The sequence below is a fragment of the Terriglobales bacterium genome (genome assembly GCA_035651655.1).
Taxonomy (GTDB): domain Bacteria; phylum Acidobacteriota; class Terriglobia; order Terriglobales; family Acidobacteriaceae; genus DASRFG01.
Genome location: DASRFG010000030.1, coordinates 1 through 57,671 on the forward strand (window position 1 = coordinate 1; position 57,671 = coordinate 57,671).

General features: G+C 57.5%; 53 protein-coding genes (1 of these 53 running past the window's edge). 26 read left to right on the forward strand and 27 right to left on the reverse strand.

The window, feature by feature from the left end; genetic code table 11:
- The 5 genes from aspS to VFA76_14870 form a co-directional block, all read left to right on the forward strand.
- Positions 1-1,320 (forward strand): aspartate--tRNA ligase (gene aspS, locus VFA76_14850; GenBank protein ID HZR33121.1); only part of this gene is annotated, 1,320 nt, incomplete at its 5' end.
- 289 nt (positions 1,321-1,609) lie between these two features.
- Positions 1,610-3,643 carry a DNA mismatch repair endonuclease MutL gene (gene mutL, locus VFA76_14855; protein ID HZR33122.1) on the forward strand — a complete coding sequence of 678 codons (2,034 nt, stop codon included), beginning with the start codon at positions 1,610-1,612 and terminating at the stop codon, positions 3,641-3,643.
- Between the two features lie 7 nt (positions 3,644-3,650).
- Complete coding sequence (locus VFA76_14860; protein HZR33123.1) at positions 3,651-4,535, forward strand: hypothetical protein; 885 nt, start codon at positions 3,651-3,653, stop codon at positions 4,533-4,535.
- Positions 4,532-5,248 carry a (d)CMP kinase gene (gene cmk, locus VFA76_14865; protein HZR33124.1) on the forward strand — a complete coding sequence of 239 codons (717 nt, stop codon included), beginning with the start codon at positions 4,532-4,534 and terminating at the stop codon, positions 5,246-5,248. The genes VFA76_14860 and cmk overlap by 4 nt, the downstream gene beginning before the upstream one ends.
- A 45-nt stretch (positions 5,249-5,293) precedes the next feature.
- Complete coding sequence (locus VFA76_14870) at positions 5,294-5,584, forward strand: hypothetical protein (protein HZR33125.1); 291 nt, start codon at positions 5,294-5,296, stop codon at positions 5,582-5,584.
- 159 nt (positions 5,585-5,743) lie between these two features.
- On the opposite strand, the gene VFA76_14875 is transcribed toward VFA76_14870, so the two are convergent.
- From VFA76_14875 to VFA76_14890, 4 genes are read right to left on the reverse strand one after another with little or no spacing between them, the layout of a single operon-like run.
- Entirely contained in the window at positions 5,744-7,129 is a 1,386-nt protein-coding gene (locus VFA76_14875; GenBank protein HZR33126.1) for a DUF4097 family beta strand repeat-containing protein, read from the reverse strand.
- Positions 7,122-8,051, reverse strand: coding sequence for a DUF5668 domain-containing protein (locus VFA76_14880; protein HZR33127.1), 930 nt, complete (start codon positions 8,049-8,051; stop codon positions 7,122-7,124). Before VFA76_14880 ends, VFA76_14875 begins: the two co-directional genes overlap by 8 nt.
- Positions 8,048-8,803 carry a zf-HC2 domain-containing protein gene (locus tag VFA76_14885; protein HZR33128.1) on the reverse strand — a complete coding sequence of 252 codons (756 nt, stop codon included), beginning with the start codon at positions 8,801-8,803 and terminating at the stop codon, positions 8,048-8,050. The genes VFA76_14880 and VFA76_14885 overlap by 4 nt, the downstream gene beginning before the upstream one ends.
- Positions 8,803-9,402 (reverse strand): sigma-70 family RNA polymerase sigma factor, encoded by a 600-nt coding sequence (locus tag VFA76_14890; GenBank protein ID HZR33129.1) that lies wholly within the window; start codon positions 9,400-9,402, stop codon positions 8,803-8,805. Before VFA76_14890 ends, VFA76_14885 begins: the two co-directional genes overlap by 1 nt.
- 449 nt (positions 9,403-9,851) lie before the next feature.
- Between VFA76_14890 and VFA76_14895 the strand changes: the two genes are divergently transcribed.
- Positions 9,852-11,996 (forward strand): hypothetical protein, encoded by a 2,145-nt coding sequence (locus VFA76_14895; GenBank protein ID HZR33130.1) that lies wholly within the window; start codon positions 9,852-9,854, stop codon positions 11,994-11,996.
- Positions 11,997-12,032: 36 nt separating this feature from the next.
- On the opposite strand, the gene VFA76_14900 is transcribed toward VFA76_14895, so the two are convergent.
- The 3 genes from VFA76_14900 to VFA76_14910 form a co-directional block, all read right to left on the reverse strand.
- Positions 12,033-13,337, reverse strand: a complete 1,305-nt coding sequence (locus VFA76_14900; protein ID HZR33131.1) for a plastocyanin/azurin family copper-binding protein — start codon at positions 13,335-13,337, stop codon at positions 12,033-12,035.
- Between the two features lie 71 nt (positions 13,338-13,408).
- Positions 13,409-14,659, reverse strand: coding sequence for a glucose-1-phosphate adenylyltransferase (glgC, locus tag VFA76_14905; GenBank protein ID HZR33132.1), 1,251 nt, complete (start codon positions 14,657-14,659; stop codon positions 13,409-13,411).
- A gap of 174 nt (positions 14,660-14,833) precedes the next feature.
- Positions 14,834-15,118, reverse strand: a complete 285-nt coding sequence (locus VFA76_14910; GenBank protein HZR33133.1) for a hypothetical protein — start codon at positions 15,116-15,118, stop codon at positions 14,834-14,836.
- Positions 15,119-15,271: 153 nt separating this feature from the next.
- On the opposite strand from VFA76_14910, the gene VFA76_14915 reads away from it, so the two are divergent.
- Both VFA76_14915 and VFA76_14920 read left to right on the forward strand, forming a co-directional pair.
- Positions 15,272-15,586 (forward strand): hypothetical protein, encoded by a 315-nt coding sequence (locus VFA76_14915; GenBank protein HZR33134.1) that lies wholly within the window; start codon positions 15,272-15,274, stop codon positions 15,584-15,586.
- A gap of 8 nt (positions 15,587-15,594) precedes the next feature.
- A complete protein-coding gene (locus VFA76_14920; GenBank protein HZR33135.1) occupies positions 15,595-17,274 on the forward strand; it encodes a methylmalonyl-CoA mutase family protein in 1,680 nt (559 codons plus the stop codon).
- Between the two features lie 298 nt (positions 17,275-17,572).
- Here the strand turns inward: VFA76_14920 and VFA76_14925 are convergent, their stop codons facing one another.
- Positions 17,573-17,776 carry a hypothetical protein gene (locus VFA76_14925; GenBank protein ID HZR33136.1) on the reverse strand — a complete coding sequence of 68 codons (204 nt, stop codon included), beginning with the start codon at positions 17,774-17,776 and terminating at the stop codon, positions 17,573-17,575.
- Between the two features lie 243 nt (positions 17,777-18,019).
- Between VFA76_14925 and gcvT the strand changes: the two genes are divergently transcribed.
- From gcvT to gcvPB, 4 genes are all read left to right on the forward strand, one after another.
- Positions 18,020-19,165, forward strand: a complete 1,146-nt coding sequence (gcvT, locus tag VFA76_14930; GenBank protein ID HZR33137.1) for a glycine cleavage system aminomethyltransferase GcvT — start codon at positions 18,020-18,022, stop codon at positions 19,163-19,165.
- A gap of 34 nt (positions 19,166-19,199) precedes the next feature.
- Positions 19,200-19,586: a glycine cleavage system protein GcvH gene (gene gcvH, locus VFA76_14935; GenBank protein ID HZR33138.1), complete on the forward strand. Its 387-nt coding sequence runs from the start codon at positions 19,200-19,202 to the stop codon at positions 19,584-19,586.
- A 143-nt stretch (positions 19,587-19,729) separates the two neighbouring features.
- Complete coding sequence (gcvPA, locus tag VFA76_14940; protein HZR33139.1) at positions 19,730-21,106, forward strand: aminomethyl-transferring glycine dehydrogenase subunit GcvPA; 1,377 nt, start codon at positions 19,730-19,732, stop codon at positions 21,104-21,106.
- Positions 21,103-22,587, forward strand: coding sequence for an aminomethyl-transferring glycine dehydrogenase subunit GcvPB (gene gcvPB, locus VFA76_14945; protein HZR33140.1), 1,485 nt, complete (start codon positions 21,103-21,105; stop codon positions 22,585-22,587). The genes gcvPA and gcvPB overlap by 4 nt, the downstream gene beginning before the upstream one ends.
- 130 nt (positions 22,588-22,717) lie before the next feature.
- Here gcvPB and VFA76_14950 read toward each other — a convergent pair whose 3' ends face one another.
- From VFA76_14950 to VFA76_14980, 7 genes are all read right to left on the reverse strand, one after another.
- Complete coding sequence (locus tag VFA76_14950; GenBank protein ID HZR33141.1) at positions 22,718-23,266, reverse strand: DUF2911 domain-containing protein; 549 nt, start codon at positions 23,264-23,266, stop codon at positions 22,718-22,720.
- 199 nt (positions 23,267-23,465) lie between these two features.
- On the reverse strand, positions 23,466-25,265 hold the full coding sequence (locus VFA76_14955; protein ID HZR33142.1) for an acyl-CoA dehydrogenase family protein: 1,800 nt from the start codon (positions 25,263-25,265) through the stop codon (positions 23,466-23,468).
- A 57-nt stretch (positions 25,266-25,322) separates the two neighbouring features.
- Positions 25,323-25,745: a GxxExxY protein gene (locus VFA76_14960; GenBank protein ID HZR33143.1), complete on the reverse strand. Its 423-nt coding sequence runs from the start codon at positions 25,743-25,745 to the stop codon at positions 25,323-25,325.
- 57 nt (positions 25,746-25,802) lie between these two features.
- Complete coding sequence (locus tag VFA76_14965; GenBank protein ID HZR33144.1) at positions 25,803-26,981, reverse strand: acetyl-CoA C-acyltransferase; 1,179 nt, start codon at positions 26,979-26,981, stop codon at positions 25,803-25,805.
- Between the two features lie 142 nt (positions 26,982-27,123).
- Positions 27,124-29,586: a 3-hydroxyacyl-CoA dehydrogenase NAD-binding domain-containing protein gene (locus VFA76_14970; GenBank protein HZR33145.1), complete on the reverse strand. Its 2,463-nt coding sequence runs from the start codon at positions 29,584-29,586 to the stop codon at positions 27,124-27,126.
- Positions 29,587-29,652: 66 nt separating this feature from the next.
- Complete coding sequence (locus VFA76_14975) at positions 29,653-30,348, reverse strand: VIT1/CCC1 transporter family protein (protein ID HZR33146.1); 696 nt, start codon at positions 30,346-30,348, stop codon at positions 29,653-29,655.
- Entirely contained in the window at positions 30,326-30,835 is a 510-nt protein-coding gene (locus VFA76_14980; protein HZR33147.1) for an NUDIX domain-containing protein, read from the reverse strand. The genes VFA76_14975 and VFA76_14980 overlap by 23 nt, the downstream gene beginning before the upstream one ends.
- Before the next feature lie 176 nt (positions 30,836-31,011).
- On the opposite strand from VFA76_14980, the gene VFA76_14985 reads away from it, so the two are divergent.
- On the forward strand, positions 31,012-31,953 hold the full coding sequence (locus VFA76_14985) for a patatin-like phospholipase family protein (protein ID HZR33148.1): 942 nt from the start codon (positions 31,012-31,014) through the stop codon (positions 31,951-31,953).
- 83 nt (positions 31,954-32,036) lie between these two features.
- A complete protein-coding gene (locus VFA76_14990; protein ID HZR33149.1) occupies positions 32,037-32,642 on the forward strand; it encodes a GAF domain-containing protein in 606 nt (201 codons plus the stop codon).
- Positions 32,643-32,680: 38 nt separating this feature from the next.
- On the opposite strand, the gene VFA76_14995 is transcribed toward VFA76_14990, so the two are convergent.
- The 4 genes from VFA76_14995 to dps all read right to left on the reverse strand — a co-directional run bounded on the left by VFA76_14995 (position 32,681) and on the right by dps (position 38,025).
- Positions 32,681-35,293 carry a M1 family metallopeptidase gene (locus tag VFA76_14995; protein ID HZR33150.1) on the reverse strand — a complete coding sequence of 871 codons (2,613 nt, stop codon included), beginning with the start codon at positions 35,291-35,293 and terminating at the stop codon, positions 32,681-32,683.
- A 77-nt stretch (positions 35,294-35,370) separates the two neighbouring features.
- Entirely contained in the window at positions 35,371-36,939 is a 1,569-nt protein-coding gene (locus VFA76_15000) for a glycosyltransferase family 39 protein (GenBank protein HZR33151.1), read from the reverse strand.
- A 44-nt stretch (positions 36,940-36,983) separates the two neighbouring features.
- Positions 36,984-37,340 (reverse strand): 2Fe-2S iron-sulfur cluster-binding protein, encoded by a 357-nt coding sequence (locus VFA76_15005; GenBank protein ID HZR33152.1) that lies wholly within the window; start codon positions 37,338-37,340, stop codon positions 36,984-36,986.
- 64 nt (positions 37,341-37,404) lie between these two features.
- Entirely contained in the window at positions 37,405-38,025 is a 621-nt protein-coding gene (dps, locus tag VFA76_15010; protein ID HZR33153.1) for a DNA protection during starvation protein, read from the reverse strand.
- A gap of 99 nt (positions 38,026-38,124) precedes the next feature.
- On the opposite strand from dps, the gene VFA76_15015 reads away from it, so the two are divergent.
- The 4 genes from VFA76_15015 (at position 38,125) to VFA76_15030 (ending at position 43,390) form a co-directional block, all read left to right on the forward strand.
- Entirely contained in the window at positions 38,125-39,027 is a 903-nt protein-coding gene (locus VFA76_15015) for a LysR family transcriptional regulator (GenBank protein HZR33154.1), read from the forward strand.
- 48 nt (positions 39,028-39,075) lie between these two features.
- A complete protein-coding gene (locus VFA76_15020; GenBank protein HZR33155.1) occupies positions 39,076-39,561 on the forward strand; it encodes a redoxin domain-containing protein in 486 nt (161 codons plus the stop codon).
- 65 nt (positions 39,562-39,626) lie between these two features.
- A complete protein-coding gene (locus VFA76_15025) occupies positions 39,627-41,849 on the forward strand; it encodes a M28 family metallopeptidase (GenBank protein HZR33156.1) in 2,223 nt (740 codons plus the stop codon).
- A 107-nt stretch (positions 41,850-41,956) separates the two neighbouring features.
- Positions 41,957-43,390, forward strand: coding sequence for a hypothetical protein (locus VFA76_15030; protein ID HZR33157.1), 1,434 nt, complete (start codon positions 41,957-41,959; stop codon positions 43,388-43,390).
- Positions 43,391-43,459: 69 nt separating this feature from the next.
- Here VFA76_15030 and thiC read toward each other — a convergent pair whose 3' ends face one another.
- The gene (thiC, locus tag VFA76_15035) at positions 43,460-44,932 is read right to left on the reverse strand and encodes a phosphomethylpyrimidine synthase ThiC (GenBank protein ID HZR33158.1); all 1,473 of its coding nucleotides are present in this window, start codon (positions 44,930-44,932) and stop codon (positions 43,460-43,462) included.
- A gap of 137 nt (positions 44,933-45,069) precedes the next feature.
- Here thiC and VFA76_15040 point away from each other — a divergent pair, with 137 nt between their 5' ends.
- The 5 genes from VFA76_15040 to VFA76_15060 are packed head-to-tail and all read left to right on the forward strand — an operon-like array spanning position 45,070 to position 47,837.
- A complete protein-coding gene (locus VFA76_15040) occupies positions 45,070-45,624 on the forward strand; it encodes a cytochrome c maturation protein CcmE (protein HZR33159.1) in 555 nt (184 codons plus the stop codon).
- Positions 45,621-46,352 carry an ABC transporter ATP-binding protein gene (locus VFA76_15045; protein ID HZR33160.1) on the forward strand — a complete coding sequence of 244 codons (732 nt, stop codon included), beginning with the start codon at positions 45,621-45,623 and terminating at the stop codon, positions 46,350-46,352. Before VFA76_15040 ends, VFA76_15045 begins: the two co-directional genes overlap by 4 nt.
- Complete coding sequence (locus VFA76_15050; GenBank protein ID HZR33161.1) at positions 46,349-47,023, forward strand: heme exporter protein CcmB; 675 nt, start codon at positions 46,349-46,351, stop codon at positions 47,021-47,023. The genes VFA76_15045 and VFA76_15050 overlap by 4 nt, the downstream gene beginning before the upstream one ends.
- A complete protein-coding gene (gene ccsA, locus VFA76_15055) occupies positions 47,020-47,721 on the forward strand; it encodes a cytochrome c biogenesis protein CcsA (GenBank protein HZR33162.1) in 702 nt (233 codons plus the stop codon). Before VFA76_15050 ends, ccsA begins: the two co-directional genes overlap by 4 nt.
- Complete coding sequence (locus VFA76_15060) at positions 47,718-47,837, forward strand: CcmD family protein (protein HZR33163.1); 120 nt, start codon at positions 47,718-47,720, stop codon at positions 47,835-47,837. The genes ccsA and VFA76_15060 overlap by 4 nt, the downstream gene beginning before the upstream one ends.
- A 24-nt stretch (positions 47,838-47,861) precedes the next feature.
- On the opposite strand, the gene VFA76_15065 is transcribed toward VFA76_15060, so the two are convergent.
- From VFA76_15065 to VFA76_15080, 4 genes are all read right to left on the reverse strand, one after another.
- Complete coding sequence (locus VFA76_15065) at positions 47,862-48,077, reverse strand: hypothetical protein (protein HZR33164.1); 216 nt, start codon at positions 48,075-48,077, stop codon at positions 47,862-47,864.
- Positions 48,077-48,514, reverse strand: a complete 438-nt coding sequence (locus VFA76_15070; GenBank protein HZR33165.1) for a PilZ domain-containing protein — start codon at positions 48,512-48,514, stop codon at positions 48,077-48,079. The genes VFA76_15065 and VFA76_15070 overlap by 1 nt, the downstream gene beginning before the upstream one ends.
- A 598-nt stretch (positions 48,515-49,112) precedes the next feature.
- Entirely contained in the window at positions 49,113-50,531 is a 1,419-nt protein-coding gene (locus VFA76_15075) for a sigma-54 dependent transcriptional regulator (protein HZR33166.1), read from the reverse strand.
- Entirely contained in the window at positions 50,528-51,424 is an 897-nt protein-coding gene (locus VFA76_15080) for a HAMP domain-containing sensor histidine kinase (protein ID HZR33167.1), read from the reverse strand. The genes VFA76_15075 and VFA76_15080 overlap by 4 nt, the downstream gene beginning before the upstream one ends.
- Before the next feature lie 953 nt (positions 51,425-52,377).
- On the opposite strand from VFA76_15080, the gene VFA76_15085 reads away from it, so the two are divergent.
- Positions 52,378-53,442: a sigma 54-interacting transcriptional regulator gene (locus VFA76_15085; protein HZR33168.1), complete on the forward strand. Its 1,065-nt coding sequence runs from the start codon at positions 52,378-52,380 to the stop codon at positions 53,440-53,442.
- A 194-nt stretch (positions 53,443-53,636) separates the two neighbouring features.
- Here the strand turns inward: VFA76_15085 and VFA76_15090 are convergent, their stop codons facing one another.
- From VFA76_15090 to VFA76_15100, 3 genes are read right to left on the reverse strand one after another with little or no spacing between them, the layout of a single operon-like run.
- Entirely contained in the window at positions 53,637-54,554 is a 918-nt protein-coding gene (locus VFA76_15090) for a thiamine pyrophosphate-dependent enzyme (GenBank protein ID HZR33169.1), read from the reverse strand.
- 25 nt (positions 54,555-54,579) lie between these two features.
- Entirely contained in the window at positions 54,580-54,804 is a 225-nt protein-coding gene (locus VFA76_15095; GenBank protein HZR33170.1) for a hypothetical protein, read from the reverse strand.
- Complete coding sequence (locus VFA76_15100; protein ID HZR33171.1) at positions 54,789-56,765, reverse strand: 2-oxoacid:acceptor oxidoreductase subunit alpha; 1,977 nt, start codon at positions 56,763-56,765, stop codon at positions 54,789-54,791. Before VFA76_15100 ends, VFA76_15095 begins: the two co-directional genes overlap by 16 nt.
- A 372-nt stretch (positions 56,766-57,137) precedes the next feature.
- Between VFA76_15100 and VFA76_15105 the strand changes: the two genes are divergently transcribed.
- Positions 57,138-57,317, forward strand: a complete 180-nt coding sequence (locus tag VFA76_15105; GenBank protein HZR33172.1) for a hypothetical protein — start codon at positions 57,138-57,140, stop codon at positions 57,315-57,317.
- Between the two features lie 99 nt (positions 57,318-57,416).
- Positions 57,417-57,671 carry the start of an MFS transporter gene (locus tag VFA76_15110; protein ID HZR33173.1) on the forward strand. It continues 1,047 nt past the right edge of the window, so the window shows 255 of its 1,302 coding nt (coding positions 1-255); it begins with the start codon at positions 57,417-57,419; the stop codon falls past the right edge of the window.

A 57,671-nucleotide genomic window follows, 5' to 3' on the forward strand; every position in this document is an offset into this window, starting at 1 on the left:
GAAATCGAGACGCCGTTCATGACGCGGTCCACCCCGGAAGGCGCCCGCGATTACCTGGTACCGAGCCGCGTTCAGCCGGGAAATTTCTATGCTCTGCCTCAATCGCCGCAGATTTTCAAGCAGCTTCTGATGGTGAGCGGATATGAGCGTTATTTCCAGATTGTGCGCTGCTTCCGCGATGAAGATTTGCGCGCTGATCGCCAGCCGGAGTTCACGCAGATTGACCTGGAGATGACCTTCCCACAGCCCGACCGTGTGTTTGAAGTAGTTGAGGGATTTCTTACGGCAGCGTTCCGCGCGGCAGGATCGCAGATCAAGACGCCATTTCCACGCATGACCTACGATGAAGCCATCCGGCAGTATGGCAGCGACAAGCCGGACATGCGCTTACCGGCCATGACAGATGTACGCGATTGTTTCGCGCCCGAGAACCTGCAGACGCTCAACGTCGCCGCTGATCTGCCGATGATGGCGATCCGCATCCCCAGCGTCGGTGAACTGTCGCGTAAAGAACGGGACGAGATCAAGCCCCTGTTCGGTGACCGCAAAGACGCCAAGCTTTTCGAAGACATCAAGCGTCTGGAGAAGTCGTTTCCTGAAGCCGTGGACAAAATCCGTGAGAAGACCGGCGCCGAGCCGGGCGATCTATTGGTGATTGTGGCCGGAAACGGGCCTCCGCCACAGCACCCATCCGAAGGCGGCGTGAAGCCGGAGGTCAAACAGCACGATCATGCGGTTTACACCGCCGCCGGCGCGCTACGCGTCGCCCTGGGACAGAAATATGCTGAGAAGCACGGCGTGTTCAAGCGTGACGATTTCCGCTTTCTCTGGGTCACCGATTTTCCCATGTTCGAGTGGGACGCGGAAGGCAAGCGCTGGGCGGCGGCACACCATCCGTTTACCTCGCCGCATGAGCGCGACATGGACAAACTGGAATCCGATCCCGGGGCAGTGCGCGCACTCGCCTATGACGTCGTGCTGAACGGGACGGAGCTGGGCTCAGGCTCGATCCGTATTCACCGGCAGGACATCCAGAAGAAGATCTTTCGCGCGCTAGGCATGACTGAAGAAGAGGCGCGCTCCCGCTTCGGATTTTTTCTGGAAGCGCTGGAGTATGGCACCCCGCCGCACGGCGGGATCGCGCTTGGGCTTGATCGCATTGTCATGATCCTCGCCGGTGCAGACAGCCTGCGCGAAGTGATTCCTTTCCCCAAGACCGCGAAGGCAGTTGACCTGATGGTCGACGCGCCCACTCCGGTGAGCGAGTCGCAATTGCGGGAACTGGGAATTGCGGTGCGAAAGAAAGCGGCGCCGGAGTAAGTATTTTTGTTTGGCTTTCAATGGATTTGCCAGATGTGACAGCAGCACAAGGATTTGTGCTCAAACAAACGGTCGGCGCCATATTAACTCACGTGGGCACAGGCGCCCTCGCCTGTGCGGCTGAGCGCCAGCTCGGCACGGTCTTCAAACACAATGCTGAGCTTCGCTCAGCCGCCCAGCCGAGGGCGGCTGGGCCTACGCATTTCAGGCGGGATGCACTTCCCTTTGGATTTGCTCGCTTTTGATTTAATCTTCCAGCAACAGCTTTTCATCTGCAGCGAACGAACTCATGGGCAAAATTCACGTTCTCCCGGAGCACGTGGCCAACAAGATCGCGGCCGGCGAGGTGGTGGAGCGGCCTGCGTCAGTGGTCAAGGAACTCCTCGAGAATGCATTGGATGCGGGCGCGCGGCGCATCCGGGTGAACATCGAGGCGGGTGGCAAGCGGCTGATTCAAGTGATTGATGATGGCTGCGGCATGGTGCGTGATGACGCCATGCTGGCCTTTGAGCGTCATGCGACCTCGAAGATCAAAGATGCCGAGGATCTGCTTTATATAGCAACCCTGGGATTTCGCGGTGAGGCATTGCCCTCGATTGCATCGGTATCGCGGCTACGGTTAGAGACGCGCGCGCCCGATGATGTCGCCGGCACGCTGATCGAAATCAGTGGTGGGAAGCTTTTGCGCGTGGAAGAAATGGGGCTGCCGCCCGGCACTTCGATCGCAATCCGCGATCTTTTCTTCAACACGCCGGCGCGCAAGAAGTTTCTGAAGGCAGAGTCCACGGAGCTCTCGCACATCGCGTCTCTGGTGACGCATTACGCGCTGGCGCACCCGGACAAGCATTTCGAGCTGCACTCGGCGACCAACGCCATGCTGGTGGCGGCGCCGGTGGCAAGCCACGCGGAACGTATTTATCAGGTGTTCGGCAAGGAGACTCTCGACCAGCTCATCCCGGTTGCCGCAGCCGCGCCGCTGGCGCGCATCGGATTGCCCCAACCGCCACCCTGGGCGAAAGAGAAGATGGTTGCAGATGAGGACGATGAGCGAAGCGCTGGTCCGGGCGAGATTCGTGTGCACGGGTTCGTTTCCAAGCCCGAGATCCAAAAGCTCAACCGCAATTCGATTTTTGTGTTCGTGAACCAGCGGCTGATTCGCGATCGTCTGGTGCAACACGCGCTCACCGAAGCCTATCGCAACATCCTGCCGCCCACAGTTTTTCCTGTGGTGCTGCTTTTCCTGGAACTGCCACACGCCGAAGTGGACGTTAATGTGCATCCCTCAAAGACTGAAGTCCGTTTTCGCCAGTCCGCAGTGATGCACGACTTCGTTCGCGACTCGGTGCGCGCGGCGTTGATGAAGGCGCGTCCGGCGCCCCAGTTTGCAACCGAGATCAGCGCGCGCCCGACGGCCACGCCGTCGCTTTCCGGCAGCAGAACCTGGGGAAGCTCCGCTGCGCCCGCGGAGGCGCCTGTCTCCGGAGCCTGGCGGGAACTCTACACGCCTCCAGCCGGCGAGTTTGCATTGCGGCCAAATGAACTGCCTCCAGAAACACAGCGGCTTGGTTTTGAGAATGGCTTCGCCGTGGAAGGCAACGCCGCATTGGCGGTAGCGCGCTTTCCGCGACAGACATTCGGTGGGCCAGTTCCCGCGATGGCTCCCGCGCCGCTGCCTGACATGGGCAAAGACACCTGTGCCGGACCGTTACCCGAGGAAAACGTAGGGGACGAGACACTGGCCTCGCTCAGTACCCTGAAACCTCTCGGCCAAATTCGCAATTCATTTATTTTGGCGATCAATGAGGATGGCTTGTGGATTGTTGACCAGCACGTAGCGCACGAACGCGTGCTATTCGAAAAGGTTCTGCGCCAGCGCTCCCTAGCAAAGGTTGAGAGTCAGCGGTTGCTCATGCCGTTGGTCCTCGAACTCACGGCGGGGCAGCAGGCAGTGTTCTCTGAAATCTCCGACGAGCTTACTCGTAATGGCTTTGAGGTCGAGCCATTCGGCTCGCGAAGTGTCGCAGTGAAGATTGCGCCGGCGGGGATCGATGCCGCCCAAATCGAAAGCATGCTTCACGAGTTGCTGGAGCAAATTGCGGCCGAAGAGCAGGCCTTGAACCTGGAGAAGGTCTCTCACCGCATTGCGGCATCTATTGCCTGTCATGCCGCCATCAAGGTCAACATGCCCTTAGAGCAGAATAAAATGGAGTGGCTGCTGGCTGAACTGGCGAAGACCGATTGTCCCATGACTTGTCCCCACGGCCGCCCGGTCGTCTTGCGTTATTCTGTAAAAGATATCCAGCGGGCCTTCAAGCGGATCTGACCCAGAGATGACTGACGAAGAATTACAGCAGCTTCGGCGACAAAAATGGCGGATTGCGGGCAATCCCGCTCGCACCCTTGAGGATGCTGCTCAATTTGTGGAATCGGCGGGGTTTTGCCTCATGTACCCACAGAAACCCATGCCGCTGGCGCCCACCTTCATGGGAGCATTTGTCGGGTCTGACGATCAGCTGCCCATCGCAAAGAACGCATTTTCCGATCCCCGGGCGCAAGAGGCAACAGAATTGATGGTGCGGCTGTTGCGGCAGCGCGCGGCTTATGAGGCCAATCTCTTCGGCGAAAATAATTTTCTGATCGCGGCTTCGGTGTTCCCGTATTTCTATGCATTGGTGGGGGAGCGCAATCCAAAGCTGCGGACCAAGCCGGGTACGCACTCCGAATACTCGCCGCTGGCGCGAGACGCTTTTGAGGTGATCCGGCGTGATGGCCCGATCTCAAAGCGCAAGTTGTCCCAAAAGCTCGGGGGAGAAGTCTCTCTTGCGGCCTTGGATCACGCATTGGGTGAACTATGGTCGAAGCTTCGGATCGCGCGGGTGGACTACGACACTCGGGAGGGAGCCTCCTGGGATGCGCTCTACCGCTGGTCGCCGGAAGCAGTGCGGGAAGGCATTAATCTCTCAGTGGCAGAAGCGCTGTCCGCGCTCATCTCAAAATATTTGGATTCGGTGATTGCCGCGGAGCCGCAGGAAGTGGAAGAATTTTTTGGTAACTTTGTTCCACGCTCCAAGGTCAAAGAATCGCTGAACGCATTGCTGGCGGCACGTGAACTGGAGTTTGTTCGCGTGGGGGACCGGTCCATGGTGCAGGTGGCGCCGCCCAGGGTGAGTGGGCAGCGAGTTACGGCTGGGGAACGAGCCCGGCACCGGGCATGAACCGTTTCCCGAGCGGATCCGGTGCAGGCGAGAGCCGCCGCAAGCCTATTATTGCGATTGATGGTCCAGCGGGAGCAGGGAAGAGTACGATCGCCGCCCGCTTAGCCCGCAAGCTCGATCTTGTGAACTTGGAGAGCGGGGCAATGTACCGCGCCTTGGCGCTAAAGGCGATCCGCTCGGACGTATCCTTCGATGATGAAGCGGCGCTGCTTGCCCTGGCAAAGAATTCCGACATACGGCTTGAGCCGACGTCCGAGGGCAATCGTGTTCTGCTCGATGGGGTGGACGTTTCGCGGCGTATCCGGGAACAAGATGTAACCGATGCAGCCTCACGGGTCTCTGTGCATCCGGCAGTGCGGTCCTGGATGGTAGCCCGCCAGCGGGAGATGGGCGAGGGTGGCGGGGTGGTCATGGAAGGCCGGGACATTGGCTCCAAAGTATTTCCCGATGCCGATGTTAAGATTTTTTTGGATGCGCATCCGGAGATCCGACAGAGCCGGCGCATCTTACAAGGTAGCGGCGTAACCCGTGAACAGGCTGAAAAAATGGCGGCAGAGTTGCTTGAGCGGGACCGCCGGGACCGAACGCGTGCCGCATCTCCCCTTGCGCCCGCGGCGGACGCTGTCATAATTGATTCCAGCGATCTTTCGGTAGACGAAGTAGTTTCAAGAATTGAAAGGCTGATAACAGAGAAGATGCAGATGCGGGCCTAGCATGCAAGTTGGCTACGCCAATTATCAAAAGGGTTGAGGTCGGCCATGCCAAGAATCATTCGTGAATGCGTGCAAGTTGTGGAACCATTGCCGGGAAACCATACCAAAGTTCTGGTTGAGTCCGACAAAGAATCAGCAGTGTCGGAAACTCACTGGAATATTCCCACAGACGCGATTCCCGTCCATCTCCGGCCAACCGGATCACGGTTTGTAGTGGTGTTGGAAGAGCCGTCCGGTCTTCCCGCCAGCACCGTCGCTCAATTGCAGGGATCGTGGAAGCTCACGATTGTTGAGCTGCCCACCACCGAAGGCAGAGGTAAGAGAGAAGACGCCTGAAAGTATGATTTGAAATTGAGTGATCGGGTAATTGGAAAGTATTGCGTGAGTTGACTCACGTGGGCACAGGCGCCTCGCCTGTGCGGGCGAGCCAAGCTCGCCGAGGGTGGCACGGCTGCCCCTACGTGAATCACGAAAAGTTGACCGTATCACTTCCTGCTAGCCTGCTTTGCGGATTTCGATGGAACCGTAGTCGTTGACGATTTCCACGCGGACTCCGTTCGTACCGACCGCACCTGTCGCCGTCGTCTGGTTTCCGGAGCTATTTACCTGCACCTGACTGAAATCGCTTTCAATGTCACCGCTGTGAGTCCGCGCGTCTATGCTGAAGCTGGCATTGGCCGGGAGCATCACCTGCACGTCGCCTTTAGTGTTAATGATCCGGATGTTCCCCAGAGGAAGTTTGTCGGCATGCAATTGGACTGAACCATTGCTGTCCTCCAGGCGAATGTCGCCGGAAACATCTTCAAGGTTCACGTCTTTGGACCTGGTCATGAGCCGCAGCGGACCAGCCACTGACTTGGCGTGCAAGTCGCCGGACTGCATGGTGAGTTCGCCATCCAGCCTGGCAAAACCCATCTCGGTGCGAGACGACTTGAAACTGACCGCTCTGGCAATTTTCGAGAGGTTAATGTCTCCAAAGTAGTCGCCGGTCATGCTGACTGAGCCGGCAATGTCCGCAATGGTAGCGTCATCCACTCGGCCGTCTACTGTTAAATCGGCTTTAATTTTTGAGGCATTGATTGACCCTTTGTGAATGACCACCGCGGCGCGACCGCGAAGTTCGCTGATCGCAACGTCGCCATGGGTCACCGCTACTTTCAACTCCCCGTCGCGTTCGTGCACGGTTACATCTCCATGTTTACTGGCAATGTCAACCGGTGCTTTCCGGGGAATAAAGATCTCCAGGTCGGTGGAAACGGAATGCTCGCCTGCGCCGGTCGTATTGGCATTTACCGTCATTAGATTGCCGGCAACTGAAATCGTCGGCCGGGTCTGGGAATCGATCTTTTTGGAGTCCTGTTCGTTATCGGCCGATATGCGTTTGTGCACGACTACCCTGATCTTATTTTCGTCGGATGGGTTAACGGTTACCGCCCCCCGGTCTGAAACGACGCGCAGAGTGCCGCCGGGAGGAAAAGTTTGCTCGAGTTGATCGTCGAAGTTGTAACTGTTACCGCCGGCCCAGGGGAAGTGGCTGTCCCCGATGTCCACTTCATCACCCAGCGCTCTCCAATCCACATGAGAGGCATGGGTGGCAATAAGGCCGGCGAGGATGAGGAACAGCAACAGGAATACTCCCCCAACACCGATGCCTGACGGACGGGTGGCTTGGCGCTGCGCCTGGTAGTCCTCAAGCAGTTTGATCACGCCCCATACGATGATCAGCACCGGCCAGTAACGCGCAAACCATTCTCCCAGCGAGCGCCAGGTGATGACGTGCATGTTCCCAAGTAGAAAGATCACTCCGAGCGCAATGAGCACGACCGGGCCGGCGAAAGAGCGCCGGGACCGCGGAGCCATCACGGGCGCGGGACTAGACACGGTTTACCTCCTCCGAGGAGGGCTGTTGCTCTGGGGAGGCAGGCGGAGCTGAGTCCCCAGGGGGCAAGGTTGAACCGCCAGATGTGCCGGAGATGTTGCTCTGAAGAATCTTGACCAGTCCAATAACCAGCAGCAGTATGGGCCAGGTGCGGCTCAAACTTATAACGTTCAGTTCCTGGAGCAGCAGCAGCACACCGACGGTGAACAGCACGGTGGGCCTCATCAGGCCACGCATACACTGGTCTGGGGTGCTGGGACGAGATCCGCCCGCATAGCCGAATCGACGAAGCAACTGCCATACCGCCAGTCCGATAAGAAGTATTGGGAGCCACAGGCGATTGAACAGGGCGAACTCAAACACGCCCAAATTCGCCAGCAACAAAATGACTCCTAGACCAATGAGGATCAACGCGCCGATCGGAATGTTCGAAGCCCTGATTCCCCGGCCTGAGCCGAATGTTGCGGAGAGGCCGAAAGGGTCGGGAACCGGTTGCCCGAGCTGCAGGGCTTTTGCGGTGCGATACGCGTCAATGATCTGATATACGTAGAAAAATGCGATGCCGATGCCAAACAACCATTCTGGGTGAGCGCTGTTTGCCCCCCACACCAGAAAGGCGAAGATCAGCATTTCGGCCAGCCCTTTCATGTACTGCCCGCAATAAACGGAGGCGACCCCAAAAGGAAAGAAACCGGCCAATACCGCGGCCAAACCAGGATTAGGTCCGCTGGAGACGACGACCACTTGTCCGGGAGTCACTGCTCCAGGAGGCGCGGCCGGCGGTTGAACGTCCTGCAGGCGCTGGGCCAGGCAGTTCTCGCAATAGATCACGCCGTGCACATCGCGCTTGCAAGTGGCGCAAAGAGCCGTTCCGCAGGTACGGCAGTACGCCACAGCCGGGGTATCGTGGAAGGCGCAGTTCATGCTTGCCTCCTCGATCCGATCACCGGCGCGGCCAGAGCAAGGTTCAGGTGCTCCAACGGAGAAGACGCCAGCACGGGGTGGGTATCATAAGTGCTGTAATTCTGGTTCTGGTGATGATCGGGAGTCTGAGTCGTATCGTTCTTTCGGTTTTTCTCCTTGGCAGGCTCCGAAGTTTCCTCTGGACCGGTGAGGCGCTTCAGTTCGCGGACCCGGGATTCAATCTCATAGACGAAGCGGATATTGTCGTAATACTTCACCGCCCTGGCGGAAGTCTCGTAATAAGCGCGCCGCACTGCGCTGGGGCGCAGGTCCACGTTTCGCACGCTGCTGAGTTTCACCCCGGCGACGTTCAGGCCGATGGCAAACGAGAAGAAGACCATGGCGAACGACATCGCGAAGCGGGGCTGGCTTACCGTGCCCCAGGCCGGCCGCAGCACTGAAGTGAGCCAACCGCGAGCTCTCTCCGCCAGCGAAGTTTCTGCCGGCCCGACGACGGAGGCGCGAGTTTCCACTCCCGTGGTTGCAGCGAGGATGTTGTGGACCAGGTTCGCGGGTGGCTCGACTTCCACTACCGACTTGAGCCAGCGCATGCCTGCCTCAGCCTCGAGGAAGAGCGGGCCGCACGCCGGGCAGGCCGTGCTGTGGACCTTAAATCTCTCTAGCGTAGCTCCACTGAGAGTGCTGTCCAAGGCCTCGGAGAGCAGGGCCTCAAACTCTGCGCAATGCATTCCGGACTGGGTTTCGCCTGCCATCAAACCACCTGCCTATTTATACGTGAAAGCAGGCGTGCAAGTTCCGCACGCCCGCGATTGATCCTGGACTTGACAGTACCTTCGGGAACCCGCAAAACAACGGCAATTTCTTTGTAATCCATATCTTGCAGGTCACGTAGGACAACAGCCTCGCGTAACTCCGGCGAAAGCTTCTGGAGGGCCTGATGCACCATTTGGCCCGTCTCCAGGCTTTGTATGTGGGTGTCGGGGGTTCGGCCCTTGTCCGCCAGTTCGTCGCCCAGGGTGCGGCCATCCTCCTCCTGCGAGGGCGCGGCATCCAGCGAGTCGGTCTGGCGATCGTGTTTGCTCTTGCGGAAATGGTCCACCAGCAGGTTGCGAGTCAGGGCGGTCATCCACGTGATGAACGCACCACGATCCACATCGTAGCTGCTCAAGGTGCGATACATTTTAATGAAAACTTCCTGCGTCAGGTCGTCGGCGTCATCGGCGGAGCCGGAAAAGCGATAGCAGATGTTGTAAATACGCCGATGGTAGCGTTGTACGATTTCTTCCCAGGCGACCGCATCGCCGCTGATGCAGCGACGTAGTAGCGAGGCCACGACCTGGGTGTCTTCCAACCAGCACTCCCTCGAAAAACTCCTGGTCCTCGATATCCGCTCCAGACCCGGGGAATGTTCACCACCACAGGAGCTTACGGTTTCACAGCCCTAAAAGTTCTGAGGGCAATTAAAAGAGGCATTGTAGCAAGTGAACGAGGTTTTTCTCGGAAACAGGTGGCTGGGAATCAGGTGAGTACGCCGCTGCCGTTATTTGGCAGTATTTATGAGCATGTGAGCACTATTCTAGAAACGCAAACCAGCATTTCTCTCTCACCAGAATGGCTGTCGGCGTGCAACACTGCTGGAGTAATAGAAGGTCTAAACATAACAAATACAAGGGCCCGTCACCGATGTCCTCTCTGCTGAAGATCTCCAGATTGCCATTTGTTTTCTTCTGCTTATTGTTTTTTGTATCAACAGCTCTTGCCGGAACGGTCACAATTCAAAGTCCGGCAGACGGAACGGCGGTGAATTCTCCGGTCCACGTTCACGCGACCTATAACGGCTCGGTGACCGCGAGTTACATGAAGCTCTGGGTGGACCACGTCGCTGGCACGGTGCAGATGAACACCAATACATTCGACACGACGATCACCCTTTCGAGCGGAAAGCACCTTGTGGAAGTCCAGGCGGCAGATCCTTCTACGAGTCAGGTCTATACCACGCCTTCGAATTTCACCGTGGCCACGCTAGCGGTGAATCCGCCGGCGACCAGCTTGATAGCAGGCGCGACGCAGCAGTTCACGGCGAGTGACGCTGCTGGGTTGTCGGTTACCTGGTCAGCCACGGGCGGCACCATCTCCAACAACGGTCTATACACGGCCGGCGCCACTCAGGGGACGTTCAGTGTGACGGCCAAGGACTCAAGCGGCAACCCTGGGACCGCGAAGGTTGTAATCGCACCCGTCCACACCGTGACCATCGAAAATCCGGCCAACGGTTCAACGGTACCCTCCCCTGTGCTCATTCATGCCACTTACAACGGCTCTGTAGTCGCCACATACATGAAGCTGTGGGTGGACCACGTCGCGAATCTGATTCAGCGGAACACGAATGTGTTCGATACGAGTATTTATCTCGCTCCGGGGCCTCACCTCATTGAAGTGCAAGCTTCAGATCCTTCCACCGGCCTGGTGTACACCACCGGTTCAAGCATGACCGTTTCAGGCACCATCCTCCGGAATTACACCACCTGGAGGAATGACAACATGCGGACCGGGCAACAGCCCAATGAGACCGTACTGACGCCCGCCAACGTGAACGCCACTCATTTTGGAATCAAGTTCAGCGTTCCGGTGGACGGAAATCTTTTCGCGCAGCCACTCTACTTGTCGAAAATCTCAATCGCCGGTGGCACACATAATGTGGTGTTCGTCGCAACTGAGCACGATAGTGTTTACGCCTTCGACGCTGACACCGCGGGCGCCCCGCTATGGAAAACGAGCTTGCTTCCTGCCGGTGCAACTACGGTTTCGCAAGCTTTTGTAAATGGAACCATCTACCCGGAGAACGGCATCACCGGCACTCCAGTGATTGATTCAGCCGCGGGCACTATCTACGTTGTCGCGGAAACGCTGGAAAGTGGAAATGTGGTCTTCCGGCTGCACGCGCTGAGCGTCACCACAGGCAGCGAGCGAGCGGGCAGTCCGGTAGTGATCACTACATCCGGATGGCAGCCGAAAGAGCAGATGCAACGCCCCGGCCTGTTGCTGGCGAACCGAAACGTCTACATCGCGTTCGGATCCCAGGGAGATACCCCACCCTACCGCGGTTATATTTTCGCCTACAGCGCCAACACGCTGGCGCAGGTTGCGGTGTGGAACGTCACCCCTACCGGGAACGAAGGCGCTATCTGGATGAGCGGCTCCGGCATATCGGCTGACGCGAACGGTGATCTGTTTGTCTCTACCTCGAATGGCACTTGGGATGGAGTGAAGAACTACGCTGACAGCTTCGTTCACTTGAGCCCGAATCTGACCGTATTGGATTACTTCACTCCTTACAACCAGGCTACGCTTTCAGCACAGGACAAGGATCTCGGCTCCGGTGGTTTGTTGCTGGTTCCAACTCAATCGGGTAGCCATCCCCACGAGCTGATCGGTTGTGGCAAAGGGCCGGCGATTTACCTTGTAGACCGCGACGTTATGGGTCACCACCAGACCACCTCTGACAGCCAGATTATTCAAACCGTAAATAATGCGATCGGAGGCACAACGGGTCAGCAGGCGGACGATCACTGCTTCACGACGCCTGCCTATTGGCAGGGAAATTTGTATTTCGTGGGAAACAACGACGTGATGAAGGCGTTCAAGCTCGATCCCGCAACCGGAATGATGTCCACCACTCCATGGTCAAAAAGCACATTCGTGTTTAATTTCCCGGGTGCTCACCCAGTGGTGTCGTCAAATGGTTCCAGCAATGGGATTGTCTGGGTGATGGATCGTCCTACCGCGAATGGGACGTTGCACGCTTACAGCGCGACCAACCTGGCGACCGAGCTGTATCGTAGCCCGAGCCTGGGGACGCCAACCAAGTGGGCTGTGCCTACCGTAGTCAATGGCAAGGTCTATGTGGGCACTGAAACCAAGCTGTATGTGTTCGCTCCGATGTAACCCGGAAAACACCGTGAGTGTGCAGGTAGAACCGTACTATCTGCGCACCACGATCTCGCCTACCATGCCGTTGTCTTCGTGCTGGGAGCAAAAATACTTGTAGGTGCCGGGCGCGGTGAAGCTCTGTCGGAAGGTCCCACCGCTTGGAATGATGCCTGAGTCAAACGGCTTGGCATCTTTCGGAAGCTGGGCATCGCCGGGATTAACTGCGCGCTCCGGAAGCAGCGTCACCGTGTGGGTTCCGCCGGTCGTGTTCTTCCACAAAACAGTCTGTCCGGCAGCGATGGTGAGCCTGGCAGGCGTGAACTCGTTCTCACCCATCCTCACAACCACAGTCGCCCGTCCCCGCGTGCCCTCCGCACTGCCTGATCCATGGCCTGCAGTCGTGGGTACGAAGTGAGCCACGACTCCCAACCCGGTGGCGCGCTGCCCCTCCCATGGCTGCCCGTTAGCGACGCAGGTTTCAGCCAGTCCATCCGCAGAGTATTTGACGCTGCCGCTCTGATCAGCACACAGCGCAGGCTTACCGGCCTGGAGAGGAACCGCGGTGATCTCGAATGAAGTAACCGGCGGACTACCGCAACCGCCGATGGCGAATTTATAGCCGTCCTTGGTACCACTCGCGAGCGCCCGGTCAAGGACAAGAGCGCTGCTATTTCCATGGCCAAAGCGCACAATGGCCAAATCCTGCAGAGAGCAAGTAAAGCCATGCTCGGGGTGTAGTGCCCTATATTTCACCTCCGCATTCTGTAGAATGCCGAGATCGTTGGCCACCAGCATCCCCGAAGTAGCGGACTCCTGTTTTTGAAACGTTTGAGTCAGTGCCTTGAGAAATTCGGGATCGTCCAGAGGCAGGCGCAGGCCCAGCCCGATCTCCTTCAGCTTCCAGACTCCACCCTGGAGGGCCATTTTAAGATTCACTTTGGGATAGAAAGTGGTCATTGCATCTTCCACTTCGCCCTTGAAGGTGTGAAATGACAGGGCCAACTCAGCCTGATCGCCCATCAGGTCATCTGTGTCAATGTTCACCTGGAATTTCTCTCCCGTGCGTGGGTCGCGGCTCCAAGCCAGGATGGGACCGGCTTCAACAATTTGCAATCCCCCAACTTGCCCGTTGCCGTGGAACCCGAGACTGCCGAGCATAGGGACTCCAAATCGCATCGCACCTGCCTTTACCAAAGCGAGCTTTGTAGCGTCCGGCAGATGCGTCTCGAAGGCTGCCTGGCCGCCGCTGAAGAACATTTCAATCAGCGCCTGCCGCGGCGATTGTTGGATTTTGGCTTGCTGCGCGTAAAGTGAGGAAGTAAATACCAGAAGCAGAACAAGGCGGGACCGGAACATACGTCCTCCTGCTGTAGCGAACTTACACTTAGTTCCCAGCGGATGCAAAGTATCGCGGAGGCTGCAGCAGTCTATTCGGAGGTGAAGTAGTCCACCGTCACCGGATTTTCAAACAAAGAGTAATCGCGGGTCACCACGGTGATGCCGCTGTCGGTAACGAAGAAGCGCTGGCGATCAGCTTCGGTGTCATAGCCGATTACCGTGCCTTCAGGGATGTGCACATCGCGATCAAGAATGGCACGCCGAACGCGGCAATGCCGACCGATGTTCACATGGGAGAACAGGATGCTTGCGTCCACTTCGCTATAGGAATTGACCCGCACGTCGGGGGACAAAATGCTGTTGCGGACCACGCCTCCCGAGACGATGCAGCCGGCAGAAACAATGGAATCGAGCGCAATGCCGGTGCGCCCCGGCTCGGCGAAGACGAATTTTGCAGGCGGATACTGCCGCTGGTGAGTGCGGATCGGCCAGTGCTCGTCGTAAAGATTGAAGACCGGCGAGACTGAGACCACATCCATGTTGGCCTCGTAGTAGGCCTCGAGCGTGCCCACATCCCGCCAGTAGAGTGCTTCCTTCTGGTTCTCATCAATAAAGTTGAAAGAGTAAACCTTGTAGTCCTCAACCATTTTGGGCAGGACGTCGTGCCCAAAGTCGTGAGAAGAGTTGGGGTCTTCAGCGTCCTTCAGCAGGACCGGAATGAGCACGTCGGTGTTGAACAGATAAATGCCCATGGAGGCGGAGACCATGCGCGGATTGTAGGGAGAGCGGATATCGGTACGTTCGGGTTTCTCCTGGAAGCCAACGATGTGACCGGTGCGATCAATGTCCACCACTCCGAAGCGATAAGTCTCACTGGGATCAACCAGGATGGTAGCCACGGTGACGTCGGCGCCGGAGTCAAGGTGTTGCTGCAGCATGAGGCCGTAGTTCATCTTGTAGATGTGGTCGCCGGAAAGAATGAGCACGTGCTTGGGCTGCTCGGAACCGATGGAATAGATGTTCTGGTAAACCGCGTCCGCCGTCCCCATGTACCAGTTTTCGCTCACCCTCTTCATAGGTGGCAATATCTCGATGAATTCGCCCATTTCGCGGGCGACGATGTTCCAACCCTCACGGATGTGGCGATTCAGGGACAGCGCTTTGTACTGGGTGAGAATGTAAACCCGGCGCAGGTCAGAGTTGACGCAGTTGGAAAGTGTCACATCAATAATGCGGTAGATACCGCCAAAAGTGACCGCGGGCTTGGCCCGGTCGCGGGTGAGCGGATAAAGGCGCTCCCCTGCGCCGCCGGCCAACAGTACTCCGAGAGTGTCTTTCATCGCGGGTCCATGGAGTCCGTGCACGAGTGACTGGCGACGAACCTGCGCACAGGAACGGCGCTCACAGCGCTTGTTCCCGCACCGGGAACGTTAGATGCTAGCACAATGGGTGCGAGAAGACTGCAAACCTCGCGCGCGGTGCTGGGGACTTTCGGAAGGCGCGCGAAAAGCACGCTAGGCGGCGTCTTCGGAGCTGATCTTAAGCGCCTTGAGGAACTTCAAATCGTGGGTGTTGAGTTTAAATTCGGGTACCCGGGTTCGGGTGGTGACCAGCGGGCGCTTGCGGGCTGGCTGTTCGTCAGGGCGATTGAATCCTATAGTCGCCTCAAGAACGAGAAAAATGTCATAGCCGTCGGCTTTGATGCGGGAGATGACTTCAGCGATCTGCTCCGAATCAGTCAGCGATTCGCTGATGGCGTCACCCAGTTCCTTTATAAGTTTCTTTAGTTTCTGGTCCACATTGCCCTCTGCGGGGTATTAAAGGGTCCGTTTGCGACCCTCTAAACACTTTGATGCCCGTGGAGGCCCGAGAGTTTCGCAGAGACCCTCAGCATTACGCAGCACTGCTAAAATGCGGGTGTGGCGGGGATCTCGACAGCCCGAAAAATTGGCGTGGTGGCCCGAGTTGCCTCCCGAGTAGCTGCCCAACAGGCGGGACGGAATCGCACCCTGGGGGCGGCAGTCAAGGCTGGGCGCGTCACTCTGGCCTCATTCGGGCGAGTGCTGCATCTGCTTTGGCTGGAAGTAGTGGGATTCTTTTTCCTGTCGTTTGCCGTCATCGGCTGCGTCGCCCTGGTGCGTGAATACCCTAAGTATCAGGCAGGTAAAGTGGGAGCTGCGAAGATTATCGCCCCAGCTTGCTTTATGGTGCTGTTCGCCTATTTCGGCGTGAGTTCGTTCTTGCGGACGAGAAAAAAGAGGCCCTGATCAGGGCTATGGTAGAGAAAGTCAAACCCGGCTCTGATCTGCAACCACCAGCCGCGGAGCAGGCCGTGGGTACAGGCACACCGGCAGCCGCTCCGGGTCCTTCCCTGGCAGATACTCAGGAAACCTCCTCTCACATAAACGTGCACCCGCTGTACACGCCCGCCGATCTCGCGGACTGGAACCAGGAGCGGGATGTCGGCTATCCCGGGGTGCCGCCCTTTACCCGTGGCGTGCAGCCCACCATGTATCGCGGCCGTTTGTGGACCATGCGCCAGTACGCCGGAATGGGCGATGCCGAGGAGTCCAACAAACGTTACAAGTATCTATTGGCCCACGGGACCACGGGACTTTCCGTCGCTTTCGATCTCCCCACGCAAATTGGTCTTGATTCTGATCATCCCCTGGCGGAAGGCGAGGTGGGCAAAGTAGGCGTGGCCATTGATTCCATCGAGGACATGGAGCGGCTCTTCGACGGCATTGATTTGACCAGGATTTCCACGTCCATGACCATCAACGCCACCGCAGCCATCTTGCTGGCGCTGTATATCGCCGTGGCAAAAAGAAAAGGTGCGGATTTGCGGAAGATTTCCGGCACGGTACAGAACGACGTGCTGAAGGAATACATTGCCCGTGGGACGTACATATATCCAGTGGCATCGGCAATGCGCATCATTACGGACCTGTTTGCATTTTGTAACCAGCAGGTGCCGGAATGGAACACCATTTCAATTTCCGGTTATCACATGCGCGAGGCCGGATGCACAGCCGTGCAGGAAGTGGCGTTCACGCTTGCCAACGGCATCACCTATGTGACTGCCGCCAGGAACGCTGGCCTCGATGTTGACCAGTTCGCGCCGCGACTCTCGTTCTTCTTCGCTTCCCACAACAATTTCCTGGAAGAGGTAGCCAAGTTCCGGGCCGCGCGGCGAATGTGGGCGGAGATCATGCGCGAGCGCTTTGAGGCGAGCAATCCGCGCGCATGGATGCTGCGCTTCCATACCCAGACGGCAGGTTCCACGCTCACCGCGCAACAGCCGGAAAACAATATCGTTCGCACCGCGCTGCAGGCCATGGCTGCCGTGCTGGGCGGAACGCAATCGCTGCATACCAATTCGTATGATGAGGCGCTGGCTTTGCCGACGGAGCAAGCGGCGCGTGTGGCGCTGCGCACGCAGCAAGTCATCGCCTACGAATCGGGCGCGGCGCAAACCGTTGATCCCGTCGCCGGTTCTTACTACCTGGAAGCTCTCACCAATGACATTGAGGCGCGCGCCAATGCCTACATTGAGAAGATCGATGCCCTTGGCGGTATGCTGCGGGCTATTGAGCGCGGCTACGTGCAGCAGGAGATCCAAAACGCGGCCTACGAATTTCAACAGGCGGTTGATGGGCTCGAGGCCGTTGTCGTGGGCGTGAACCGTTTCACCGTGGAGGAGGATAGTTCGGTCCCGCTGCAGCGCATCGAGGAAGGACTGGAGCGAAAGCAGATAGGACGCCTACGCGCATTGCGAGCCAAGCGAGACACCGCCTGGAAACAAGCCATCGTCCAGGTCGAGGACGCAGCGCGCTCGGGCAATAACTTGATGCCGCATATCATTCATGCCGTAGAGTCCTATGCAACCGTGGGCGAAATCTCTGATGCGCTGCGGCGAGTGTTTGGGGAATACAAAGAGACAGTAGTGATCTGAAGAAAGTTTCGAGTTTCAGATTTCAAAGCTAATTTTGCGCTTCGAAATCGCAGGCTTCGCGGCAGTTCCGGCAGTAGAAGCAGCCATCCTGGCACAGACGGACATTATCTTCGCCATAGCAGATTGAACAATACCGGTCACATTGGCAGTGTTTTTCTTCCTGCTCGCAAATACCACAGCGAAATTTCGCGTCCGTGGGCATCGCCATACTTTAGCGCGCTCCAGCATGGGTCCGAAGTTACCGAGGTACTCGCAGAGGCTGTACGAAGCCCGTTTATGCAATGCCAGCGGTAGTGGGTCAATTTGGATTTCTCTCGCTAATCGAACGTCGAGCCATGCGGAAACTGAAGTAGGCGATCAAAAGCGCGACCAGCGTTACAGTGATCGTGTACTTTGCCGACCAATATGTGTGCGTTATTAGAAGGCTGATCCCTGTGCCAGCACCAGCGGCAAAGAGAACCCCGCCAAGAATGCCAGTTATGGCTAATATTGCGCGTTTCAAGCCGTAACTCCCTCCGACTTGAGTCTCCAATAGTACCCGTGCGGTCATCTTGAGTGCAAAGCTACTGAACTCCTGCCACAGGGTAGGTCGGTCCGTCGGTCATCGCAGCACGCAAGCAGCAGCAGAACGAGAAATAGTCGGTAGTGGCTCAGTTTGCTGCCAGCGGCACAATTGACCATCTGAAAATGCGCGTGTTACCGTAAAAAGTTCAAACATTTCCGCTCGACGAGACCAGGAACCGTATTGCCTTCCACGGTTGACACCACCACCCCGACGCTTCGCAAAACGGCGCTCAACTCCGTACACCGGCAGGCAGGCGCCAAGATGGTGGACTTCAACGGCTGGGACATGCCGGTGGAGTATCCGGCTGGAGTGATCGCCGAGCACATGGCGGTGCGCACGGCGGTCGGTGTTTTTGACGTCAGCCACATGGGCGATATTCGCATCGCCGGCCGGCAGGCATTGGCGGCCACCCAGCACCTCAGCATGAATGACGCGGCCCGGCCCGCCATTGGGCAGGCACAGTATTCGGCGTTGCTGTATCCGCAGGGAACGTTCGTGGATGACGTCATCGTCCACCACCTTGGCGAAAACGAATATCTGCTGGTCATCAATGCCGGAACCCGCGAAAAGGATTTCAATTGGGTACGCGACAACACCGGGCAATTCGATTGTCGAGTGGAAAATTTGAGTGACGACTTCACGCAAATTGCCATCCAGGGGCCGAAAGCCGAAGGGCTCTTGCAGAAACTGACCGACGTGCGGCTGGGCAACATCAAAAACTATTGGTTCACCCACGGAACTGTCTGCGGCCTAAAAAACGTGATGATCGCGCGCACCGGCTACACCGGCGAGGACGGATTTGAAATCTACGTGCCCGCGGATTCCGCGTCGAGTGCAATGGTATGGAACCGCGTGCTCGAAGCTGGTGGTGAGTTCGGGGTGCTGCCATGCGGTCTGGGTGCGCGTAACACGCTTCGACTCGAAGCCAAGCTTCCGCTTTATGGTCATGAAATTTCAGATACGATCAATGTCTGGGAAGCTGGCCTGGACCGTTTCTGCAAAATGGAGAAGCCTGACTTTATAGGGCGCGCGGCGCTTGAGAAGGCACGAGCGGCCGGACTGAAGCGGACCCTGGTGGGGTTAGAGATGATCGAACGGGGTATCGCGCGCGACGGCTACAAAGTAGTAGACGACAGCGGACAAGAAATCGGATTTGTGACCAGCGGATCGCACGCTCCGTTCCTGAAAAAGAACATTGCCCTGGCGTATGTACCGCCTGAGTTGGCTGAGATTGGACGCGAGCTGAAGGTGGAAATACGAAGTCAGCCGGTGGGCGCTAGAGTGGTGCCTACGCCTTTTTACAAGCGGCCGAAAGCCAAAATCTAGAAAGTGCAGCTCCCCCGGAGGGGCAACAGAACGCATGGCCTACCCCAAAGATCGCAAATACACCAAAGAGCACGAGTGGATCAAAGTTGAGGGTGACACCGCGACCGTAGGTATTACGGCTCACGCACAGGAATCACTGGGCGATATCGTTTTTGTCGAGCTGCCCAAGCCCGGCGCGGAGCTGACGGCCGGCAAGAGCTTCGGAACGGTCGAGTCAGTGAAGGCTGTCTCAGACCTGTACGCGCCCGCCTCGGGCACGGTGGCCGAAGTCAATCAAGAGCTGGCCACTCATCCAGAGAAGATCAACGCCGATGCGCACGGCATGTGGATGATTAAGCTCAAATTGAAAAACAAGAAAGAGCTCGACGGGTTACTTTCCGGCGACGATTATGAAAAGTTTGTGAAAGAGGAGAAAGGCTAGAAGAATCGGGTAATTGCGAATCGGGTAATTGGGTAATTTGTAATCGACGGATCGAACCGGTCGCTCGGGATTGATCCTGAGATTTAGCAATTAACGCACTTCAAATTACCCGATTACAAATTACCCGACCACTCAATGTTCTGATGCGTTATCTTCCCAAATCCGAGGCCGACCGCAAAGAGATGCTGCGCGCCATCGGCGCGCGTTCCATTGACGATCTCTTCTCGCCGATTCCGGCCGAGTACCGCCTGCAGCGTGATCTCAAGGTGCCGCGGCAGATGGCGGAATCGGAGATCATCGATTGGTTCCGGCAGCGCGCGAAAGAAAACGGCGACGGATATGCGATATTCCTCGGCGCTGGGGCGTACCACCATTACCGGCCTGTCCTGATCGACACGGTTGTTTCTCGCGGCGAATTCCTCACCTCTTACACTCCGTATCAGGCAGAAATTTCGCAAGGGACACTGCAGTCAATCTTCGAGTTCCAGACCATGATCTGCGAGCTGACGGGCATGGAGGTCGCCAATGCCTCCATGTATGACGGTTCCACCGGCGCTGCGGAAGCGGCGATGATGGCGATGCGCATTACCGGGCGTCACCACGTCGCGCTGGCGCGCACTGTGCACCCAGAGTATCGCGAGGTGCTGGCGACCTATGCTCAGCATCAGGGCGTGAAGCTGACCACGGTGGGATTTGGCGAAGATGGGCGAGTTGATCTCGCGCAGCTGGAGAAGGCAGCGGGTGAAGACTGCGCCTGCGTGCTGATCCAGTCGCCAAATTTCTTCGGTACCGTCGAGGAAATTTCAGCGGCCGCCGAAATTGCGCACCGCAAAGGCGCGCTGCTGGTGGTCGCTATCTCCGAGGCAATCTCGCTGGGAGTTGTTAAACCTCCAGTCGAAGCTGACATTGTCGCCATGGAGGCGCAATCGTTCGGCGTGCCGCTTGGCTTTGGCGGCCCGTATGCCGGCGTGATCGCCACCAAGGAAAAATTCGTCCGGCAGATGCCCGGCCGCCTGGTCGGCGAGACCCGCGACCGCAATGGCAAACGCGGATACGTGCTCACCCTGGCGACGCGCGAGCAGCACATCCGAAGGGAGAAGGCGACTTCCAACATCTGCACCAACCAGGCGCTCATCGCGCTCATGGCTACGGTGTTTATGACAGTTTACGGTCGCGAAGGGCTGAAGGAACTGGCACGCCAGAACCTTGCCAAGACTGTATATGCTATCGAGCAGTTCAGCCAAAGCGGACGCGTGCTCTTCGCCGGATGCCGACGATTTAACGAGTTCGTCTTACAAACCGACGAAGATTCCTACGCCATCAATAATCGGCTGCTCGGGCAAAATATCGTGGGAGGATTTCCGCTAAAGAAGTTCTATCCCGAGCTCGGCAATGCAGCCCTGTGGTGCTGCACTGAAACTACGTCACGCAAAGCGATCGACGCGGTCAGCGCTGCGTTAAGCAGCCTGGAGCACAAGCCCAGCAGCAAACGGGAACGGGTCCCAGAGGTCGTGCGATGAGCAAAATAAGAAAGGCCTCGCGCCACGTCAGCCAGAATGAGGGACTGATTTTTGAAAAGTCTTCTGCTGGCAAGGCGGCGTGGAAGCTGCCGCCGCTGGATGTTCCCGATGTGGATACGACCGAACTGCTGGGTGATGCAGCTCGTGAAGACTTGGGCAATATGCCCGAGGTGAGCGAGATCGAAATCATCCGCCACTTCACTCGGCTCTCCACCTGGAATTACGCCATTGATCTCGGGATGTATCCGCTGGGCTCCTGCACCATGAAGTACAACCCGCGCGTGAACGAAGCGGTGGCGCGCTTCGAGGGGCTTGCCAACGGACATCCCTACCAGCCGGAGAAAATTTCTCAGGGGGCGCTGCGCATCCTAAAGACCCTGAGTGATTGCCTGCTCGATATAACCGGCATGGAGGCGATCACGCTGCAGCCGGCCGCAGGCGCTCACGGTGAGCTCACCGGCATTCTGCTGATCCGCGCTTACCTGGAAAAGCAGGGAAATCCCCGCAAGAAGATCCTGATTCCTGACTCAGCCCATGGCACCAACCCTGCCACGGCTGCGATCTGTGGCTACGCGGTGGAAAACCTCAAATCCAACTCGCGCGGCATGGTGGATGTTCCCTCGCTTGTCGCGCAGATGAATGAGGATGTGGCAGCACTGATGCTCACCAACCCCAACACCTTGGGCATCTTCGAGCAGGAGATCCACAAGATCGCCGACGTGCTGCACGATAAAGGCGGCCTGCTTTACATGGACGGCGCCAACATGAATGCATTGGTTGGCAAGGTCCGCCCCGGCGATTTCGGCGTGGACGTCATGCACCTGAACCTGCACAAGACCTTTTCTACCCCGCATGGCGGCGGGGGCCCGGGCTCCGGGCCGGTGGCGTGCAAGAATTTTCTGGAGCCATTCCTGCCGGTGCCAGTTGTGATCACAAAGTCTGACGGCACCCTCGGCTTCGATTACCAGCGGCCGCAATCCATCGGAAGAGTGCGGGCATTCTATGGCAACTTTGGGATGCACATCCGCGCACTGGCTTACATCATGGCTAACGGCCCGGATGGCTTGCGGCAGACAACCGAAGATGCCGTGCTCAATGCCAATTACATTCGCAAGGGCCTCGAAGGCACCTACGACCTCCCCTACTCAACCCCAAGCATGCACGAAGTTGTGTTCAGCGATCGTCTGCAGGCTAAAAACGGCGTAAAAACGGGCGATGTTGCCAAGCGGCTGATCGACTACGGCTTCCATCCCTACACCACCTCTTTTCCGCTGATTGTGCCCGGAGCGCTGATGATCGAGCCGACCGAGAGCGAATCCAAAGAAGAGCTGGATTTGTTTGTCGATGCTATGAAGTCCATCGCCGAGGAATGCGAAACTACGCCCGAGGTAGTACTGGAAGCGCCGCACCATACACGAGTGTCGCGCCTGGATGAAGTTGGGGCAGCCAGGAAACCGGTGCTGCGCTGGAAACCCGCTTAAGCTTTTAACCACAGAGGGCACAGAGGACTTCTTTCAAAAAAGCCTGATCTTCGAAACCCGCCGTTAACGAAGCTCGACGTTAACTTAGAATTCCTCTGTGACCTCTGTGTCCTCTGTAGTTATAAAACGCCTACTTCTCTGAAATATCCACGTACGCGCGCGTGGTCTCCCATTCCAGCTTCATGCGGCAAGATTTTGGACCCGTCTTGTCGAACGAAATGGTGAAGTTTTCGACGGGCTTCGAAAGAGTTTCCTTCTTCATGTCAACCCGCGCCAGATCGTCTTTCTCGCCAGGGTAGGGAATTCCCCACTCGCCGGTCTTCTTGCTGATGATCAGCTTCCAAGTCCCTTCTGAAGGGACCGTAAACAGCGTGTAACTGCCCGCGGGAACATTGGCGCCGTTGACGGTCACGTCCGCTGTTGTAACAAAAGTCGTGGCTTCGTTGGCTCCCGTGCGCCATTCTTTGTCGTAGGGGACGAGGCCGCCAAAAATTTTGCGCGGCTGACCGGTCTTGGGGTCCTTCATCCGCGGGCTGCTGTAGTCCACATGAATGGTTTTTCCGTCGCCGAATGCGCAATGCGCGCTGGCAGGCGGGCTGGGGCGTTTGCTCTTGTCCTGGGCCGAAGCGATACAGGCCAGTGTGACAACTATCAGGGCGGCGAATGCTAATTTGCGCATAGTTTCTCCTGGTTACAAGATTGGCGGAACATTATGGCTGATAGGTAGGTGGCGGCACAAATTTGTAAAATTTGTAAACAAGCAGAATGTTACCGAACAGCAAGAGCCACGTGGGCACAGGCCTTGTCGCCGCTCGAATCACGTGGGCACAGGCGCCCTCGCCTGTGCGGGCGCGCAACAGCGCGCCTAGGTCATGAAACTACGCGCTCACGTACTTTCCCGCTTCCAGCACGCGGGCTGCAATCTGCTGGCGCAGAGCAATGGTGTTGAAGGGTTCGTATTTACCCAACCGCCGCAGGATTGCCAGCTGAGTGCGGAGCATGTCGCCCTCGGCAACCGCAGCGATCACTTTCTTTGCCGTGGCTTCGATCTTCTCCATCCCCTTGGTCAGATAAACTTGTGCCATAGCGATCGCCAGTGCGGAGGCCTTCTCGCCATTGCGGTCGGTCATTTTTTGCGCACGTAGCACCACCGATTCCATGGCATAAGTCTCAATAATGATATCGGCCAGCGCGCCGAGGATTTCCTGCTGCTCCTGCAAAGCTTGCATGTACTTTTGTGAGGCGGCGCCGGCTGCGAAGAGCGCCAGCTTCTTGGCATGGGCAACCATGGTGCGCTCAGCCACCAGCAGGCCTTCCAGCGGTTCGCCCATGCTGGGGCCGGCAAGCACTTCGTCCATCAGCCGCTTGATTGCGGGCATCAGCGGTAATTGCCCGGACATGGCGCGCTTCAGCAGCCAACCGGTAATGATCATGCGATTAATTTCGTTGGTACCCTCGAAGATGCGATTCACACGCGAGTCGCGATAGGCGCGCTCCGCCGGGTACTCCTCCACAAATCCGTACCCCGCATAGATCTGCACCACTTCATCAACTACGCGGTCGAGCATCTCCGATCCCCAGACCTTAAGAACGGAACACTCGACGGCGTACTCTTCGATGGCTTTGCGGATCTCGCGGCTGGCATCGGCGCTGCCCTTATCAATATCGGAGAGCGCCACATCCATCATGCCGACCGTGCGATAGACCATGGCTTCGCCAGTGAAAATCCCAACTGCCATGTCCGCCAATTTCTCCTGGATTAGGCCGAAGTCGGCGATGGTCTTATTGAACGCCTTGCGCTGCTTGGCATAACCGATGGCATGCCCCAAAGAGGTGCGAGCGCCGCCCACGCACATGGCCCCCAGCTTGAAGCGGCCCACGTTCAAAATATTGAAAGCGATGACATGTCCCTTGCCGATTTCGCCCAGCAAATTTTCCGCCGGAACTTTGCAGTCATTAAGGATCAGCGGGCAAGTGGAGGAGCCGCGGATGCCCATTTTGTGCTCTTCGGCGCCGATCGAAAGGCCGGGCGATGAACGCTCAACCAGGAATGCAGTAAATTTCTCGCCATCTACTTTCGCAAAGACGGTGAACAGGTCCGCGAAGCCAGCATTGGTGATCCACATCTTCTCGCCGTTCAAGATGTAATGCTTGCCATCGGGCGAAAGCGTGGCGCGAGCGCGACAGTTCAGCGCGTCTGACCCGGAAGAAGATTCCGACAGCGCGTAAGCGCCGATCATTTCTCCTGTGGCCAGCTTGGGCAGATATTTCTGCTTCTGCTGTTCGGTGCCAAAAAATACGATGGGGAGCGTACCGATGCCGGTATGGCCGCCCCAGCCCACGGCGAAACCTGCGTATTTGGAAATGTGATCGGCCAGTATGCAGGACGAGACTTTATCCATCTCCGCGCCGCCGTACTGCTCAGGAATATCAACCGAGGTCAGGCCGAGGTCGCTGGCTTTCTTCAGCAGTTCCCGTGCGAGCGCCCAATCTTTGTGCTCCAGTTTGTCGGCGGCGGGCAGAATTTCGTTATTGGCGAAGTCTTCCGCGGTCTGCGCGATCAGTTGGTGCTGCTCGTTGAAGTCTTCGGGCGTAAACACATCTTCCGGGCGACGCTCCTCCAGGAGAAAGCTGCCACCGGGAATTTTGGTCTTGGGTACCGCCGAGGTTGTCGCCATACGTCCTTATCTAACCACAGAGGACACGGAGGAGCACAGAGGAGTTACCAAAGATTTTTAGGGGCTCCAGTTGCGTCCATGTACCAGCCGTTTGATGCCACTTCTAAGGTGCTTAACGTTGAAATTAATCAGCAGGCCGACACTCTTGCCTGAGAGCTTCAAATAGGACAGGAGTTGTGCTTCGTGCACTGGCGTGAACGCTTCAATGCTCTTCAATTCGACAATGACGGAATCTTCCACAAGCAAGTCCAAACGATAGCCTACATCTATAGTTATGCCGTCATAGATCACCGGGACGGGGACTTGGGCTTGCGCTTTTAGTCCTGATCTATGCAACTCAAACAATAAACAAGTCTGGTATGCGCTTTCCAGAAGTCCAGGTCCAAGTGCTGAATGTACCTTGATTGCTGCTGCGATGATCGCGCGCGTAATTTCATTAACGCCAGTAACAGGCTTCCGGATTACAGATGGTGCAGCCACCCTCGCACCCTACCACAAAATAAACAACTTCCTCTGTGATCTCTGTGTCCTCTGTGGTTAATTGAGATTTTCGAAAATCCCCGCTGCTCCCATGCCGCCGCCTACGCACATCGTCACCATGCCGTAGCGAGCATTCCGCCGCTTCATTTCGCGGATGACGCTGGCCGTCAGCTTGGCGCCGGTGCAGCCCAGCGGGTGCCCGAGCGCAATGGCGCCACCGTTCGGATTCACGCGTTCTTCATCCAGGCCAGCCTCTTTGATAACCGCGAGCGACTGCGCGGCAAAGGCCTCGTTGAGTTCGATCACGGAGATGTCAGAAAGTTTGAGCCCGGCCATCTTCAGCGCCTTGGGAATGGCGTACACCGGGCCGACTCCCATTTCTTCGGGCTTGTATCCGGCGGTCGCGAACGAAACGTAGCGGGCCAGCGGCTTGATTCCCAGAGCGCGAGCGCGCTCGGCGGACATGACTACCGCGGCGGCGGCGCCGTCTGACATTTGCGAAGAATTGCCCGCGGTGACGATCCCTTTCGCGTGAAACGCTGGCCGAAGCGCAGCGAGGGCTTCGATGGAAGTGTCAGCACGTGGACCCTCATCAACTTTGAAGCGAATTTCCACGCGCTTGGGTTTGGAGCCGTTCGGCGTGGTGAAACTGACCGGCACGGGCACGGTTTCGTCATCGAACTTGCCCGCCTGAATGGCCGCCAGTGCCCGCAAATGGCTGCGCAGCGAGAACAGGTCAGCTTGCTCGCGGGTGATTCCATAGCGCTTGGCCAGTCGCTCGGCCGTGAGACCCATCGACAGATAAGAATCCGGATAGTGCTCCACCAGCCAGGGGTTAGGCGAAACTTTATGGCCGCCCATTGGGATCATGGTCATGGATTCGGTCCCGCCCGCGACGATGACCTCAGCACCTCCGGCCATGATTCGCTCGGCCGCCATCGCGATGGCCTGCAGCCCGGAAGAGCAAAAGCGATTGATGGTCATGGCCGAGACTTCAACCGGCAAGCCAGCGCGCAGCGAAGCGATGCGCGCGACGTTCATCCCCTGCTCGGCCTCGGGCATGGCGCAGCCGAGGATGACGTCTTCGATTTCTTTTTTGTCGAGCTGCGGAATGCGATCGAGCGCACCGCTAATGGCGACGGCGCCTAGCTCATCAGGGCGGGTAGCGCGCAGGGTTCCGCGAAAGGCTTTGCCCACGGCAGTGCGCACGGAACTGGCGATGACGACTTCACGCATAAGACCTCACTTCCTCTTTAACCACAGAGGCACAGATTACACAGAGCATTAGATGTTCAAAGCTACGTATTGGAACCGTTTAGTGCGAACGCTCCTGCACGCGAACCTATGGCGGGCAAGAGTGTCCGCCCTACACCTGCACTCAATTTCTTAGCGTCTTTCCTGTCTTCAGCGTGTATTGAATTCGTTCCTGTGTCTTGCGTTCGCCGCAAAGCGATTTGAACGCCTCGCGCTCCAGGTCCAGAACATATTGCTCGCTGATCGGAGTGCCCGGAGAGACGTTCCCACCGCACAGCACTTCCGCAATCTTGTTGGCAATTTTCACCTCGTGATCGCTGATGTATTCGCCCTGCCGCATGAGGTGTACGCCCAGCTTGAGCGTAGCCAGAATATTCTCGCCGGGAGCTGGAACATCGCTGCGCGGCTGGGGCGGCTTGTAACCGGAGCGGGCGAGGTCGAGGGCGCGCTCTTTGGCATCGGCGAGAACGCGTTCTCGATTCATAGTGACCTGGTCGGCGTCGCCCAAGAATCCGATGTTGCGGGCTTCCGCTGCCGAGGTTGAAACCTTCGCCATGGCAATGGTTTCAAAAGCGCGCTTCATGGCCTCGATCAGCTCAACCGACTCGCCGCGGTTCTCTTTCGCTGAGGGGCCGCTCCCCGGCCGCACGGCTTCAGCACTCGCCAGGGCGCGGAGCATCATCTCTTTGCAGCCACCGCCGCCCGGAAGTAGTCCGACTCCGACCTCCACCAACCCCATGTAAAGCTCTGCATGCGGCTGGCGCACGGGCGCGTGCAGCGAAATTTCGCAGCCGCCGCCCAAGGTCATTCCGAAGGGCGCGACCACCACCGGCTTGGGCGAAAATTTGATCGCCTGAGTCATTCCCTGGAAGGCACGGATGGCGAGGTCAACATCGTCCCATTCTTCGTCCTGAATGGACATCAGCAGGAGCATGATGTTCGCGCCTACCGAGAAGTTCTGCGCGTCATTGGTGATCACGAAAGCCTCGAAGGCGTCGCCCGGTCCACCCGACCGCAGCGTCTGAGTGATCAGTTGCACGATGTCGCTACCCACCGCATTCATCTTGGAGTGAAATTCAATGCAGCCGACGCCGTCGCCGATATCAATCAGCGAAGCTCCGGCATTTTTCTTCACCACGCCGCGAGACTTCTTGGCGGCATCGAGGCGCACCACCCCTGAGGGCAGCGGCTCCGGCTCATAACAGGTGCAGGAGAGATCGAAGAACGCACGTCCTGACGGCGCCGAGCTTGCGTCGCTGTACCAGGAAGTCTTGCCGGAGGCGAGCAGCCGTTCGACATTCTGCGCTACAGGCCTCCCCTCCTGCTTCATTCGGGAAACAGTCGGGCCCACGCCGGCCGCGTCCCACAATTCGAACGGCCCCAGCTCCCAGTTGAAGCCCAGGCGCATGGCGCGATCGATCGCGACCACGGAGTCGGCGATCTCGCCCAGCCGGTTGGCAGAATAGGTCCAAAGATCGGTCAGGGCATTCCACAGGAACTGGCCAGCCTTGTCGTTCTTCTGTGCATCGGCCTTCTGCGGTGCCGCGCCCTCGGTTCCAAGCAGCATACGAAGCCGTTGGCCGGTGTCTTCCACATTGCGCGCCATCTCGAGCGCCGGAAAGCTCACTTTCTTGCGCGGCCGATATTCGAGGGTGTGCCAATCGATCGCCAGGCGGTCGCCTTCATTGCTGTCGGCCGACTTGGATTTTTTATAGAAGCCCCCGCCAGTCTTATCGCCGAGCCACTTGCGCTCCTGCATTTTTGAGAAAAATTCCGGCAGGCGCAGATCAGACCGCTCATCACGCACGTTCTGCGTCAGGTTATTCACCACGTGACCCAGAACATCCAGCCCGACCAGGTCCATAGTGCGGAACGTCGCAGAGCGTGGCCACCCGACTGCCGTTCCGGTGAGTGCGTCAACTTCTTCGATGGAGAGGTCCATCTCCTGCATCAGCCGCATGACATTGAGCACCGAAAAAGTGCCGATCCGATTGGCGATGAAGTTAGGCGTGTCTTTGGCGAAAACTACGCCTTTACCCAGCCGCACATCGCAGAAATGACCGATCGCCTCCACCAGCGCTGGATCGCACTCGGGCGTAGGAATGATTTCCAGCAGGCGCATGTAGCGCGGCGGGTTAAAGAAATGAGTTCCAAACCAGCTGCGACGAAAATCTTCAGAAAAGCCTTGCGCGATGCTGGCAACCGGCAGACCGCTGGTATTGGTGGTCACGATGGTGCCCGCGCGGCGCACCGCTTCAACTTTCTGCAACAGCGCGCGCTTAACGTTGAGGTCTTCGAGGACGGCCTCAATGATCCAGTCGGCGTTCGCCAACATCTTCAGATCGTCTTCGAAATTTCCCACCGTAACCAGCTTCGCCAGCGCCGGGTCAAAGAAGGCGGCAGGCTTCGACTTGCGCGCCGCTTCCAGTCCAGCCGCTGCGATGCGGTTGCGCTCTTCCTTTTGCGCGCCGGGCGGCACAATGTCGAGCAGGGACGTGGGCACGCCAGCATTGGCTAGATGGGCGGCGATGCGGGCGCCCATGGTCCCGGCGCCAAGCACGGCGACTCTTTGAATATTTTTTGTCATTTGCTTCGGTTGCTAGAGGATAACCCGGCCGAGCAGATCGCGAAAGCGTCCCATTCTCCACCGGTCTTACGAGATCGCCTTGGCCAGAAGAAATGCAGCCGTGGCGGCAATTCCGCCAATGATCACCGTCTGCGCCGCGCTGCGAAAAGGATGCGTACCCGTAAAACGTCCCTTGATATAGCCGAACACTGCAAGGGCGACTAGCGTCACCATCACGGAAAAGTCGAATCCGGTGCGGCTGTTGGAGAACACCATGTAGGGCGCCAACGGAATAAAGCCTCCCGCCACATACGACCCTGCTATGGTCAGCGCGCTGTTCAGCGCCCGGCGCGGGTTGGGCTCTTCCAGACCCAGCTCGAAGCGCATCATAAAATCAATCCAGGCCTCGGGGCGTTTGCTAAGGGCTTCAACTACGGGCCGGCTCTCGTCAGCCGTCATCCCATAAGCCTGGAAGACCTCGCTCACCTCGGCCTTCTCTTCTTCCGGGATCTGCTCAACTTCTCGCTGCTCGCGTAAACGTTCTTGCTCGTAGTGCTCGGCGTCGCTATGCGCAGCCAGGTAGCCGCCTAATCCCATGGCGATGGAACCCGCCGCAATTTCGGCCAGACCTCCGATCACCACCACGTGGGTAGAATTCACCGCCCCCGCCAGACCTGCCGCGAGCGCGAAGGGAACCGTCAGCCCGTCGGACATGCCGATCACCACATCGCGGACCACTGCACCAGCGGTGAAGTGTTTTTCAACGTGGGTTGCGTGCAGCATCGTTCAGTTCCTCCGGGTGTAATTCCAGATATGCTAGCGCCAATTTCACGGGCTCCCGCTCACCGCGGTAGGTGAGCTGTTGCGCGGCCTCGTCCAAGGGCAGCCAGAATGCGCGCTTCACTTCGTGCCGCATGTTCTCAGGAATGTTTCCAATGCGACCTGATCGGTAGAGCAGCAGATAAAAGCTGACGATCTTGAACACGCGTTGCTTATCGCTCCAGGTGCGGACGTAAACATATCGGATATCGGTAAGTTTGGCGACCAGTGTGGCTTCGACCCCGGTCTCCTCCCGCACCTCGCGTACAGCAGTTTGCTCAGGGGTTTCGCCGGGATCCACCAAGCCTTTGGGGAGGGCCAAGACGGCCTTTTTCGACTGGGAGTGCGACTTTTTGTCATCATCCTCGCGGCGGGGCTCAATAACTGCTATCCACCACTGACCCTTGGTGCGGCGCACCACCACCCCGCCCGCAGAGATTTCCCGAGGCATGCTCCTAAGTTATCAGGAACAAGGCAGTTAGTCACCGCAACCCTAACCTGGGTGCGGGGTTTGAAAGACCTAGCGGTACATATTCAGGTGCATCACAGCTGATCAGAGTGGCATCTCATTTGCTGGTATGTAGTTTGTAGGTTTCGGCTGAGCTGGGTTGTTGTGGGGGTCTGAACTTGGGTCCATTTAATAAGCTGCGGCGTTCGGTTGAAGCTTTCACCCGCGAATTGACGCGGGCTTCGTCGAGAACCTCGCCGGTCGCTGAAGCCGGTCACCCCCGAATCGGACTGGCGCTGGGCGGAGGATTCGCCCGCGGCCTGGCGCATATCGGAGTCCTGAAAGTCTTCGAAGAAGAAAAAATCCCTATCAGTTTTATCGCAGGAACGAGTGTGGGTGCAGTGATCGGTGCCGCCTACTGTAGCGGCGTTTCCGCTAAAGAACTGGAGGAAGTGGCGGGATTGGTGCGCTTCCGCGATTTCGCCCGCTGGACCATTTCCCGCTGCGGCTTTGCCAGCAACGAAAAAATGGTCGGATTCTTGAAGCGCGTTCTGAAAGTGAAAACTTTCGAGGAGCTGCAGGTGCCACTCGCCGTCACCGCGACCGACTTCCTCACCGGGGACGGAGTGGTTTTCCGTTCCGGGCCGCTGGTAGAGCCAGTGCGCGCTAGTTGCGCTTATCCCGGTATGTTCCTTCCGGTACAAATCAACGGCCGGCTGCTGGTGGATGGCATGCTTGCGCATAGCGTCCCGTGCATGCCGGTGCGCGAAATGGGGGCCAACAAGGTGGTCGCCGTTTACTTGCGCGCCCATTGGTGTTCACCCTCCGGTCCGCGCCACATTTTCGAAGTGATCGGGCAGTGTTTCTCGATCGCGCAGTCCAGGATGAACAGTGTGTGGCAAGCGGCGGCCGATCTGGTAGTTGAGCCGAATGTGGCGCCGTTTGCCTACGATGCCTTTCAGCGCGCGCCGGAGTTGATCCGTGCTGGTGAGCTGGCCGCTCGCGAGTCGCTGCCTAAAGTCCGCGCCTGGCTGGAAAGCAATGCCCAGGAGCCACTCTCCGAGCGCCTGGTGCCGGGTCCGGCCTCGACTACTCAAGCATCTCCGCTGGGCGCCAACTGAAACCCGGCGTGCTCTTCCGTTGACCGCTCCAGTACCGCCAGTTACACTAGCCACCTATCAAGGGATTCCAAAGGATCAGAGAATTGAAAACCTATCGTTCACGCCGGGACCTTCTCTCCAAGATTGATCAAGTGCTTTCCAGCAATGTTCCAACCCGACGCCGTTCTCCCTTGCAACAAGTAGTCGAGGTGTTGCACGAAGGCCGTCATTATTTCTGGATTGGCATTTATTTTTTGGTGGGGAATCAGGTGGTGCGGCAGGTATTCCGCGGTCCGATGCCGCCCTGTCACAGCTTTGCGTTGGGGGTAGGCAATGTCGGCACAACCGGCCGCAACGGCGTGATGAAAGTCGTGCCGGACGTGTCCCAAGACCCGACCTACAGCATGTGTTTCTTCGATACCAAGTCTGAAATTGTGGTTCCCATCAAGCTAGTCCAGCGGATTTTCGGCGTGATTGACGTGGAAAGCGATCGGCTGAATGCTTTTCCCCCTGGAGAGCGTGTGCTCCTGAAGCAAGTAGCCGAGCGGCTGGCCAGATTTCTAGCGGTGCGTGGCAAATATCTGCTGCGCCGGGCACGCGAGCAGGCAGAGGAGAAAACCGCCGATGCTGTTCAACGCGGGCATCAGCCTGCATCGGAGAAAATTATGGAAGCCAGACGTGCCGCCGCAGGCGAAAGGTCCCGCCGCTAGCCCCGCTTTTAGCAGACTTCAGCTCTCACGACTTAATCCTATTGTCCTCCCGCGGTGGCTCCAGCGGACTGCTGTTTCAGCCACGAAGCCAGATTCTCCTGCTGTTGCTGGCGCAGAACAATGCAGTTGTTGATGGATTCCACGGTCTGCTTCAATGCCCGCTCAGCCGAAGGAATCGGGTGCTGGGTAAAGAATTCCTGGACTTGATCTCTGGCTCCGGCGTCACAGAAATGGGAAGCCATATAAACGATCGAGCCGGTGCTGTAGTTACTGAGTTTGGCTTCGACCTGCGGCCAATGCTCGCGGATGAAATTCCACGCCTGATTGCGCGCCGCCGGATTACGCATCAGCCTTCCTAAAAGGAATGGCGCATCCTGAGAGCGCACCTGGTCAGACACCGCGTACTCCAGACTGCGCTGAATCAAGGCCGGGTCCTCGAAATATCCGAGTGTCCGCAGCATGCGTGTGTAATCTTCCGGTGATTGGGGTTTGTGGGTGCGCTCCAAAATTCTGTCGTAGAGCGCAGCGTCACCGTTGTGCGCAGCAATAGTGAGCGCAGGGTAAATAAGCGTGTTGTCCACGGTCTCGCCCCGCAAGCTCTTTTGCACAAGCTCACGTGCAATGGGGATTAGCTTTGGGTCCCGCCCCACGTCGCCCACCAGCGCAAAAAGATCGGCGCGGCGTGCTCGCGCTTCTTCGCTGTCGTTGGCTCCCGGTGTCCAGCCTAATTTTTCGCCGACTGGACCGAAAGTATTGCGTACCCAGGCCTCATACTGCGCTCGATCGCTATCGGTAGCCAGATAAAGATGTATATGGCGCAGTGGGTCCATAAGATTGTCAATCACCGCGCGACTCGGGTCATTCTTCAGGCCTTCGGCCAGCGCCAGAAAATCCCCTACCTTGAGGCCACCGACCTGGGTTTGCGCCCAAATGTCTCCTACGAGCTGAATGCGCTCCACCGGCGAAAGAATTTGTTCGGCGCTAACTGCGAGTTGGTGCAGGTTCTCGGCGTCGTAACTTGAGCGGTAATAACCTCGGGCTCCGGCATTCGCATAAACCGGGCCGCAGCCGGAGAGTTCGATTTCCTGCGATTTCTTGGTCAGCAACTCGCATTTTTCGCCGGCTCCCGCTTTGAGACAGACGGGAATCTGCCACTGCTCCGGACTCCCATTGTTGAAGAGTTCACGATTTTCGAAGTATCGTTTTTGAGAAAGTACGACCTTCTTTGCGCCATTCCGGCAAGAGGACGTCGCTGAAACCACCGGGACACCGGGCTGGACCACAAAGGTGGCCATGATCTTGTCAATAGGCTTGTGCGAGACCTGCGCAATTGAGGTCCAGAAGTCCTCCGAAGTGGCATTGTCATAAGAATATTTAGAGAGATAGGCGTTCACGCCCTTGCGGAATATCTCCGGGCCCACATAGCCCTCGATCATCCGCAGGGTGGCTGCCGCCTTGTTGTATGAAATCGCGTCGAACAGTTCCTGGATTTCAGCGGGCGTCTCGGCGTGCTGGCGGATCGGATGGGTCGAATTCAAGGCGTCGGTTTCCATAGCACCCGCCGCTGATTGGACTTCGTCCTCTTGCAGGTTCCATTCCGGTTTGTAGGCTTCGATAGGCTTAAATGACATCCAGGTTGCGAAGCCTTCGTTCAGCCAAATGTCGTCCCACCACTTCATGGTGACCAAATCACCGAACCACTGGTGGGCCATTTCATGGGCCGCCACCTGTGCGACCTCTTTCTTGACGAGATAAGAGGAACTCTTTGGATCCACGAATAGGATGGCGTCCCGCGCGACAATGCAGGCAGTGTTTTCCATCGCGCCGGCTGCGTAATCTGGCAGGCCGATGAAATCCAGCTTGGCATAAGGGTACTTAACGCCAAAGTACCGATTGTAGAAATGCATGGTGTACTCGGCTGCCTTCAAGGCAAACTGTCCCATCCCTTTTCGTTCGGGCGTACCGCACACGCGAATGGGAATGCCGTCCGCTTGGCCCGACTCACACTCAAAGTCACCTACCAGCAGAGCGACCAGATACGAAGACATCTTGGGCGTCGTAGAAAATTTAACGGTGTGCTTTTCGGCGCTCGGGCCGGGAGTGTCCGAAACCACCTTGCCGTTGGAAATCGCGATGTCGCCCTTATCAATTACAGCACTCACGTCGAAAGTCGCCTTCATGTCCGGTTGGTCAAAGCTGGGAAAGGCGCGGCGGGCGTCGGTGTTCTCGAACTGAGTCGCGGCGTATTTGCGCTTCTCAGTTTTGCTGAGATAAAAGCCGCGCATCTGGTTGTTGAGAATGCCGGTATATCGGATATGAATGCTGGCCTCGCCCGGGGAAAGCGGCTTCTCAACCGTCAGGACAGCGGACTCCAACTTGGGATCGGGGGTCACCTTGGCCGTCTGGGTTGACCCCGCTTGGGTGATAGTAGCGTCACCGTAGGTAATCTCAGCGGAATTCAAGGTGATGCTCGAAGTAGGCTTGAGCACCCGGATGCGCAGGGTTTCTTCGCCCCTGAAGTTGTCCTTCTGAAAATCGGGAGCCAGCGTTATCTGATAATGCTGGGGGAGCGCAATATCCGCTGGCAGGCGCTGTCCGCTGGCGTCAAGGGCCAGCAACATGAGGGCAAAGAAGAAAGACATTTTTCTCATATAATCTCCGACGCGAAAAAATAGAAAACGTGAGCAAGTCTCAGGTTGGATACGCAAATGCCTGGGAATTGGTTTCATCAACTCACCGGGAGCTGGCAGACCACGATATTTTTGCCAAAGGAATGCACCGCCGGGCACCCAAGCTCTTTAAGTTTTGGCCACAGTAATGGCTGGGTATCAACGTTCCAGCCCGTCTGAAATATCCAGATGCTTGACCCGGGTTTCAGTCCATAAGCCGCTGTCGCATGCTGAATAGCAGCGCTTAAGTTTTCGGGCGTAAACATCCACATGCGGGGACCAGTGGCCGAGACGCGGTACCTACCACAACCGAAGTCGGCAAATGGCCTTGCAGACATACTAAATTCAGCAACGCTCCCGCGGCAAAAGTAGTAGCGAAAAGGAAAGCTGGTTTGGTTATCCAGAATAACTACTGCACCGGGCGCAGCGGATTCTCCTAGAAACTTCACCGCCCCAGCCATAAAACTTTGTTTCTGGTTGGGCGGTTTGAAAGACGCTCCCAGCGGCACGGGTGCCAGGTAACACACCGCCATAGCGGACGCGGCAAGCAAAGGTTTTTTCCAATTGCTCGACGCAGGCCAGCGTGCCAGCCCCAGGCTTGCACCTGCGATTACAAACGCCGCAAGAAATACGCTGTGGCGCGTGCCGTCAAAAGGGTAGGTGCGAAACAGCTGCGCCGTCCAACTAACGAGGAAGGGAAATGCCAGCAGGAAGGCGAGATGCCTGGGATTGGGCCGCGAGTGCTCAGGCACTGTTTGCTGGCGCAATAGACCTATCAGGCCCAGCACATAGAGCAGGAGCATCAGCCCCCCAATCACCGGCTGGCTGAACAAATAATGAAATAGGCGGAAGGTTTCCCTTAGCAGGACGTTTAGCGCATTTTGTCCGCTCCCTTGGAAGAATCCCGTGACTTCCGCGATGCGTTTCAGCCGCAGCAAGTGACTTCTGTAGAGAAAAGCAAAAACCGCCGCGGCCACGGCCTGCCCAATGACCCACGGTGCAATAACTCTCACAGTGGCACGAGAGTCGTAGAGCCGAATTATGGCGTAGGCCCCTACAACACAAGCAAACAGTAGGGCAGAGTAATGAGTGAGGATTGCGAAGCACAGCGAGAGCGAAAAGACCAACATCATGCCGGCCGAACTTTCCTGAACCGCTCGCTCCAGGGCGTAAAAGGAAAGAGCGATAAAAAACAGCAAGAGCGCGTACTGCCTGATCTCCGCACTCAAAGAAATGAGGGCGGGAGAAAAGGAGAAGAATATGAGCCCGACGAGCGCAGCCGTACGGTTGGTGATTCTGCCCAGCCATTTGAATCCTATCCAGCAAAAGAGCGTGCCCGCCAGTACTGACGGCAAGCGAAGCACAAGCTCCGAGTTGCCAAGGAAGCGCCAGTAGTAGAGCAGCGCTGCAAATAGCGGCGGATGAGCGGTAGTCAGATTCGCCTGATAAACCGACGCCAGAGATGCTTGGTTCGAGAGAAAATAGATCTGCGCCTCATCCGGGTTCAAATAGGTAGTCGCCGCCAGATAAAGGCGCGCGAAGAATCCTATCGCTACCATGCCGAGGGCCACGCCTGTGAAGTGAGAACGCGAACTCGCAGAGGGATAACTCTGCGGAACCCGCGTCATTTCAGCGATGGAACGCGAATTCTCCCTGCTTGATTGGAGACCATTCATGAGTAAGGCGCGGGAAGATTTTTCCTGCGCCGGAATTCCCGCATTTCCGCCTGCTGGTGGGTGCGGATTCGCAAGTCCGACCGCGGCTTCGCGGTGCATAGCAACACAAAACCAGACTGGCGGTCCTCTGGAAAATAACTGACGGAGTCAGACTGGTCCACCTCGCCCCCGTCCTCCAGGCGGCCGGCACAGGTCAGGCATCGCCCCTGGTGGCAGAGGGCAGGCAACTTGATACCTACGGCGTTCGCCGCATCCCAGATGTGCTCTTCGGACCCAACCGTGATGGTGCGCTCGCCCTCCGGCGTGATGAGCGTTACCTTGAAGAATGACTCGGTCGGCGATTCAGCTCCCACCCATCAATTGTAACGGCAGGCGAAGTCCTGCCTGGTCACGGGGACCAGGCAGGCACAGAGTCGACTAGGAACCGATGTAGAAGGGCCGGTTCTTGCTGTAAGGCGCGTCGCCAGGTTCGCCACGACGGAAATGCCCTGAAGGAATGCTCTTCTTGTCGCGTTCCCACGCGAGCAGTTCGATAAACCAGGCTTCGTGCTCGACTTCTTCGTTAAGAATGCGAGAAGCCATGTCGTAGGTCCGCGGGTCCTTGCCAAAGGTTACATCGCACACGGCCTGCCAGCTGCGGATGGCGCAACGTTCCGACTCCAGCAGCAGAGTCAAAATATTGGTGGCCGTTGGGGGATCGGGTAACTTGGCTGCGGCACAGCCAGCCTGATTGTGAAAAGCCGGCAGGTCGTTCGGCAGTTCTCCACCGAGCTCATAGATACGGGGAACGATTAACTCCCAGTGGGCCCGGTCTTCCAGACGCGCGTCCTCGCAGATTTCCTTGTAATCTTCGTGTCCGGCCAAATGCATTCTGAGAATGGTGTAGTAGTAATACGTGCTGGCGAACTCAGCCGCCGCGTTGGCGACAAGCATTTTGATAAGTTTCTCCACGTCAACACCACGCGCGCGAATTACCTCCACACCTACGCGCTGCGTGACATCGCCCGCTTTCACAACATTGTCTTGCTTAGCTGGCATGTTTCCTCCTGCTGGGAGTGTAGCGCGCAGGCCTGACATCGGTCTAAGATATGGATTCTATACATGCGATAGTTTTTGCCTCTAGGCGAAGGGTCTGGGATGCAAGTTCATCAGCTTCGATATTTTTGTGCGGTGGCGCGCAGCGGAAACTTTACTCGCGCTGCGGAACAGGAGCACATCGCTCAGCCTTCGCTCTCCGCGCAGATTTTGAAACTGGAAGACGAACTTGGGGCCCGACTGTTCGATCGCCTCGGCCGTACCGCGCGCCTGACCCATTTTGGACGGACTTTCTTGCCGCGGGCAGAAGCCATCTTGCGGCAGCTGGGAGCGGCCAAGCTCGAAATCCAGGAGATGGCAGGCGGCGACAATGGTCGCGTGGTGATTGGAGCTATCCCTACAATCGCTCCGTATTTTCTTCCCGGCCCGCTTACCAGTTTCGCCATCAAATACCCGCACATAAAGGTAAGCATTGTAGAAGAGATCACCTCGGTGCTGCTGCAGGGGCTTCACGAGGCGCGGCTTGATCTCGCGCTGGCTGCGCTCCCGGTGAGCGGAGAAGGGCTAATTTGCGAAGAATTGTTGCGGGAGCGGCTCTACGTTGTGCTGCCGGCCAGGCACCATTTAGCATCACAGAAGCAGATTTCACTGAAACAGATCGAAGAAGAGAATTTTCTTCTGCTCAAAGAGGGCCACTGCTTCCGGGATAATGCGATCGCCGCTTGCCGGCGTGCGCGCCTGCAGCCCAATGTGGTTTTTGAAAGTGGACAGTTCGCTACCATTGTTGCCATGGTTGCGGCCGGCATGGGAGTTTCGCTGGTGCCGACTATGGCGGTTGAACCGCGAAAGGGGTGTAGATTCGTGCCCCTGGCTGATGAAGCCAGTCATCGCAGGGTCGGAATCGTGCAACTCAAGCAGCATTTCCCGACGCGCGCACATCGCGCCCTGGTTGAGCACCTGCGCGAGAATGTGCGGCAGGAAAAGCAATTTGTGGCGGCGAGCTGACCAAGGGCGGTAAATCGCCAGCGACAGTTCTAAACACACGGAGTGGCAATGGCACTGAAAGTAGGGGACACCGCACCGGACTTTGAGCTTCCCGCCCTGATCGGCGGTGTCAAAAAGAAGTTGCGGCTGCGCGATTATCTGGGAAAGAAGAACGTGGTGCTTGCGTTCCATCCGCTGAATTGGACGCCGGTGTGCACTACGCAATTTGCGGAGTACAACACGGCACTGTCGAAGTTAAGCGAGTACGACGCCCAAATCGTAGGCATCAGCGTGGATTCCATCTACAGCGATGGCGCCTGGGAAAAAGAGATTGGGCCCCTTGACTATCCACTCGTCAGCGATTACTACCCGCATGGCGAGGTCGCGATGAAATATGGAGTCTTCCGCGACCGTGAACCGTTCTCTGGCGTCAGCGAGCGCGCCATATTTGTGATCGATAAAAAAGGTAAGGTAGCGTTCAGCAGGATTTATCCCATGGACCATCTTCCTGAGACCAAAGAAGTTCTGATGGCGCTGCAGCAACTCAATCAATGAGCGGCAAGTCAGTTAGTGTAAGCTTTTTAATTCTTTGAGAGCTGCGCACTGGCGCAGGAGCGTGCATGAGACTTTTGATTACCGGTGTGCTGATTCTCTTGGTTGCCATTCCTTCTTCCAGTGTTGGGCAAAATGCGAATCCGTCCGAGCCTCCAACCAAGAGTAGAACTGCCATTTCAGGAGCCATCACCGGGTTTCGCGATCCCGAGCAAGAGCAGAAATGGGAAAAGATTTTTCTCGCGGTGCCTGATCCCAAGCTCGCGGAGGCGCACTTACGCCGCCTGACCGCTGCGCCTCACATTGCCGGGTCACCAGAAGACAAGCAAACCGCGGAATATGTAGCGCAAAAATTCCGCGACGCCGGGCTAGACACTCAGATTGTGGAATACAAAGTCTGGCTCAACTATCCCAAGGAAATCAGTGTCGATTTGATCGCTCCTGCTGGCGCGAAGCTGCATGCTCCCAGCCGCGAGCATGTGGAAGGCGATCCCTACCAGGACGATCCGCGGGTGGTGACGCCAGTGAATGGTTATTCCCCGTCCGGAGACGTCGAGGCCGAAGTGGTATACGCAAACTACGGCAGCCCGGATGATTTTAAAAAGCTTGAAGAGTTGGGCATTGATGTGCACGGCAAAATTGTACTCACCCGTTATGGGCAGAACTTTCGCGGCGTTAAGGTGCTGGTTGCGCAACAACACGGTGCCGCGGGGGTGATCATCTATTCCGATCCCATTGACGATGGATATTTCAAAGGCGACGCTTATCCCCAAGGGCCTTGGCGGCCAGCCACCTCCGTACAGCGCGGATCAGTCGGCTTTATGTTCGAATTTCCCGGGGATGCTACGACGCCGGGCATCGCTGCACTGCCATCGCTGCCGGATTCCCAGCGCACTCCGCCGGAACGGTCGGCCGCACTGCCCAGGATTCCCTCAACCCCGCTTTCCTATGGCGATGCTGAGCCGATTCTCGCCAACCTGAGCGGGCCGCAAACGCCCCGCGATTGGCAAGGCGCATTGCCCTTCACCTACCACTTGGGCCCCGGTCCGGCGCGGATCAGGATGCACCTTAAGCAGGATTACCAGTACCGCACGATTTGGGACGTCATTGGCCGTGTTCCCGGCACCGAATTGCCGGCTGAGTGGGTGGTTGCGGGGAACCATCGCGACGCGTGGGTCTATGGCGCCGTTGACCCGAACAGCGGTACTACCGCCATGCTGGAGGCGGTACACGGATTGGGAGAACTATTGAAAAATGGGTGGAAGCCGAAGCGCACCCTTGTATTTGGCAGTTGGGACGCCGAAGAGCAGGGCCTGATCGGATCTACCGAATGGGGCGAACAACATGCTTCGGAGCTGCGCAACGCGGTTGCATACTTGAATGTGGACGTAGCGGTCTCCGGGCCGAAGTTCGGGGCTTCCGCGGTGCCCAGCCTGAAGCAGTTCATCCGTGACCTCACCAAAGCGGTACCCAGCCCGGCCGGAGGCAATGTTTACGATGTGTGGCGCACGACTGCGGAGAAGCCCGCCAAGGGTCCCCAGGTTTCACCCGACGTGACCGGCAGTTTAGGCCGCCAGCCCGTGGCCTCCGCCGGCACGGATGTACCTGTAGGCGACCTGGGAAGCGGTTCAGACTACACGGTGTTCCTGCAGCATCTAGGGGTTCCCTCGCTGGATATCGGTTCCACTGGGGATTACGGGGTATATCACTCAGTTTTCGACAATTTCCAATGGTTTACGAAGTTTGGGGACCCCAATTTCCTGTACGAGCAGGAAATGGCTCGGGTGTACGGTCTGGGAGCGCTGCGCCTGGCCAATGCTGATGTCCTGCCGTTTGACTACGAAACGTATGGCAAGGAGGTCGGTTCCTACATCGAGGCGGCCCGCAAAAAGGCTGATGAGAGGTTTGGCAATAAAACCCCCAGCTTTGCCACGGCCGCAGATGCCGCCAAACGGTTGGCAACTGCTGGCCTGGCAATGGCCAAGGCGCAGCAAAATCCCCATGTAGACCTGAAGCAGCTAAATGCCGCGTTGAGCCAGGCCGAACGGGGGCTGTTGTTGGCCAATGGTTTACCAAACCGTCCCTGGTACCGCCATGCGATCTACGCGCCCGGGGAATACACCGGCTATGCTGCGGTGGTCATTCCAGGGGTAAACGAGGCCATTGACGCGGGCGACCTGACGCGCGCCACGCAACAGATTTCCGCCCTTACCGACGCCCTGAACGCGGCCGCCAGGACCCTCGAGCAGTATCCCCAAAACAGCGGACCTGTCGGGAGAAATCCCAGGTAGGGGCACACCTTACAGCGATTTCAGCACAGGTCTGGGCAGCTTTAGGAGCTCTCTTTGCGTCTAAGCCAATGCTTGTTAAGTCCGCTTGGACATCGGAGAGGTTCGAGATGCCAGTTGCTCGCATTATCTCTTCCAGCTTCGAAGATGCGCTTAGATTATCCGAGGAACTTCGTCCCCTCTTTGACACCATAGAAATTGCGGCGCCTGGTCGCGCCGGCGACACGGTCGCGGATCTCGAAGTCACCGTCGAAAACTGCACGGTGGAACAGGCATTGGCAGAAATTGGAAAAATTTCCCAACACCAGGAAGTAAGCGTGTTCGTCGCTCCCGGGTCGATTGTCCCCGCCGAACTGGAGACCGCAGCACCGCTTGAGCCTGAGGAGCTCGCGCCCCTTTCCGTGGCGAGCGAGCTGAAAGTTGAGGCCACGCCCCAGCAGCCACTCCAGATGCTGGAGGAACCACCCCAGGCGTTTGTAGCAGACGCGGCGTTGCCATCCGAAAGCTTTGAGCCCGCGAACGAGGAAACACCAGCCACCTCCGCGAGTGAACCATCTCCAATGGTGGAAATTGCGCCCCCAAAGAAACCTTGGCTGACCTCACTCGGAGAAACGCTGCAGCAGTGGCAGGCACAGTACGCGCAATTGCGTGAGCAGCGTGCCGTAGAACGCTTACAAAGAGCGGCAGCGCGCCACCAGCAATCTGAAGAACAAGAGAAGCAGCGCCGGTTTGCCAGAGAACAGGAGGCGCAGCGGCGCCAGGAAGCGGCCCGAAGAGCGACCCTTCTACGTACCGAGAGACAACACGCGGCGCGGGAAAAAGCGGAGCAGAAGCGACGGGCATTCGAGGCAGAACGGGCACGTGCGGCAGAGATGGCTGTACACCAACGCCGTGAAGCGGCGTTGCAACGTGAAGCGCAGGAACAGCAAGAGTTGGCAAAGCAGGCAGAAGCGATCCGCAGAAGCTATGCAGACGAAGCGCGCCTGCGCTTGCGAGAAGACCAGTTAGCGGTGCTCGTGACTGCTTCGACGGATTCGGCCCTTGGTAATGAAGAGTTGCAGCCGCATGTGAGCTTGAGCTCAGAAGATCGTCGCATGCGAGTGGCAGCCATGTGTGCAGGAGTTGCGGCTATGCTGATGACGGCGGGTTGGATTGGCTACAGCAACCGTCGTCCGGCTTCCCCGCTGCCAATTTCAACGGTGCAGCAATCGAATAGCATAGAAGAGACAGTACCCTTTGGTCCCGCGAAATTGGTTCCAGCCGTCGGCGTGGCTCCCTCGCGACCGCTCCCTCCAACAACCGCGGCCAAGCCCCCTGCGGCTCGCCCGCGAACTCCGGCGCATAAAGCGAAGCGGCGCCAGCAGCTCACTGAAGTCGAAGTAGATGAGGTTGCGGAAGATGTCACCGTCCGGCACTTCAAACCGAAAGCTCCGGTTCAAGTCACTCGACCCCGCAACATCAGCTCAAGTCTACAGCCTGCTCTTGCCGACTCAGTACGCGCCAGCAACAAGTCTGATGTGAAACAGATTTCCGATTTGCATTGAGTCTTACAGCACGTCTGCACAATGAAAAAGCCGCGCCCGCTGCGCGGCTTTTTGGCTGTTACGATCCAGCTACGGCTTGGCGGTCAGCTTTTGCACCAGCTCCGAATAGTCCTTCTTTTCCAGACCATGGACCTCGCGGTTGTATTCGTCTACCTTTGACGAATAATTCATCGAGCAGAACTTGGGTCCACACATGGAGCAGAACGCCGCCGTCTTGTAGTAATCGTCAGGCAAGGTTTCATCGTGCATGGAGCGCGCCGTTTCAGGATCGAGCGACAGCGCAAACTGCTTTTCCCAATCGAAATTGTAACGGGCATAGCTGAGGGCGTCGTCGCGGTCCCGCGCCCCGGGACGGTGACGTGCGACGTCCGCAGCGTGGGCGGCGATCTTGTAAGCAATGATGCCGTCCTTCACGTCCTTATCATTGGGCAGGCCGAGGTGCTCTTTGGGAGTGACGTAGCACAGCATTGCGGCCCCATACCAGCCGATCATGGCGGCGCCGATGGCCGAGGTTATGTGGTCATATCCGGGAGCGATATCGGTGACAAGTGGTCCGAGCGTGTAAAAGGGCGCTTCGTAACAGTACTCGATTTCTTTTTCCACTTGCTCCCTGATTTTGTCCATCGGAACATGGCCCGGCCCCTCGATCATGACCTGGACGTCATAGTTCCACGCACGTTTGGTCAATTCCCCGAGGGTCCGCAACTCGGCGAATTGCGCTTCATCACTCGCATCAGCAATGCTTCCCGGGCGTAGCCCGTCGCCCAGAGAGAAAGACACATCGTACTTCTGAAAGATCTTGCAGATGTCGTCGAAGCGCTCGTAAAGGAAATTCTGCTGGTGGTGGTGCGCCATCCACTGCGCAAGAATGGCGCCGCCACGGCTTACGATTCCAGTGATGCGCTTTGCCACCAGCGGCAGATATTGAATGAGCACGCCTGCGTGGATCGTCATGTAATCCACGCCTTGTTGCGCCTGCTCCTCAATGACTTCGAGCATCAGGTCGGCGCTGAGGTCCTCAATGCGCTTCACTCGAGTAACCGCTTCGTAAATCGGCACGGTGCCGATGGGCACTGGCGAATGCCGCAGAATGGCATCGCGGATTTCAGGAATATTTCCGCCCGTCGAGAGGTCCATCGCGGTGTCAGCGCCGAAATGCACCGCGGTGTGCAGCTTGCGAAGTTCCTCGTTAACATTGGAGGTCACGGCGGAGTTGCCGATATTGGCGTTGATCTTGCATTTCGAAGCCACGCCTATGGCCATCGGCTCCAGTTCAGGGTGGTTGATGTTGGCGGGGATGATCATGCGCCCGCGCGCCACCTCGTCACAGATCAATTCAGGGGAAACACTCTCGAGACGGGCGACGTACTCCATCTCTTGCGTGATAATGCCGCGGCGGGCATAGTGCATTTGGGAGAAGTTACCGTTGCCACTCAGGGCGGCCGCCTCTCGCCGCTGCTTGATCCACTCCTCGCGCGGCTTGGGAACGTGCGCCGCGTAGCCGTTGCTGCCGTTTTGCTCTTTCAGTTCTATAGCATCCATAAGAGTGCCAACCTAAGCATTAGCGTAGATGGGATGACTGTAAATTATACGCCGCACAAAATTCCGGGTCGCGCTGCGCCAGGTGACCTTGACCCCCAGAGACCAACGGATTAGAGTTTGTGATTAAGGCCCCTATAATGTCGGCTCAAAGCAAACGATACGTGAAGTTTGGCGGCGCCACGGCGATCATTCTTCTCTCGCTGGGATATCTCGCGTATACCGGTGTACAGCAGAGCAAAAGCTACTACGTAACCATTAAAGAGCTGCGCGCCATGGACAACACGGTTTACAGCAAACGGCTGCGCGTGGCCGGCAATGTTGCGCCAGGATCCATCAGGCGTACCGGCACCCGGGTGGAATTTACGCTTATAGAGCAGGGCACTACCTTGCCCGTCGTGTACAACGGAACTGAAGCCCCACCCGATACCTTCAAAGATGATTCGCAAGCCTTGGCCGAGGGGCAAATGGGGCGGGACGGCGTTTTCCGGGCCAACCAGTTGCAAGCCAAGTGCGCCTCCAAATACGCTCCCCAACAAACTCCCGCATCGCAGCCTGGCGCAAAACCGAACAATGCTCCGCTGAACAATGCCCCGCTGAACAATGCTCCGCCGAACAATGCTCCGCCGAACAATGCCCCGCTGAAGTCCATGACCAAGGTGGAGCCGAATGCCTCTCCCGGTCTTTCTGAGTGAATGTTTCTGGACCGCACCTGAGCGCCTCCGCTGCATCAACCACTCGCGCCGAAAGCACTGCCGTTACGCTGGAAAATCTCGGCAAGCACTTTGGACGATTCGCAGCCTTGCGCAGCCTGACGGCAGAATTTCGCGCTGGTCAGATGTATGCCATTTTAGGGGACAATGGAGCAGGGAAGACCACCCTGCTGCGCACCATCGCCGGACTCTCGCGTCCCAGTCGCGGCACTATCAGGGTTCTGGGAGCAACGGATTTGCGCTCCGTCACCGGGCAGATCGGCTACATGGCGCATCCCTCGCTGCTCTACGACGAATTGAGTGGCCTCGAAAATCTCCGTTATTTCGCAGCACTCTACGGAATCCGTGACGACCAGCGTTGCCAATCTGCGATTCTTGCCGTGGGGCTGGATTCGGCGCTGACGCGACGCGTTGATCAATACTCCCAAGGCATGCGCCAAAGACTGTCACTGGCGCGAGCCATCGTGCACAGTCCCAGAATTCTTTTGCTCGACGAGCCGTTCTCGAACGTGGATTTAGCATCGGCGCGGGAAATCGTAAGCGTGCTGGTCAAGATGCGTGCAGAAGGAAAGACGATCTTCATCGTTACTCATCAGGCCGCCCTGCTTGAACGCGTGGCCGACGAGTTCGTCTGGATGGCGGCAGGGCAGATCTCGAAGCGGAGCCGCGAGCTCACAACGCCGGCGGCGGAATCCAAGGGCGCGCAATGAGTGCCCTCCAGAACACCCGCGACACGCTCACCAAAGATCTGCGTCTGGAGTGGCGATCCAAAGATGCCATAAACTCGATGTTGTTTTTCGCGCTTCTTGTGGTCGTGATCTTCAGTTTTTCGTTTGATCCCACGGCAGAAGAATCGCGCCATATCACGGGAGGCCTGGTCTGGGTGGCCTTTCTGTTCGCCGCGGTGGTAGCGCTGAATCAGACCTGGGCCCGCGAATTGCGCAATCAGGTGCTGGATGCTTACCGCGTATCTCCCGCCTCGGCAAATTCCCTGTTTTTGGCCAAGGCGCTTGGGAACTTCGTTTTTGTGGGTGTCCTGGAAGCCTTGATGGCGCCTCTATTCATGATTTTTTTCAACCTGCGGCCTCTGGGGCCATCTTATGAGCTGGTGATCGTGGCGGCGCTGGCTACGTGGGCGCTGGTGGTTAATGGCACATTTTTCGCGGCCATGTCACTGCGGACGCGCAGCCGCGAGGTTATGCTGCCGCTGATTCTGTTTCCCATTTCGATTCCGGCGCTGCTGGCCATGGTACAGGCGACGACGACCATTCTGATGGGAGAGGGGTCACCAGAGTTCTGGGTGGTATTGCTCGCGGTCTATGATGTGGTGTTTACTACTGTGTGCCTGCTTCTTTTTGAAACGGTGTTACACGCGGAATGAGACGTAGCTTCTTCGTATTCGCGATCTTCACTCTGGTGCTGCTGGCTGTTGCCTTGTATGAAGCGCTGGTAGCCGCGCCCACGGAACAGACTATGGGCGACGTGCAGCGTATTTTCTATTATCATGTCCCCTCGGCTGCGACTGCTTTCCTGCTATTTGCCGTGAATTTTGTTGCTTCCATCGTCTATCTGGCTCGCCGTAGTGCACGCACCGACGCTCTGGCCGTGACCACCGCCGAAGTTGGCGTCGTTTTCTGCACTGTAGTTTTGGTGACCGGGCCGCTGTGGGCGCGTCCGGTGTGGGGCATCTGGTGGACTTGGGATGCCCGCCTCACCAGTACGCTGTTGCTGTGGCTGATCTACGTGAGCTACTTAATCTTGCGGCGTTACTCCACTAGCGGGCAAACGCCGGTGCTCGCGGCAGCCCTCGCCGTATTCGGTTTTCTTGACGTGCCCTTCGTGTATCTGGCGAACCGCCTATTCCGCACTCAGCATCCGCAGCCAGTTTTGTTGGGAGGGCCAGGTTCGGGTATCGCCCCCAAGATGTTGTCCACGTTATTGCTAAACATGGCAGCCTTCTTCGCCTTTGCCACACTGGTGTGCTGGGTGCGCTATCGCCTGGAACGGACCCGCCAGGATTTCGAAGAGACCCAGGCTCTCGAGGCGCTCCTGGAGCCCGGAATGAAGTCATCACGATGAAATTTCTCTTTGCTGCTTACGCCGCCACCTGGATCATTCACCTTTCCTATTTGGCCCTGCTGGGCCGCCGCTATCGGCGATTGCGGGATGAAATGCAGGAATTTCGACGGAAGTAAACGGACGGACCCAGCAGCAGACTTTTACTGGCTGAAAAAGTCTCGGAACATGTTCACCACGGACGTGGCGTCCACTCCGTCAGAGCGCATAAAAAGCCAGCACAACCAGCCAATGAAGCCAACCATGCCCAAGGCGCCTGTCCATTCCAGGGCCACGGAGTTCTTACGAGGATGAGAGGCGATAGAAATAGCGGCCATGGCGGAAAAGAAAATCAGCACCGCAATGTCCAAGGGCTGCATTAACCGACACCCCAGTCCACGCTATCTGCATCAGGCGGTTCTTCCGGATAATTGCGAAGGAATTCATACTCCTCTATGCCTACAGCTATTCCCACCCGCTCCGGCCCAGGCCCCGCTTCCACCCGAAGCACACGGGCGGTGAACCGAACCCGCACACTCTCGGTAAGCGTGACATGCGGAGGGAAAGTCAGTGTGATCTCGATGGGAGCGCCCGCTGGCAACTTGCGATCTAAGTAAAAGAAAGCGCCACGCGCGCTCACGTTCTGGGTCTCAGTCAAATGTTCTGATGGGTTGCTGCCGGGAACATGAACCGTCGCGGGTAGGCGCATATCGAAGCGGCGCATGGCGCGGCGTTCTTCGACAGGGGTTTCCGTAGTTGCTGGACGTCCCAAAAGCATCTCCGCCGGTTGCCCGGCTTTCTCCTGTTGAACTGCCATGGATTAAAACGGGAGCGAATAAACGTGACTACTGCAGACAGAATAGGTTTTCAACGCGCCCGTTGTTTACAGACTTGCCTAGCTCGGAACCATTTGCAATAGCAAAGGTGCTGCCGGAACTGATCTTATTAACCGGTAACTTCCTGGGTTCAAGCCCCCTCGGCTACGAGTTCGAGCCGTCGCCGCCCTTTATTGGCCAAAGCAGACTTGGGACGCCGATGGGACTTGCAGTCCGACTCCATCCGCCCCAGTACCTGCGACAGGCTGATCAACGACGGGCTTTGACACGCAACACACCGTCCGTTCCGGCTCTCGCTCACCACATCGCAATTGGCGCACAAAAATGCGTGGTCAAGCGGGATCAGGTTCAGAGGAAGTAAAGCACCTACAGACGAGCTCATGGCGCGCTCCTACAACTTACTCCTCGGGAAAGCAATTGGGTTACCACACGGCGAGACTTCCGGTGCTCACGTAACTTCAATGTTGGCGTGGAATCAGAGACTTGGCGGGTGGATGCGGCGTCACGAAGGTGAAACTTCTTGCGATAACGCCTGAAAAAAATCGGTCCGGGGCGCGCCTGTTCGACGTCGGTCTTTTATTAGGTGCCGGCTGAAAGGCGATGATGTCCGTTGCCGTTGGGCTCGGCGATTCCATACTGCCGGATCTTATATAGCAGGGCCTTGTAGCTGATCTTCAACAGCGCTGCAGCCTGTTTACGGTTCCAATTGGTCTCTTCCAAAGCACGAGTGATGGCCTCAGCCTCGGCTTCATCTTTAGCGCTACGCGCCAGAGACTTCAACCCGCGCGATTGCTCTCCGGCGCCGCGGCCGGCGGAAGCCACCGAAGTGTTGATGTCGGAATTGGGTTGCAACTCATGAATGGCAGTAGCTTCGTCACCCAGAATCAGGTAGCGTTTGACGAAATTGCTTAGCTCACGCAGATTGCCCGGCCAGGGATAATCCAGGCATTTTTGCTGAAGCGCTGCCGAGAGCGGCAGCGGAGGACGAGCATAGTGCTCGGCCAGACGCGACATAAAGTGTTTCAACAGCAGTGGAATTTCTTCCTTCCGTTCGCGCAGCGGCGGAAGCTGTAGCGTGAATGCATTCAACCGGTAATACAAGTCTTCGCGCAGGCGCTTGTTCGCAATCGCCTCCGGAATATTGATGTTCGTGGCGGCCAGAATGCGCACGTCTACCTTGACCACCGAACGGCTGCCCAGTCGGGAGAACTGCTGGTCCTGCAAAACGTGCAACAGCTTGGCTTGCAGCATAGGGGGCATTTCGCCAATCTCATCCAGCAAGATCGTACCCTTGTTGCACAGCTCAAATTTGCCGGGCTTGGAATGGGTGGCCCCGGTGAACGCTCCCGCCTCGTACCCGAACAATTCGCTCTCCAGCAAATCGGCGGGGACTGCCGCGCAGTTAACCTTCAAGAAGGTGCGGTGCGCGCGCGGCGATAGTTTATGGATCAGGCGCGCCAGCACTTCCTTGCCGGTCCCGCTCTCACCTAGCAAAAGTACTGGGATGTCCACTCCCGCCACCAAAGCGGCCTGGGAGCGGATTTTCTTCATCGCCGGACTGCCGGCAACGAAAAACACGTCGTCGCAAAGCTCCTCTACTTCGCCGGCATAGGGTTGCGACTCTGAACGCAAGCATTGCTTAATGACCGCATCCAGTTCCGCTTTCTGAAAAGGCTTGGTGAGGTAATCCTGCGCTCCCAGCCGGATCGCCTGCACAACCTTGCGGGTGTCGCTTACGCAGGAAAGCATCACCACTTTCATGCTGGGCTGCAGTTGGCGCAGCTGCTCCAGGGTTTGGAGACCGTCAATGCCGGGCATCAGCAGGTCGAGCAGCACCAGGTCAGGGCTGAGCCCGCTCTGCACCCGCTGCAGCGCGTGTTCGCCGTTGCTGGCGGTCTCCACCTTGTATGAGTCCACCTCGAGCAAGGTGCGGATGTAACGCAACATGCCGGGTTCATCATCAACCAGAAGGATGCTCGGATTTGGGGCGGTGCTCATCGCGCCCCCCCAGAAACCATCGGACGTAGCGGCATCAGGAATGAGAATTTGCTGCCCGAACCCAATTCGCTCTCCACCCAGATTTTTCCTCCGAAGGCCTGCACCAGGCGGCGGGCAATGGCAAGTCCAAGCCCCATGCCATCAGACTGAGTGCCGCCTTGAGGCAGTCGGAAAAAATCGTCAAAAATCTCTTGATGAAATTCCGGACCGATTCCCGGCCCGGTGTCTGAAACGCTTACTTTCACAGAATTTAGTACCTCAGCTTTTTGCCGGCGGCGATCGTGCGGCAGATCGGGGGTGTAGATCGTCCGCCGCTCCCACATGTACGGCTCGGCGTGCAGCCAGACGGTGCCGCCTTGAGGAGTAAACTTCACCGCGTTTTCAAGCAAATTGGAAACCACCCGTTGCACCTTTGCACCGTCGAACATGAAGCGCTGTAGCTTTTCGTTAGGCAGGAAATAAAGGGCCACACCCTTTTCCTGAAAACGGGTTGACCAGAACGTGCACACTTCGGAGAGGCAGCCATTCATATCTGCCATCTCAAATCTCATTTTCAGTTCGCCGGTTTCGAGCACACTGAACGTCAGGAAATCCTGAATGAAGTGCTCGAGGCGGACGCTGCTGCTTTGCATGTCCTTCAATACGTTGCGCTGACGCTCGCTAAGATCTCCCAACTTCTCGCTTTGCAGCAATTCGATGTAGCCGGCGAGAATAGCAAGCGGGGTTTTCAGGTCGTGCGCTGCGGCAGCTAACGCATCGGTGCAGCGACGATAGCGTTCCTGGAGCTGCATGTAGGCTTGCAGCAGCTCCTGTTGGCTCCCCGAACTGGCGCGAAGATCGGGGTTCTCGGCAACCGGGCTCATTGCCACGGCGCGGCTGGATGCATTAGACACACTCATCTCCCGGGCCTGTGCTTACCGTCCACTTAGGCTTCGCAACAAGAGGGGAGGGTCGGCTTTCGTTCTAGCCACTTCAGCGAGCTAACCTTGTGCTGAGATGCTATCCGCACAGTTACCACCTGTCAATCGTGAAATGCACCCCTTTAGTCATAAGTGAGAAGAACATTACCGCGGGTTACAACCATGTACATATCGCACTGGTTAACACTTGGAATTACGGCCATGCCGACGATCTTGAAGAAGTGGGTGAATCTGCGAACTTACGAGGGCCATCACCTTCCCAACCGGGATGCGCCAAATTGAGATTAGACAGGTTCGTAAGTCGTAGAGATGTGGCCCTTTAGATGCGAGGAATAACAATTGACTTTGGTCTAGGGGCATAACCTTGGCGCGGAAAGCATCTTCAAAAGAGCGGCGGGAATGGGAAAGACTGCCGTTAGCGGTCCCCATGTTCGTGCGAGGACGCGACCAGCGGGGTCACGAATTCCTGGAATTTGGTACCGCTCTAAACGTCAGCGCCGGGGGCGTTCTGTTGGCCGTGGGACGCCATGTTCCAGTGCCCTCCAGAGTGTCACTGGAGGTGCCGTGCGCGCCCCAAACTAAACCAGCTGGCCTGCCTCGAACGGTTCGGCGGTTGTTCGCTCGGCTGGTTCATCGCGGCGCCTCCGTGAACTCTCAGTTGCTGGGTCTGAAGTTCTCCAAACCTCTTCTCACCCCTAAAATGCGGAAGAATAGTTCCTCAGTGTGAAAACCTTTTCCCTGTCATATGCAGTTCTGTGGTCGTGAGTCACAGGCGGCGGTTAGAGCACGAAAATGGTCTCTAACTGACACATTCGCAGCGAGTTAGGTGCAATTTAGTGGGGTATTAAGGGCTGTGTCTCACTTTGGCGCTCGAGGTGCAATTACAGGGGCAGGTAAGTTAGACGTTTCAAGTGAGAGTGCAACATATGGCTTCAACAACGATGGGCGCGCTAGTGCAGGCCTTAGGCGATATCCCTCCGCAAGAGATAGTTTTTGGGCGCACTGACGCGATGCGGGCCTTGCGCGAGCGCCTGGACAAGGTCGCCTGTGCCAATGTTCCCGTGCTGATCCAGGGTGAGAGCGGCACCGGTAAAGACATTATTGCCCGCATGATTCATTCCCTCTCGCCATGGAAAGCCGGCCCGCTGGTGAAAGTGAATTGTCCGGCGATTCCCGGCACTCTGCTGGAGAGCGAACTTTTCGGTTACGAACGCGGGGCCTTCACCGGCGCCTACGGTTCGAAACCCGGGCGGGTAGAGATGGCTCACCGCGGGACGCTGTTTCTCGACGAAATTTCAGAGCTCGATCCCTCCCTGCAATCCAAGCTGTTGCAGTTGCTGCAAGACGGCCAGTTCTGCCGCATCGGCGCGCAGGAAGATAAAAAAGTGGAAGTGCGGGTAGTGTGCGCCACGAACCGGCAACTGGAGCAGGAAATCGCTACCGGCAATTTCCGCCAGGACCTTTTCTACCGCATCAACGTAGTGAATCTGCAGATGCCGCCGCTGCGCGATCGCGCCTCCGACATTCCCGACCTGATCGCCTACTTCCTCGAGTTCTACAATCGCAAATATAACTGTCGCGCCAAGACACTCTCCAATGAGCTGATGGGCATGCTGCAGAAATATCACTGGCCGGGCAACATTCGCGAACTCGAAAACCTGATCAAGCGCTATGTGATTCTGGGGTCGGAAGAAGCGATCACCAGCGACCTGGTGAGCCAGACCAAAGACTTCTTTAACGCCGACATTCCGGTGGACGGGCCGATCTCGCTCAAGAAGATCACCCGCCAGGCAGTGCGCGAGCTGGAACGCAAGGTAATACTGAAAGTCCTGCAGGCGAACCACTGGAACCGCAAGCAATCGGCGCGGGCACTGAGCATCAGCTATCGCGCGCTGCTGTATAAGATTCGCGAAACTGGATTGCCCTCCAACCGTCAGCGCATTAACGCCGCGAACGGCACGAACGGTGCCCAGAGCGTCGCCGCCGACTAAAACTGTTGTTGTCCTCGACTCCGAAAAGGGCGGGCCTGAATGGTCCGCCCTATTTTTTGCCTGCGCGGATTCACAATGCCCGTGGGTGGGATACCCACTCCCCCTCGCCACTGTGGGATCAAAGATTTAGTCAAACCCAAGCGTTTAGGTTATGTCCGTCGCACGATGCGATCTGAATGTCAGTGATAGCCTTACTACATCATCTCTTCGACTAACTCCTGAAAGAGGGTTCTGTCCACGTGCAGCGGCTGTTTGGCGAGGGGGCCTCGTTTGAAGGCGGGCTCGCTGTCTTCGTAGGTGGGCTGGTCGTCTTGGTAGAAGAGGCCGATGGGGATACGGTCTCCCCACTCAAATGATTTTTCGAGCGCCGCCTGGACGTTGCTGGGATCGTGGGCGGGATGGCCGTTTCCGGGCACGTCTTTTCCGTTCATGCCTGCATCATCCAGTTTGTAAACGCGTTTCTTGAACCAGGGATAAGTGTTCAACTTGTTGTAGGTCACGCAGGGACTGAAAACGTCAATCAGGGCGAAGCCTTTGTGGCGGATCCCGCCGGCGATGAGTTCGGCCATGTGGTTGGGCTCGCCGGAGAAGGCGCGCGCCACATAAGTCGCGCCGGAGATGAGCGCCAGCGCAATAGGGTTGATGGGCAGCTCGACGTTGCCGCGCGGCGTGGACTTGGTGCGCATGTCTTTCATTGTCGTGGGCGATGCCTGGCCGGTGGTGAGGCCGTAAATCTGGTTGTCCATCACGACATACGTGAGGTCGAGATTGCGGCGCATCGCGTGGATAAAGTGGCCGATGCCGATGCCGTAACCATCGCCGTCGCCACCGGTGATGACGACTTTGAGGTCGTGATTGGCCAGCTTGATGCCGGTGGCCACCGCGAGCGCGCGTCCGTGAAGCGAGTGAACTCCGTAGGCATGCACGTAGCCGGGCAAATTGGAGGAGCAGCCGATACCGGAGACGACCACCAGATCCTTGGAGGCGACGTGGGCGTCGCCGGCGGCCATCTTCACGGCCTTGAGGACGCCGAAGTCGCCGCAGCCCGGGCACCAGTCGGGATCAACCGGGCCTGCGTAAGTTTCGATGGGCAGTTCGACGACGGTGGCCATGTTTCCTCCAGTGTTCGTTCCTTCTTCAGAACCTAGTTCTCTCGCTGCGCTCGGGATGACAATCGAGAGCAGTTCTCTCGCTGCGCTCGGGATGACAATCGAGAGCAGTTCTCTCGCTGCGCTCGGGATGACAATCGAGAGCAGTTCCCTCGCTGCGCTCGGGATGACAATCGAGAGCAGTTCCCTCGCTGCGCTCGGGATGACAAATCAAAAGCAGGGCAAATCCAAAGCGCGTTAAGCGGCTCGCCACGAATGCGTGGAGCCGGTTTCAATGCCGACGTGCAAGTCGCCGCGCCTTTGCCCGGAATCGCGAGAAACGATCTCAATCTGCCATGTAGGCTCGCGGTAACCGTTGGTGGCAGCGCGTTCGATGCGGCCGGGGCGCACGTCCTCCCCGAGGTGCACGCGGATGTAGTGATATGCGATCTCGCGGGCCTCATCTGCGGTAACCGCGAGCGAGCGCTGGCTACCTTCAAGTATGGCCTGCACCTGCTCGACAATGTGGTGCGGCTCGAACGGCTCGCCGTCATATTTAAGGATGTGGTCGTGAACGGTGTAGCCGGTTTCGGCGCGCAGGTGGCGGGCAAATTGTCCAGTGGCGTTCAGCTCCACACAGATAGTGCGCTTGCAATTACGCAAAATGGCAGCGGCCTCGCGACTGTGGAAAGGCAGCAGATATTTGAAGTGCAGCTGATTCGCGATGACGCCGAGTGCCGCGAGTTGCGGGATGGCTTCGCGAATCACGCCCTTGCAAGAGCCCCAACCGATCAGAGTAACGTCGGCATTGCTCGGGCCTTCCAGCTGAGGCGCGGGCAAGTCACGCAGCGCGAGGTCCATCTTCTTCATGCGCTTTTCTGCGATCTTGCGGCGGATAGCTGCGTTGGTGAAAACGTCGGATATCAGAATGCCTTCTTCGTCGTGCTCATCGCTGGCAGCGATGTAATGGGCGTTTGCCGTGCCGGGAAGCGCGCGAGGTGAAACGCCGGACGAAGTGAAAGCATAGCGCTTGTATTTGCCGCCGGGCCAGTCCGCGACCAGTTCGCCGCGATCGATCGGCACAGTGGCGGGCAACTCCTCGGGCTCGATCGTCTCCGGATGTTCCGAAACCAGCAGGTCGGAAATAATAATGACGGGAAGCTGGTATTTTTCCGCGAGATTGAAGGCTTCGACAGTGGAGTGGAAGCAGTCAGCGGTATCGGTGGGTGCAATAATCACACGGGGAAAATCCCCCTGCGATGCGCCGTAAACCTGGTTGAGGTCGGCCTGCTCCGTCTTCGTGGGAATACCGGTGGACGGACCGCCGCGCTGCACCTCGACGATGACGACCGGAACCTCGATCATGCTCGCCATTCCAATAGCTTCAGTCATGAGCGCGAAGCCGCCGCCGGAGGTGCCGCACATGGCGCGCACGCCCGCGAAACCGGCGCCGACAGCCGTGTTAACTACTGCGAGTTCGTCCTCGCACTGCTTGACGGCGATGCCGCAGCGCTCGCCGTGATTTGCCATCCAGTGCAGGATGGCGGATGCCGGCGTCATGGGATAAGCCGAGTAAAACTTGCAGCCGGCTGCGAACGCGCCCAGGCTGATGGCTTCGTTCCCGGTAATGAAGGGGCGGCGCTTGCGTGAAAAATTCCATTTGCAGCCGAGAGGCGCGAAATGCTCGCGAGCGTAGTCGTAACCGGCGCGCGCGAGCTTTACGTTCTGGTCGATGACGGCCTGGCCCTTGTGGCCGAACGTATCGGCGAAAACACCGGCAGTGACGTCGAACTCCAGTCCGATCAGGAAGAGCAGCGCGCCTAGCGCGACCGTGTTCTGCATGATCGGCTGCACCGGGCCGAGCGGCTTGGTGAGCTGGCCGACAGGAATGGGGGCTGAGACAACGTTGTCGCGCAATGCGATGTTGCAGCGTAGCTTGTCGGAATTAAAGATGACGATGCCGCCCGACTCAACCTCGGGCGCATGACGTTCGATGGAGTCCTGGTTCAGCGCAATCAGCGCGTGCAGGTGGTCGCCGTGCGAGCCGAGCCTTTCCTGCCCCAGCCGGACGCGCAGCCAGATGTGGCCGCCGCGGATCACCGACTGATAGCTGTTGTAGGCGTACGCGTAAAGGCCCAGGCGCGCGGCGGTCTTGGCAAGGGTGTCGCCAGTTTTGTCGAGGCCATCGCCGGCGGCGCCTGCGATTCCGATCGTGATGCTGGAAAATTCAGCCATGGCACGTCCCCTGAGTGAGTCAGAACTTCCCGTCCGACCAGGAGGTCAGGGAAGTGGGGGCGTGCGATTAGGTTAAAGAGTCCCAGGATCGTCCCCCAAAACTTGGCTTGGCTTGTCCCTTGCGCCTAGGTCGATTTCCCGAGATGCGAGCGATTAGACAACCGTTGAAAACGCCTGTCAAGGATTTCCGCTAAGCAATAGTGCGACAATTGAAGGAAAGCCCAAATTCAAGCCGCCGGGTCACGGCACTCACCGGTGGCGGCATTTCAGGTAAAATCAATTGCGCAATACTATTTACGCTTCCGCGTCGAATTCCCAACAATTGCGACTAATGCGCGCCAGGCGCGGGGACTGCGTCCCAGGAGTGAATTGATGGCAAAGATTGCAAAGACGGCCGACCGCAAGAAGGTCATGGACACCACCAAAAGCACCGACTGCCCCAAGTGCGGGAAACCCACCCGCATCGTGAAGCGGGTGAAGGACCGTGAACGCGGTATCCCAGGCGGTGTCTTCATATCCTGCTCGGGATGTGAGTTCTACGAAAAGCTTTAATTGGTTCGCCGGTTGGAGTTAAAAAGACTGGCTTCGGCGACGTGTTCTATCGAATAGCCGCCTTCTCACCTAGAATCCATCCACGGGTCCACCAGAAACATGGCATTTTCGGTTGCCCTCGCGAGTTATTGGCGGCTGGTGCGCGGAAACAAGAATTTCCGCCGGCTGTGGTTTGCCCAAATCATCAGCGAGATCGGTGACTGGTTCTATGCCGTTGCTATTTACAGCCTTTTGCTGGAGCTGACCGGCAAAGCTTCTTCGGTGGCGGGAGCGCTCGTCCTCCAGGTGCTCCCCCAAACTTTCGTGGGGCCGATGGCGGGTGTGATCAACGACCGCATCAGCCGCAAGAAAGTG

Coding starts and splice junctions, on each gene's coding strand:
- mutL (HZR33122.1), top strand. CDS start 1,610: ATGGGCAAAATTCACGTTCTCCCGGAGCACGTGGCCAACAAGATCGCG.
- VFA76_14860 (HZR33123.1), top strand. CDS start 3,651: ATGACTGACGAAGAATTACAGCAGCTTCGGCGACAAAAATGGCGGATT.
- cmk (HZR33124.1), top strand. CDS start 4,532: ATGAACCGTTTCCCGAGCGGATCCGGTGCAGGCGAGAGCCGCCGCAAG.
- VFA76_14870 (HZR33125.1), top strand. CDS start 5,294: ATGCCAAGAATCATTCGTGAATGCGTGCAAGTTGTGGAACCATTGCCG.
- VFA76_14880 (HZR33127.1), bottom strand. CDS start 8,051: ATGAACTGCGCCTTCCACGATACCCCGGCTGTGGCGTACTGCCGTACC.
- VFA76_14885 (HZR33128.1), bottom strand. CDS start 8,803: ATGGCAGGCGAAACCCAGTCCGGAATGCATTGCGCAGAGTTTGAGGCC.
- VFA76_14900 (HZR33131.1), bottom strand. CDS start 13,337: ATGTTCCGGTCCCGCCTTGTTCTGCTTCTGGTATTTACTTCCTCACTT.
- glgC (HZR33132.1), bottom strand. CDS start 14,659: ATGAAAGACACTCTCGGAGTACTGTTGGCCGGCGGCGCAGGGGAGCGC.
- VFA76_14920 (HZR33135.1), top strand. CDS start 15,595: ATGGTAGAGAAAGTCAAACCCGGCTCTGATCTGCAACCACCAGCCGCG.
- gcvH (HZR33138.1), top strand. CDS start 19,200: ATGGCCTACCCCAAAGATCGCAAATACACCAAAGAGCACGAGTGGATC.
- gcvPA (HZR33139.1), top strand. CDS start 19,730: ATGCGTTATCTTCCCAAATCCGAGGCCGACCGCAAAGAGATGCTGCGC.
- gcvPB (HZR33140.1), top strand. CDS start 21,103: ATGAGCAAAATAAGAAAGGCCTCGCGCCACGTCAGCCAGAATGAGGGA.
- VFA76_14950 (HZR33141.1), bottom strand. CDS start 23,266: ATGCGCAAATTAGCATTCGCCGCCCTGATAGTTGTCACACTGGCCTGT.
- VFA76_14955 (HZR33142.1), bottom strand. CDS start 25,265: ATGGCGACAACCTCGGCGGTACCCAAGACCAAAATTCCCGGTGGCAGC.
- VFA76_14965 (HZR33144.1), bottom strand. CDS start 26,981: ATGCGTGAAGTCGTCATCGCCAGTTCCGTGCGCACTGCCGTGGGCAAA.
- VFA76_14970 (HZR33145.1), bottom strand. CDS start 29,586: ATGACAAAAAATATTCAAAGAGTCGCCGTGCTTGGCGCCGGGACCATG.
- VFA76_14975 (HZR33146.1), bottom strand. CDS start 30,348: ATGCTGCACGCAACCCACGTTGAAAAACACTTCACCGCTGGTGCAGTG.
- VFA76_14980 (HZR33147.1), bottom strand. CDS start 30,835: ATGCCTCGGGAAATCTCTGCGGGCGGGGTGGTGGTGCGCCGCACCAAG.
- VFA76_14995 (HZR33150.1), bottom strand. CDS start 35,293: ATGAGAAAAATGTCTTTCTTCTTTGCCCTCATGTTGCTGGCCCTTGAC.
- VFA76_15000 (HZR33151.1), bottom strand. CDS start 36,939: ATGACGCGGGTTCCGCAGAGTTATCCCTCTGCGAGTTCGCGTTCTCAC.
- dps (HZR33153.1), bottom strand. CDS start 38,025: ATGCCAGCTAAGCAAGACAATGTTGTGAAAGCGGGCGATGTCACGCAG.
- VFA76_15015 (HZR33154.1), top strand. CDS start 38,125: ATGCAAGTTCATCAGCTTCGATATTTTTGTGCGGTGGCGCGCAGCGGA.
- VFA76_15020 (HZR33155.1), top strand. CDS start 39,076: ATGGCACTGAAAGTAGGGGACACCGCACCGGACTTTGAGCTTCCCGCC.
- VFA76_15025 (HZR33156.1), top strand. CDS start 39,627: ATGAGACTTTTGATTACCGGTGTGCTGATTCTCTTGGTTGCCATTCCT.
- VFA76_15030 (HZR33157.1), top strand. CDS start 41,957: ATGCCAGTTGCTCGCATTATCTCTTCCAGCTTCGAAGATGCGCTTAGA.
- thiC (HZR33158.1), bottom strand. CDS start 44,932: ATGGATGCTATAGAACTGAAAGAGCAAAACGGCAGCAACGGCTACGCG.
- VFA76_15040 (HZR33159.1), top strand. CDS start 45,070: ATGTCGGCTCAAAGCAAACGATACGTGAAGTTTGGCGGCGCCACGGCG.
- VFA76_15050 (HZR33161.1), top strand. CDS start 46,349: ATGAGTGCCCTCCAGAACACCCGCGACACGCTCACCAAAGATCTGCGT.
- ccsA (HZR33162.1), top strand. CDS start 47,020: ATGAGACGTAGCTTCTTCGTATTCGCGATCTTCACTCTGGTGCTGCTG.
- VFA76_15060 (HZR33163.1), top strand. CDS start 47,718: ATGAAATTTCTCTTTGCTGCTTACGCCGCCACCTGGATCATTCACCTT.
- VFA76_15065 (HZR33164.1), bottom strand. CDS start 48,077: ATGCAGCCCTTGGACATTGCGGTGCTGATTTTCTTTTCCGCCATGGCC.
- VFA76_15070 (HZR33165.1), bottom strand. CDS start 48,514: ATGGCAGTTCAACAGGAGAAAGCCGGGCAACCGGCGGAGATGCTTTTG.
- VFA76_15075 (HZR33166.1), bottom strand. CDS start 50,531: ATGAGCACCGCCCCAAATCCGAGCATCCTTCTGGTTGATGATGAACCC.
- VFA76_15085 (HZR33168.1), top strand. CDS start 52,378: ATGGCTTCAACAACGATGGGCGCGCTAGTGCAGGCCTTAGGCGATATC.
- VFA76_15090 (HZR33169.1), bottom strand. CDS start 54,554: ATGGCCACCGTCGTCGAACTGCCCATCGAAACTTACGCAGGCCCGGTT.
- VFA76_15100 (HZR33171.1), bottom strand. CDS start 56,765: ATGGCTGAATTTTCCAGCATCACGATCGGAATCGCAGGCGCCGCCGGC.
- VFA76_15105 (HZR33172.1), top strand. CDS start 57,138: ATGGCAAAGATTGCAAAGACGGCCGACCGCAAGAAGGTCATGGACACC.